Annotated in this window: 51 protein-coding genes, 3 pseudogenes and 1 riboswitch (2 of these 55 running past the window's edge); of the genes and pseudogenes, 32 read left to right on the top strand and 22 right to left on the bottom strand. The window is 61.4% G+C overall.

Translation table 11 applies throughout. The annotated features are described in order from the left end of the window. The 15 genes and pseudogenes from AYK65_RS28395 to AYK65_RS28325 form a co-directional block, all read left to right on the top strand. Positions 1 to 619 carry the end of a glycosyltransferase family 4 protein gene (locus AYK65_RS28395; protein WP_081162587.1) on the top strand. The gene continues 632 nt to the left of window position 1, outside the view, so the window shows 619 of its 1,251 coding nt (coding positions 633-1,251); its start codon lies off the left edge, out of view; its stop codon occupies positions 617 to 619. A gap of 182 nt (positions 620 to 801) precedes the next feature. Beyond that, a complete protein-coding gene (locus AYK65_RS28390; RefSeq protein WP_139793376.1) occupies positions 802 to 2,271 on the top strand; it encodes a DUF6212 domain-containing protein in 1,470 nt (489 codons plus the stop codon). Continuing rightward, positions 2,261 to 4,939 carry a glycosyltransferase gene (locus AYK65_RS28385; RefSeq protein ID WP_081162584.1) on the top strand — a complete coding sequence of 893 codons (2,679 nt, stop codon included), beginning with the start codon at positions 2,261 to 2,263 and terminating at the stop codon, positions 4,937 to 4,939. Before AYK65_RS28390 ends, AYK65_RS28385 begins: the two co-directional genes overlap by 11 nt. A gap of 37 nt (positions 4,940 to 4,976) precedes the next feature. Then, a complete protein-coding gene (locus AYK65_RS28380; RefSeq protein WP_046116778.1) occupies positions 4,977 to 6,155 on the top strand; it encodes a polysaccharide pyruvyl transferase family protein in 1,179 nt (392 codons plus the stop codon). Between the two features lie 46 nt (positions 6,156 to 6,201). Further along, the gene (locus AYK65_RS28375; protein WP_081162582.1) at positions 6,202 to 7,374 is read left to right on the top strand and encodes a polysaccharide pyruvyl transferase family protein; all 1,173 of its coding nucleotides are present in this window, start codon (positions 6,202 to 6,204) and stop codon (positions 7,372 to 7,374) included. Positions 7,375 to 7,405: 31 nt separating this feature from the next. Continuing rightward, a complete protein-coding gene (locus tag AYK65_RS28370; protein WP_081162707.1) occupies positions 7,406 to 8,497 on the top strand; it encodes a glycoside hydrolase in 1,092 nt (363 codons plus the stop codon). Between the two features lie 73 nt (positions 8,498 to 8,570). Beyond that, the gene (rfbA, locus tag AYK65_RS28365; protein ID WP_046116776.1) at positions 8,571 to 9,452 is read left to right on the top strand and encodes a glucose-1-phosphate thymidylyltransferase RfbA; all 882 of its coding nucleotides are present in this window, start codon (positions 8,571 to 8,573) and stop codon (positions 9,450 to 9,452) included. Beyond that, positions 9,445 to 10,008: a dTDP-4-dehydrorhamnose 3,5-epimerase gene (gene rfbC / locus AYK65_RS28360; RefSeq protein WP_046116775.1), complete on the top strand. Its 564-nt coding sequence runs from the start codon at positions 9,445 to 9,447 to the stop codon at positions 10,006 to 10,008. The genes rfbA and rfbC overlap by 8 nt, the downstream gene beginning before the upstream one ends. Before the next feature lie 11 nt (positions 10,009 to 10,019). Then, complete coding sequence (rfbB, locus tag AYK65_RS28355) at positions 10,020 to 11,090, top strand: dTDP-glucose 4,6-dehydratase (RefSeq protein WP_081162580.1); 1,071 nt, start codon at positions 10,020 to 10,022, stop codon at positions 11,088 to 11,090. Continuing rightward, positions 11,087 to 11,980 carry a dTDP-4-dehydrorhamnose reductase gene (gene rfbD, locus AYK65_RS28350; RefSeq protein ID WP_046116773.1) on the top strand — a complete coding sequence of 298 codons (894 nt, stop codon included), beginning with the start codon at positions 11,087 to 11,089 and terminating at the stop codon, positions 11,978 to 11,980. The genes rfbB and rfbD overlap by 4 nt, the downstream gene beginning before the upstream one ends. A gap of 232 nt (positions 11,981 to 12,212) precedes the next feature. Next, positions 12,213 to 13,040 carry a transporter substrate-binding domain-containing protein gene (locus tag AYK65_RS28345; RefSeq protein WP_026615144.1) on the top strand — a complete coding sequence of 276 codons (828 nt, stop codon included), beginning with the start codon at positions 12,213 to 12,215 and terminating at the stop codon, positions 13,038 to 13,040. A gap of 161 nt (positions 13,041 to 13,201) precedes the next feature. Continuing rightward, positions 13,202 to 14,482 (top strand): NAD(P)/FAD-dependent oxidoreductase, encoded by a 1,281-nt coding sequence (locus AYK65_RS28340; RefSeq protein WP_081162579.1) that lies wholly within the window; start codon positions 13,202 to 13,204, stop codon positions 14,480 to 14,482. A 16-nt stretch (positions 14,483 to 14,498) separates the two neighbouring features. Continuing rightward, the gene (locus AYK65_RS28335; RefSeq protein WP_046116771.1) at positions 14,499 to 15,470 is read left to right on the top strand and encodes an amino acid ABC transporter permease; all 972 of its coding nucleotides are present in this window, start codon (positions 14,499 to 14,501) and stop codon (positions 15,468 to 15,470) included. Then, entirely contained in the window at positions 15,460 to 16,341 is an 882-nt protein-coding gene (locus AYK65_RS28330) for a DMT family transporter (protein WP_081162576.1), read from the top strand. Before AYK65_RS28335 ends, AYK65_RS28330 begins: the two co-directional genes overlap by 11 nt. A gap of 65 nt (positions 16,342 to 16,406) precedes the next feature. Next, positions 16,407 to 17,114, top strand: a pseudogene (locus tag AYK65_RS28325) (amino acid ABC transporter ATP-binding protein); the annotation flags it as partial. 85 nt (positions 17,115 to 17,199) lie between these two features. Here AYK65_RS28325 and AYK65_RS28320 read toward each other — a convergent pair. Together AYK65_RS28320 and AYK65_RS28315 are read right to left on the bottom strand one after the other, a co-directional pair. Then, entirely contained in the window at positions 17,200 to 18,012 is an 813-nt protein-coding gene (locus AYK65_RS28320) for a PfkB family carbohydrate kinase (RefSeq protein ID WP_026615139.1), read from the bottom strand. Positions 18,013 to 18,091: 79 nt separating this feature from the next. Then, positions 18,092 to 19,105: an SIS domain-containing protein gene (locus AYK65_RS28315; protein ID WP_081162704.1), complete on the bottom strand. Its 1,014-nt coding sequence runs from the start codon at positions 19,103 to 19,105 to the stop codon at positions 18,092 to 18,094. Between the two features lie 222 nt (positions 19,106 to 19,327). On the opposite strand from AYK65_RS28315, the gene AYK65_RS28310 reads away from it, so the two are divergent. From AYK65_RS28310 to AYK65_RS28295, 4 genes are all read left to right on the top strand, one after another. Further along, positions 19,328 to 20,059 carry a GntR family transcriptional regulator gene (locus tag AYK65_RS28310; RefSeq protein ID WP_026615137.1) on the top strand — a complete coding sequence of 244 codons (732 nt, stop codon included), beginning with the start codon at positions 19,328 to 19,330 and terminating at the stop codon, positions 20,057 to 20,059. 191 nt (positions 20,060 to 20,250) lie between these two features. Next, entirely contained in the window at positions 20,251 to 20,397 is a 147-nt protein-coding gene (locus AYK65_RS28305) for a DUF1127 domain-containing protein (protein ID WP_077068125.1), read from the top strand. A 256-nt stretch (positions 20,398 to 20,653) separates the two neighbouring features. Then, positions 20,654 to 21,688: a glycoside hydrolase family 25 protein gene (locus tag AYK65_RS28300; protein ID WP_026615136.1), complete on the top strand. Its 1,035-nt coding sequence runs from the start codon at positions 20,654 to 20,656 to the stop codon at positions 21,686 to 21,688. A 104-nt stretch (positions 21,689 to 21,792) separates the two neighbouring features. Further along, positions 21,793 to 22,797, top strand: a complete 1,005-nt coding sequence (locus tag AYK65_RS28295) for a serine hydrolase domain-containing protein (protein ID WP_081162575.1) — start codon at positions 21,793 to 21,795, stop codon at positions 22,795 to 22,797. A gap of 208 nt (positions 22,798 to 23,005) precedes the next feature. Here AYK65_RS28295 and AYK65_RS28290 read toward each other — a convergent pair whose 3' ends face one another. Continuing rightward, on the bottom strand, positions 23,006 to 23,665 hold the full coding sequence (locus AYK65_RS28290; protein ID WP_026615134.1) for a peroxiredoxin: 660 nt from the start codon (positions 23,663 to 23,665) through the stop codon (positions 23,006 to 23,008). Positions 23,666 to 23,898: 233 nt separating this feature from the next. Then, a riboswitch (TPP riboswitch) is annotated at positions 23,899 to 24,001 on the top strand. Positions 24,002 to 24,066: 65 nt separating this feature from the next. Between AYK65_RS28290 and thiD the strand changes: the two genes are divergently transcribed. The 3 genes from thiD to AYK65_RS28270 all read left to right on the top strand — a co-directional run bounded on the left by thiD (position 24,067) and on the right by AYK65_RS28270 (position 26,600). After that, positions 24,067 to 24,900 carry a bifunctional hydroxymethylpyrimidine kinase/phosphomethylpyrimidine kinase gene (gene thiD, locus AYK65_RS28285; RefSeq protein ID WP_081162572.1) on the top strand — a complete coding sequence of 278 codons (834 nt, stop codon included), beginning with the start codon at positions 24,067 to 24,069 and terminating at the stop codon, positions 24,898 to 24,900. 103 nt (positions 24,901 to 25,003) lie between these two features. Beyond that, on the top strand, positions 25,004 to 25,216 hold the full coding sequence (locus AYK65_RS28280) for a hypothetical protein (protein WP_026615132.1): 213 nt from the start codon (positions 25,004 to 25,006) through the stop codon (positions 25,214 to 25,216). 292 nt (positions 25,217 to 25,508) lie between these two features. Continuing rightward, a complete protein-coding gene (locus AYK65_RS28270) occupies positions 25,509 to 26,600 on the top strand; it encodes a CapA family protein (RefSeq protein WP_081162567.1) in 1,092 nt (363 codons plus the stop codon). A gap of 44 nt (positions 26,601 to 26,644) precedes the next feature. Here AYK65_RS28270 and AYK65_RS28265 read toward each other — a convergent pair whose 3' ends face one another. The 10 genes and pseudogenes from AYK65_RS28265 to AYK65_RS28215 form a co-directional block, all read right to left on the bottom strand. After that, complete coding sequence (locus AYK65_RS28265; protein WP_081162564.1) at positions 26,645 to 29,005, bottom strand: polysaccharide biosynthesis tyrosine autokinase; 2,361 nt, start codon at positions 29,003 to 29,005, stop codon at positions 26,645 to 26,647. A 55-nt stretch (positions 29,006 to 29,060) separates the two neighbouring features. Continuing rightward, positions 29,061 to 29,966 carry a UTP--glucose-1-phosphate uridylyltransferase gene (locus tag AYK65_RS28260; RefSeq protein ID WP_026615130.1) on the bottom strand — a complete coding sequence of 302 codons (906 nt, stop codon included), beginning with the start codon at positions 29,964 to 29,966 and terminating at the stop codon, positions 29,061 to 29,063. 56 nt (positions 29,967 to 30,022) lie between these two features. After that, positions 30,023 to 31,003 carry a glycosyltransferase family 2 protein gene (locus tag AYK65_RS28255; protein ID WP_139793375.1) on the bottom strand — a complete coding sequence of 327 codons (981 nt, stop codon included), beginning with the start codon at positions 31,001 to 31,003 and terminating at the stop codon, positions 30,023 to 30,025. Continuing rightward, on the bottom strand, positions 31,000 to 31,929 hold the full coding sequence (locus tag AYK65_RS28250; protein ID WP_139793374.1) for a glycosyltransferase family 2 protein: 930 nt from the start codon (positions 31,927 to 31,929) through the stop codon (positions 31,000 to 31,002). The genes AYK65_RS28255 and AYK65_RS28250 overlap by 4 nt, the downstream gene beginning before the upstream one ends. Next, on the bottom strand, positions 31,926 to 32,921 hold the full coding sequence (locus AYK65_RS28245) for a glycosyltransferase family 2 protein (protein WP_046116761.1): 996 nt from the start codon (positions 32,919 to 32,921) through the stop codon (positions 31,926 to 31,928). The genes AYK65_RS28250 and AYK65_RS28245 overlap by 4 nt, the downstream gene beginning before the upstream one ends. Continuing rightward, complete coding sequence (locus AYK65_RS28240) at positions 32,918 to 34,126, bottom strand: glycosyltransferase family protein (RefSeq protein ID WP_081162561.1); 1,209 nt, start codon at positions 34,124 to 34,126, stop codon at positions 32,918 to 32,920. The genes AYK65_RS28245 and AYK65_RS28240 overlap by 4 nt, the downstream gene beginning before the upstream one ends. A 94-nt stretch (positions 34,127 to 34,220) precedes the next feature. Further along, positions 34,221 to 35,018, bottom strand: a complete 798-nt coding sequence (gene exoK, locus AYK65_RS28235; RefSeq protein WP_026615126.1) for an endo-1,3-1,4-beta-glycanase ExoK — start codon at positions 35,016 to 35,018, stop codon at positions 34,221 to 34,223. 10 nt (positions 35,019 to 35,028) lie between these two features. Further along, positions 35,029 to 35,268: pseudogene (locus AYK65_RS28230) on the bottom strand (acyltransferase); the annotation flags it as partial. A 626-nt stretch (positions 35,269 to 35,894) separates the two neighbouring features. Next, positions 35,895 to 36,152, bottom strand: a complete 258-nt coding sequence (locus tag AYK65_RS28220) for a hypothetical protein (protein WP_081162555.1) — start codon at positions 36,150 to 36,152, stop codon at positions 35,895 to 35,897. Between the two features lie 19 nt (positions 36,153 to 36,171). Next, positions 36,172 to 36,744, bottom strand: coding sequence for a thermonuclease family protein (locus AYK65_RS28215; protein WP_026615123.1), 573 nt, complete (start codon positions 36,742 to 36,744; stop codon positions 36,172 to 36,174). Positions 36,745 to 37,771: 1,027 nt separating this feature from the next. On the opposite strand from AYK65_RS28215, the pseudogene AYK65_RS34000 reads away from it, so the two are divergent. Further along, positions 37,772 to 37,828: pseudogene (locus tag AYK65_RS34000) on the top strand (cupin domain-containing protein); the annotation flags it as partial. 63 nt (positions 37,829 to 37,891) lie between these two features. Here AYK65_RS34000 and AYK65_RS33400 read toward each other — a convergent pair. From AYK65_RS33400 to exoX, 3 genes are all read right to left on the bottom strand, one after another. Next, positions 37,892 to 38,059, bottom strand: a complete 168-nt coding sequence (locus AYK65_RS33400) for a hypothetical protein (protein WP_244560135.1) — start codon at positions 38,057 to 38,059, stop codon at positions 37,892 to 37,894. A 150-nt stretch (positions 38,060 to 38,209) separates the two neighbouring features. Beyond that, entirely contained in the window at positions 38,210 to 39,232 is a 1,023-nt protein-coding gene (locus AYK65_RS28205; protein WP_081162695.1) for a glycosyltransferase family 2 protein, read from the bottom strand. 153 nt (positions 39,233 to 39,385) lie between these two features. Next, positions 39,386 to 39,676, bottom strand: a complete 291-nt coding sequence (gene exoX, locus AYK65_RS28200) for an exopolysaccharide production repressor ExoX (RefSeq protein ID WP_081162552.1) — start codon at positions 39,674 to 39,676, stop codon at positions 39,386 to 39,388. A 768-nt stretch (positions 39,677 to 40,444) separates the two neighbouring features. Between exoX and AYK65_RS28195 the strand changes: the two genes are divergently transcribed. From AYK65_RS28195 to AYK65_RS28180, 4 genes are read left to right on the top strand one after another with little or no spacing between them, the layout of a single operon-like run. Continuing rightward, entirely contained in the window at positions 40,445 to 41,125 is a 681-nt protein-coding gene (locus AYK65_RS28195; protein WP_026615120.1) for a sugar transferase, read from the top strand. Positions 41,126 to 41,179: 54 nt separating this feature from the next. Further along, a complete protein-coding gene (locus AYK65_RS28190; RefSeq protein WP_026615119.1) occupies positions 41,180 to 42,445 on the top strand; it encodes a polysaccharide biosynthesis/export family protein in 1,266 nt (421 codons plus the stop codon). Positions 42,446 to 42,452: 7 nt separating this feature from the next. Continuing rightward, complete coding sequence (locus tag AYK65_RS28185) at positions 42,453 to 43,733, top strand: O-antigen ligase family protein (RefSeq protein WP_081162549.1); 1,281 nt, start codon at positions 42,453 to 42,455, stop codon at positions 43,731 to 43,733. Positions 43,734 to 43,749: 16 nt separating this feature from the next. Further along, entirely contained in the window at positions 43,750 to 44,754 is a 1,005-nt protein-coding gene (locus AYK65_RS28180; protein ID WP_081162546.1) for an acyltransferase family protein, read from the top strand. Between the two features lie 245 nt (positions 44,755 to 44,999). Here AYK65_RS28180 and AYK65_RS28175 read toward each other — a convergent pair whose 3' ends face one another. The 3 genes from AYK65_RS28175 to galE form a co-directional block, all read right to left on the bottom strand. Continuing rightward, positions 45,000 to 45,305, bottom strand: a complete 306-nt coding sequence (locus AYK65_RS28175) for a PilZ domain-containing protein (RefSeq protein ID WP_081162543.1) — start codon at positions 45,303 to 45,305, stop codon at positions 45,000 to 45,002. 378 nt (positions 45,306 to 45,683) lie between these two features. Continuing rightward, positions 45,684 to 46,760: a diguanylate cyclase domain-containing protein gene (locus tag AYK65_RS28170; RefSeq protein WP_081162541.1), complete on the bottom strand. Its 1,077-nt coding sequence runs from the start codon at positions 46,758 to 46,760 to the stop codon at positions 45,684 to 45,686. A 388-nt stretch (positions 46,761 to 47,148) separates the two neighbouring features. Continuing rightward, a complete protein-coding gene (gene galE / locus AYK65_RS28165) occupies positions 47,149 to 48,135 on the bottom strand; it encodes a UDP-glucose 4-epimerase GalE (protein WP_081162538.1) in 987 nt (328 codons plus the stop codon). Positions 48,136 to 48,641: 506 nt separating this feature from the next. On the opposite strand from galE, the gene AYK65_RS28160 reads away from it, so the two are divergent. The 4 genes from AYK65_RS28160 (at position 48,642) to queE (ending at position 52,399) form a co-directional block, all read left to right on the top strand. Beyond that, positions 48,642 to 50,456: an ABC transporter ATP-binding protein gene (locus AYK65_RS28160; RefSeq protein WP_081162535.1), complete on the top strand. Its 1,815-nt coding sequence runs from the start codon at positions 48,642 to 48,644 to the stop codon at positions 50,454 to 50,456. A 142-nt stretch (positions 50,457 to 50,598) separates the two neighbouring features. Next, on the top strand, positions 50,599 to 51,309 hold the full coding sequence (gene queC / locus AYK65_RS28155; RefSeq protein WP_081162533.1) for a 7-cyano-7-deazaguanine synthase QueC: 711 nt from the start codon (positions 50,599 to 50,601) through the stop codon (positions 51,307 to 51,309). Then, entirely contained in the window at positions 51,309 to 51,665 is a 357-nt protein-coding gene (gene queD / locus AYK65_RS28150; protein ID WP_081162692.1) for a 6-carboxytetrahydropterin synthase QueD, read from the top strand. Before queC ends, queD begins: the two co-directional genes overlap by 1 nt. Then, positions 51,662 to 52,399 (top strand): 7-carboxy-7-deazaguanine synthase QueE, encoded by a 738-nt coding sequence (gene queE, locus AYK65_RS28145; protein WP_081162530.1) that lies wholly within the window; start codon positions 51,662 to 51,664, stop codon positions 52,397 to 52,399. The genes queD and queE overlap by 4 nt, the downstream gene beginning before the upstream one ends. A gap of 10 nt (positions 52,400 to 52,409) precedes the next feature. On the opposite strand, the gene AYK65_RS28140 is transcribed toward queE, so the two are convergent. Continuing rightward, positions 52,410 to 54,230, bottom strand: coding sequence for an ABC transporter ATP-binding protein/permease (locus AYK65_RS28140; protein WP_046116754.1), 1,821 nt, complete (start codon positions 54,228 to 54,230; stop codon positions 52,410 to 52,412). Positions 54,231 to 55,291: 1,061 nt separating this feature from the next. Here AYK65_RS28140 and AYK65_RS28135 point away from each other — a divergent pair. Then, the gene (locus tag AYK65_RS28135; protein WP_026615110.1) at positions 55,292 to 55,546 is read left to right on the top strand and encodes a helix-turn-helix domain-containing protein; all 255 of its coding nucleotides are present in this window, start codon (positions 55,292 to 55,294) and stop codon (positions 55,544 to 55,546) included. Between the two features lie 41 nt (positions 55,547 to 55,587). On the opposite strand, the gene AYK65_RS28130 is transcribed toward AYK65_RS28135, so the two are convergent. Further along, positions 55,588 to 55,992, bottom strand: a complete 405-nt coding sequence (locus AYK65_RS28130) for a response regulator (protein WP_081162527.1) — start codon at positions 55,990 to 55,992, stop codon at positions 55,588 to 55,590. Further along, positions 55,989 to 56,733: the final stretch of a PAS domain S-box protein gene (locus AYK65_RS28125; protein WP_081162524.1), read on the bottom strand. The gene runs 1,982 nt beyond the window's last position; the window shows 745 of its 2,727 coding nt (coding positions 1,983-2,727); the start codon falls outside the window, past its right edge — the gene reads right to left on this strand; its stop codon occupies positions 55,989 to 55,991. The genes AYK65_RS28130 and AYK65_RS28125 overlap by 4 nt, the downstream gene beginning before the upstream one ends.

The raw sequence follows: 56,733 nt of genomic DNA, 5'->3' as shown, positions 1-56,733 counted from the left end.
GGGCGATCCCCCGATCGTCACATTCGTCGCGCGCGATCTCGAGCCGTATCGGGGATTTCCACAGGCGCTGGAGGCCGCTGCCAAGGTCGTTCGGCGACACCCCGACGCGCTGTTCGTCTTCGTCGGCGGCGACGGCGTGAGCTACGGCGCGCCGCCCCCCGGCGGAGGTTCCTGGAAAGATCACCTCCTCGAATCGCTGGACGTCCCGCGCGAGCGGCTCATTTTTCCCGGCGTCGTGCCACATTCGGTGCTCCGTCAGCTCTTCCAGATCTCCGCGGCTCACTTGTACCTCACCTATCCTTTCGTGCTGTCCTGGTCGGTGCTGGAGGCAATGGCTTGCGGTGCGCTGGTCATCGGATCGGATACCGCCCCGGTCCAGGAGGTCATCCGCTCGGGCCGCAACGGCCTCCTAATCCCGTTCTTCGATACGGACGCGCTCGCCGAGTCCATTCTCGCGGTCCTGGCGCGGCCCGATGATTTCCGCGAGCTGCGAACTGCAGCGCGCAGGACGGTCGAGCAACGGTTCCGACTGGACGATTGTATCGCGCGTCAATCGACGCTGATCAGAAATATTGTCGGCCAAGTTGCACTATCAACGAAAGAAGCGCAGCTTGCGTGATTATTGCTTCTATTTTTGAAGTATAATTTTATATCAGAACCCCACAATTTTATAATTGTGCACTGCAGAAATCATAGATATAGTTTTTTGACGATGAGGGATCCAGGGCGACTTATTTATTCGCCGGCAAATTCATCTCCTTATAATTCGATTTCTTCTGAGGTCGCTGCGTGCAAGAGTTGATGTCTTCTAGCGTAAGGCAATCGCCCGCGAAGCGAAGGCTGGTTGTGGCATCTGATCGGGACCGGGCAAATGTCGAGGGGAGCGACATCGAGCATCTGGTCCATTTCCTTGAGACGGGTACAAGCTCTCAAACTCCACTGCAAAACGCGTTCCCGCTTGTAGGGCTCGCCTTCTCCGATGAGGGCGAGGCCGAGTTGAGGGTGGGGCTTGCCGCCGTCAATGCGCTTGGAACCGTCCCCGAGGTGCCTATTCAACGGGTTGACCTGGGCAGCAAAGCGGAGAGCTTGGCGCTCGTCCGCACCTTGGTCGAGGGCGGCGTCGGGCGGCTTGCCCGTTTCACCACGTCGGTCACTTCCGAGGTTGCCATTCTCAGACGCGAGCGCGAGGCTCTGCTCGAGAACTACCGGGCACTCGAAGACGCGTTCCAGGCGCGAAACTGGGAGCCGGTCACCGAGATCTTCGCGCACGATCCTTATGTCGATCCGAAGGACGAGGGAATAGGGCAACTCCTGGCAACCGGCTATGTCGAACAGCTCCTGCCGGTCTCAAGCCACGGTGTCGCCGGCGTCGCGCTTCATCTCAATTCCGTTCCGAGGGAAGGCGGCGAGCTGAGCGTCATGCTGAGCTATGTCGAGAACGGCGAAGGCGTGGCCGAGTGGACCGTGCCCTACGCGCAGCTTGCCGGCGGCTGGAATTTCTTCGCGCTGCCGCGGACCTGCGGAGGCGGGGCGAGGACGCTCAGGCTCCGGGTCTCCACGACGGGCGCGGAAACGGTAGGGCTTTCGCTCGGCTATCCGATCGCCAGCGAGCGCTACACGGCGCGATCGGAGACCCCTCATGCCGACCTCGATCTGCGCCCCCTGGCGTTCCGGGTTTATACCGGGTTGCCGGGTGTCAGGCCGACCCGGATGCCCAACATGATCGCTCCAACCGCTCTGCTCGACGGCCATTTCATCGAGGACTACCGCCTGGCGGTCGATCTTTTGAGCCAGATCGTCGACGTCTCGGTTACCCCGATTGTCCCGGAGTTCCAGACCGTTCGCTTCCTCGAGCACGAGCATGCCGTTGTGTGCCATCCGCTGGCGAGCGGCATTTCGGCCGGCACCATCGGCCGCGCGGTAGAGCCCGGCACCATATCCTTCTCGGCGAGCGCCATAATCGACCATCCGAAGGGTGCGCCTGCGGCAGTAAGCTTTCTGCTCGCGCCGGCCAATTCGAATGCGCGCTCTGAGGTGGCCGAACTCGCGCGCAAGGGTTCCGCCAAGCCTTCGGCGTTCTTCAGCGGATGGCGTGAAGTGACTGCCGAGCAGGCCGTCAACATCAACTTTCAACTGGACGAGCCGGTGCGCGCGCCGATGGATCTGATGATTCTCAGCCGCGCCGTGACGGATTCCGTCGATTTCTCCTGGCTCAAGGTTTCCGGCTTCCGCCTGGTGAAGCAGTCCGGAGGGACATCCCATGTCCGCTAGCAAGGAAACTCCGGATCTGATCGCGGTCGCCATGCCGCTCTACGGCCATGCCGCACTCGTCCTGGAGGCGATCGAGTCCGTGCTCGCCTCTACTGTTTCGACGTGCAGGATTGCGATCGTCGTATCCGTGGACGGCGATCCGCGACAGGAGACCTTCGACCAATTGCTGCTCTATGCCGCCGCCCATCCAGCGGTTCATGTGCTCTTCGGAGCGAATGCCGGACCGGGTGGGGCGCGCAACCGCGCGATCGACTATGTGCTCGAAAACCTGCCGGAAGCGCGCGCCGTCTATTTTCTCGACGCCGACAACCGCGTCCTGCCCGGCACGATCGAGACGCTCTACGGGCAGCTCACCGAGAGCGGCTGCGGCTGGGTCTACACCAATATAGACACCTTCTCGGTGAGCTGGCGCGCCCATTACGGCAATCGCTATTCGCGGCTCGTCCACTGCATCACGGATAATATCTGCGACACGGGCTCGATGATCTCGATCGACGTGTTCCGGGCAGGCGTCCGTTTCAACGACGACAGGCAGAACGGCTTCGAGGATTGGGAATTCTGGCTGTCGTGCATAGAACATGGCTTCGTCGGCACGCCGTGCCACGACACGACCTTCGAATACCGGCTTCGGGCGGAGAGCCGATTCAAGGAGGCGAACCGGGACCGTGCCGCCTCGGTAAGCTTCCTCAGAAAGCGCCATCGGGCTCTGTTCCAGCGTCCGATGCTCGTCGATTTCGAGCATGAGGAATGCCCCCGTTATCTCTTCGCGCGAACGGAAGATGCCGCCATTTCGTTCTTCACCGATCCCACCAAGCCGCCGAAGAGGCTTCGTCTCGACGATATCATTCCGGCGTTCTGGGCAAGCATCGGCGAGCCGGACAACGTCCACTTCCCGCCCTTCCTGGTGGCCGGAAGCGGCGCGACGCTCGACCTGCTTCTGCGCTCCCGCATGCTGCCGAACGTACTCTCGCATCTTGAGCGCCTGAGCGACAAGGCCAACGTCGTTTTCGTCCAGCTCGGCAACGATGCCACGCAGCGCAAGATCGAGCCGGTCTTCCATGAGGCCGGTGCGCATGTGGGGCATGCCGATCTTATCTTCCTTTCGACCTCGCTCGTGCGCGACGTGATCCACAACAACGCCCTCGATTGGTTCGCGTCGATCGGCAACCAGCAGGTCTGGCCCACATCGGCCGTGCTCAAGGTGCGCTTCCCGTTTCCGCGAACCCTGCCGCGCCGCTCGCTCATCACGCCCCAGCAGGTGATGATCAATTGCGTCAACGCCATCGCGACGAGCCCGCTGAGGCGCACGGCCGGCAGGCGCTGGACCTGGCGCCCGGCGCGGCTGGTTCCCTACTCGGAGCTCCACAAGGCGCTCCGCCACGAGCTCGGCGGCTCGCCCGTCCTGCCGCTCGGCCATAGCGAGGGGGCCAAGCGAACGGCGGCGCTGCTCGTTCCCAACGCCTCCTTCGGCGGAGCCGAGAAGGTCGTCTACGCGGCGGCGCGCGAACTGAAGGCGGCCGGATACGAGACCCATCTGTTCGTGCTCGGGACGTCCAGAATGGACGTGATAGACGAGTTCGATCAGAGCTTCGACTACATTCACTTCTGGGATCAGGGCATCCCCGCCTGGGGCGGCTCGGGCTCGTTCCTCGGGCAGGACTTCATTGCAGAAGGTCATGAGGTCGATTGGGCGGCGCTCAAAGGTCAACTGTCCGGCTTTGACCTCATCATCAACAATCACGTCATGGCCGTGCACCCGCTCATCGCGCGGCTGCGCTCCGAAGGAACACGCACCGCCTGCTACCTTCACGTCGTGGACAATACGCATTTCAAGCGGCCTGCCGGCCAGCCATTTGCCGCGATTGCCCATGAGCATTGCTACGACGCTTTCCTCACCTGCTCGGAGCAGCTCAAGATCTATCTGCACAGCTTCGGCGTACCGCATGAGAAGGTCTTCGCCGTTCCCAACGGCGCGAGCTTTTCCGTGCCGCCCAAGGTATTGGCCGAGGTCCTGTCGGTCAGACGGATCGAGCGCAAGGACGACCGGCTTCGCGTCCTCTATATGGGCCGGCTCGATCAGCAGAAGGGTATCGACCGGCTGGCCGCGGCAATCGCCGAGCTGCGCGCCTCGGGCGTGGCGTTCGACGCACGCGCGATCGGCGGCGAAATCCTCGCGGATGCCACCATCTCGTGGACGGATCGGCTGAGGGATCTCGGTGTCGAGGTGCGGCCGCCCGTCTTTGCAAGCAAGGATCTGATCAAGGCGCTCGGTTGGGCGGACGTGCTCCTCATGCCCTCGCGATGGGAGGGCGCTCCTCTGATGATCGCGGAGGCGCAGCAGCTCGGCTGCGTTCCGATCGCCACGGCGGTCGGAGCCGTCGACGAGCTCATAACCGATGGCGAGGACGGTATCCTGATCGACGCCTCCGCCGATCCGCAGGTGGTGCGGGGCATGGCGAAGGTCATCGAAGAGGTGGCCCATAATCGCCAGAAGCTCGCACCGCTCATGGAGGGGTGCTTGAGAACGGCGGCCCGCCGCTCGTGGACATCCTCCTTTTCTGAGTTCCTCGGCTGGTGCGACCGCTCAGTGAACAATTCATCGCTCTCGCGCGCCAAGGTTATTCGCGGCTGCGAGATATCCAATCCCGAAGTTGCGGCAGTGGGCTGACAGGTTCCCGCCGATGTCAAAGAGAAGGATCTAGTGCATGCGTCCAAGAATCCTCGTGACGGGAATTCCTGGTCATTACACGCGCCTTGCCAACGGCGCCCACGGCTTGTCGGTTTCCTATTCGGAGCGGCAGAAGCAGCCCGAGACGAAGGAGGAGTTTCTTCAGGAGCTTCGCAACATCAGCAATACCGGGAACTATCTGATCGGCGAGGGGGCGTTGCGCGCGATCGCGCCGCATGCCAAGCAGGTGCCGTTCTGGCACCTCTACAATTGCAGCAAGAACGGAGTGGGGCTCGAGGAATTCAACGCCAATTTCGATATCTGCGTTTTCACCTGCGCCAATCTGCTGCGCAAGGGCCTCTCTGCGGACGCTGAGGCGGAAGTGCTGGGCAAACTCAAGATGCCGATCGTCATGCTCGGTATCGGCCTCCAGAACCGCCGCGACCTCGAGAACAGCCTGCCGGAGGGGACTAAGCGACTCCTCGACGTCCTGAAGGAGCGTGAACACTATTTCTTGACGCGCGGATTCGAGACGGCGGGCTTCCTCAAGGACCAGGGCTTTTCCTACGTCCAGCCGACCGGCTGCCCGTCCATCTATTTCATGCCGCACAACATGCGCGCATCGCTGAAGAAGCTGCCGAAAGTCGAGGTGGGCAAGGCGCGCACCATCTTCTCCGGTTATCTCGGCGCAAACCACGATTGCATCGTCGACGCCGCGGCGCTGGCGCCTGAGGGTTCGCGCCCCCAGTACGTGATCCAGGACGAGTTCCTCCACTTCGACATGAACGTGGAGGCGAATGGCGACGGGCGCGTCTACGATTCCGCCTCCGGCACCATGCTCGGCGAGCTGAGCTATCCCGGTACCGAGCGGCTGAAAACGCCATTCGACGTTCGCACCTTCTTCGACACGAACCAGTGGCGCGCCTGGGCCTCGTCCATGGACTTCAACTTCGGCCGGCGTTTCCACGGCTCGATCATTGCCATGCAGGCGGGCGTGCCGAGCCTGATGGTGGCGGTTGACGACCGAATGCGCGAGATGTTGGGCTACACGGGCCTGCCGGCAATCGATGTCGTTGACGTCGACAAGGCGGAAAACAGGGCCGAATTCGTTGCCGATCACCTCGCCGGGCTGAATGCGTCGGAACTTGTCGACAGGTATTCCGATCGCGAGCGCACGTTCCGCTCCGCTCTACGCGAGATCGGCATCGGGCATTAGTCGTTCGTCAAACGTTTGCTGGTCTCGCACTCATTTAGGTGTATCGATGCGTATCTTGCTTACAGGAATCCCTTCATATCTGCAGCGCACCGTCGCGGGCGTGTCCGGGGCGGAGGTCCGCCACAGGCCCTATTTCGATGAGGTCAGGACCAAGAAGGACTTGATCGATCAGGTCAGAAAAATCGCCAATACCGGCAATTACCTCATCGGCGAAGGTGCCGCCAACGCCCTTCGAGGGCATGACGTCACCTATGTGCCCTTCTGGCATCTCGCCAACAGCCGCAACTCGGACGAGGTCTACGAGCACCTCCATCAGCAGTTCGACATCTGCGTTTTCGCCTCGGCCAATCTCCTGCGCCCCGGCTACTCGGCCGCTCTCGAGGCGGAGGTGTTCGGCAAGCTGAAGATGCCCGTCGTGGTCATGGGTATCGGCATCCAGCGCAGAGAGGGGCTCAAGGAAAGTCTGCCGGCGGGAACCCTCAAATTCCTGGAAGTCCTCAGAAACAAGGAGAGCTTCTTTCTCACCCGCGGCTACTTCACCGCCGAGTTCCTCAGGGAGCAGGGCATGAAGTTCGTGAAGCCGACGGGTTGCCCGTCGCTTTTCTTTGCACCGAACGAGATGAAGCGTTCACTGACAGCGCTCGCCACTCCGGAGCTGGCGTCGGCGCAGAAGATCGCCTTCGGCGGCTATCTCGGCAGCGTCGCCGATACGATCGTCGATGCCCACGCGCTCCTGAAGCCGGATAGTGTCGCAAGCTATGTCGTCCAGGACGAAGTGGTCGCATACAATCTCGCCCTGCCCGTCGAGGATGACGTCCATGTATACGACCGGGCAAGCGGGCGCATCACCGGCCAGACCGAATACAAGCATTCGGAGAAATGGCAGAGGAAGCACGAGCTCCTGGTCTTCTTCGACACCAACCAGTGGCGCGGCTGGGTCTCGTCGCGGGATCTCTGCTTCGGTCGTCGATTCCATGGTTGCGTCATCGGCATGCAGGCGGGCGTACCCTCGCTGATGATTGCCGTCGACGATCGCATGCGGGAAATGCTGGAGTTCATCGGCTTCCCCTATATCGAAGCGGCGATCTGGAACCGTGAGGCGGACAGAAGAACCTATCTCGCGAATTTCCTTGCCAATATCGACTCGCAGGCCGTTATCGACCGCTACTCGGCCTGCGAGTCCAACTTCCGCAGCGCTCTCGCGCATGTGGGCCTTTAGGCGCGGGAGCGGCAGGGCAGGGCCCGTCGCGCTGCTCTTCGCCGCGCTGCTGGCGCTTTCGCCGCTCGCCCATGCCGGTGACGCGGCGGCGCCCCGCATCGGCGTCAACCGCCTGCACCTCGCCTGGCTCCCTCGCGCAGAGCAGGAGAGAATATTGAAGGACATCGCCGCGAGCGGCGCGACCCATATCCGGGTCTCGCTGTCGCGGCCGGTCGACAAGAGCATCGAGGCGGTGGAGATCGCAAGCAGGCTCGGCTTGCGCATCCTTCTCGAGATCCAGCTTGCGAACAAGAGCTACTATCCCGAGAGCGCCCGTCCGCGGACCGGCTTCGGCCGCGTCTGGGACATTTATCGCTTGTCCGATCTCGATCCCGACCGGTACCGCAAGGGTCTCCACGAAGCGCTCCAGCGTATCGATGCGCTCGGCATCCGCCTCGAAGCGATCGAGCCCGGAAACGAAATCAACTATGCCGGTTACAATGGAGACCTCGCCGTCTACCGGGAGCCGGGGCCGCGAAGCCCGCGCAGCATCGCCGAGCTACAGGACCGGGCTGCTTTCGAGCGGGGCCTCGACACATACATTCGGGTTCTCGAAATCAGCCGCGACGAAGTGCGCGCGACGGTGCATAGTCGCGATGCCGCCGTCGTTTCCGCCGGTCTTTCCGACATGAGCGCCGAGCAGGCAGACCAGCGCGGCATGGAACGGCTCGACCCGGGCGAGTTCATTGCCGCTCTCCGCCAGCGTGGAATGGACAGCCTCGTCGACGCCTACGGTATCCACATCTATCCCGGACGGCTGCCCGCAGCCGCGCTCGATCGCCGAGTGACGAACCTTCTCGATTTCTGCCAGCCGGCCGATCTGGGCAAGCCCTGCTGGGTAACGGAATGGGGGGTCGCCAATACGGCACGTTCCTGCCCCGTCGACGACAGTTGGCGCGAAAGCACGATCCAAGCCACGCGGGCGGCATTCGGCGACCTTATGGAAGAAAAGCGGCTGACGGCGGCCTTCTATTACGACTGGGATACCGAGCCCTCTTACAGCCTCTGGCGCTGCGGCAAGTTGAGTCCCGCCGCCGCGGCGGCAATCGAACCGGCCGAAACACCAGAGGGGCGCGCAAAATGACCTGGAGTGAGCGCGACCAGAATAGCGGGAGCGACGGTGGCCGAGACATCCGGGCAGGAACCGGAGGCACCGCATGAAGGGTATCATTCTTGCAGGCGGCAAGGGGACGAGGCTTTACCCCGTCACGATCTCGGTTTCGAAGCAATTGCTTCCCGTACACGACAAGCCGATGATCTATTACCCGCTCGGCACGCTCATGCTGGCCGGAATTCGTGAGATCCTGGTGATCACCATGCCGAGGGACAGGCCGCTCTTCGAAGAACTGCTCGGCGACGGCAGCGAACTCGGGCTCGCGATCTCCTATGCGGAGCAGGCCGAGCCCAATGGACTCGCTGAGGCCTTCATCATCGGCCGGAACTTTATTGGCGACAGTAATGTCGCACTGATCCTCGGCGACAATATCTTCTATGGCGCGGGGCTGCCCGAGCTATGCCGAGAGGCCTCGGCGCGGGAAAGCGGCGCCACGATCTTCGCCCATCAGGTGGACGACCCGCAGCGTTACGGCGTCGTCAGTTTCAACAGCCGCACCGGGCAGGCGGAGACGATCGAAGAAAAGCCGGAGCGGCCAAGGTCGAGCTGGGCGGTGACGGGGCTCTATTTCTACAAGAACGACGTGCTCGACATCGCCGCTTCGATCAAGCCGTCCGCCCGCGGCGAACTGGAGATCACGGATGTCAACCGTGCCTATCTCGAGCACGGAGACCTCCATGTTTGCCGGCTCGGACGGGGCTTTGCCTGGCTCGATACCGGGACGCATGATAGCCTGCATGATGCCGCTTCCTTCGTACGCACCATCGAGCACCGCCAGGGCGTCAAGGTCATGTGCCCGGAGGAGATCGCCTTCGAACTCGGCTATGTCTCGGCCGACCAGGTGCTCGCCCGCGCTGCCCTCCTCGGAAAGAATGAATATGCCGCCTATCTCCGGCGGCGCATCAGGGAACGTGCCGATGCTTGAGATCAAACGCCTTGGCCTCGATGGTGTCATGGAGATCGTCCCGCGCAGGCTCACGGACGAGCGAGGTTTCTTTTCAGAGGTCTACAATGCGGCGAGGCTCTCCGAGCACGGCATCGATGTGAGCTTCGTGCAGGACAATCATTCCTATTCCGTGGCGGTGGGGACGCTGCGCGGCCTGCATTACCAGCTTCCGCCGCGGGCGCAGGCAAAGCTCGTGCGCGTAGTCCGGGGACGGGTATTCGATGTCGCGGTCGACATTCGCAAGGGGTCGCCGACCTTCGCGCAATGGATCGGACTCGAGCTCTCGGCCGAACGGTGGAACCAGATACTGGTGCCCGTGGGGTTCGCCCACGGCTTCCTCACTCTCGAACCGGAGACGGAGGTTGTCTATAAGGTGAGCGAGCACTACTCCGCCGAACATGATCGAGCGATCCGCTTCGATGATCCGCAGATCGGAATTCAGTGGCCTCTTGATGCCGGCGGTTTGCATCTGTCCGCGAAGGACCGGAATGCGCCCCTGCTCACCGACGCCACACCTTTCGACCTCTCGGTGTAGGGGAGGCGGCGATGCGGGTCCTGGTCACGGGCGGGGCGGGATTCATCGGCTCTGCCGTCTGCCGGCATCTGGTCGCGAGCGGGGCGGAGCGCGTCGTCAATGTCGACAAGCTGACCTATGCCGGCAATCTCGCTTCTCTGCGGGCCGTCGAAGCGCAGCCAAACTACGCCTTCTATCACGTCGATGTGTGCAATGAGCACGCGCTCCTGGACATCATGCGCCGCGAGCGCATCGACAAGGTGATGCACCTTGCGGCCGAGAGCCATGTCGACCGGTCGATCGAAGGGCCGAACGTCTTTGCCGAAACCAATGTCGTCGGCACGGTGCGCTTGCTCTGCGCCGCGCTGACCTACTGGTCGGAACTTGGTGCCGAAGCACGCGACGGATTCCGATTTCACCATGTCTCGACGGACGAAGTTTTCGGGGATCTCCCCTTCGACAGTGGCTTCTTTTCGGAAGAGACGCGCTACCAACCATCCTCGCCCTATGCCGCATCCAAGGCAGCAGCGGATCATTTCGTTCGCGCCTGGCATCACACCTACGGACTGCCGGTCGTGCTTAGCAACTGTTCCAACAATTACGGCCCGTTCCACTTCCCGGAAAAACTGATCCCGCTCGTCATCATCAATGCCCTTGAGGAGAGGCCGCTGCCGATCTATGGAAGCGGTGCGAACGTCCGCGACTGGCTTCATGTGGACGATCATGCGCGGGCGCTCGAGCTTGTGATGACGAAGGGCAGACCGGGAGAGAGCTACAATATCGGTGCGCGTGCCGAGCGCAGCAATCTCTTGGTGGTGGAGAACATCTGTGACCTGCTCGACGTCCGTTCGCCGCGTAGAAGCGGCAGAAGCTACCGAGATCTGATCGCGTTTGTCTCCGACCGGCCAGGCCATGATCGCCGCTACGCGATCGACCCTTCGAAGATCGAGCGGGAACTTGGCTGGAGGCCGAAGCGGGGGTTCGAGGCGGGCCTGAGCGAGACGGTCGATTGGTACCTCACCAACGACTGGTGGTGGGAGCCGATTCGGCGTGAGCGCTATGCGGGCGCTCGCCTCGGCGGACAACGTCGGAGCATCCGATGAGGATTGTCGTTACAGGCTGCAACGGACAACTGGCCCGGAGCCTTGTCGAACGCTCGCGCGAGCGGGCGGACACCGAGGTGGTGACGGTGGGGCGGCCGTATCTCGATCTGACGCGCGCGGAAACGATTCTGCCCACGATCGAGCGCTGCCGTCCCGATCTTGTCATCTCGGCCGCCGCCTACACCGCCGTCGACCAGGCCGAGGCCGAGCCGGAATTGGCGCTCGCCGTCAATGCCACGGGGGCAGGCGCGGTTTCCGAAGCGGCCGCCTGTCTTGGGCTGCCGGTCATCCATGTTTCCACCGATTACGTCTTCGACGGGAGCAAGGAAGGCGCCTATGTTGAGGACGATCCACCGGCTCCGCTGAGCGTCTATGGAGCGACCAAGCTTGCCGGCGAAAAAGCCGTGGCGGCGGCAAATCCACGCCATCTGATCTTGCGGACGGCATGGGTGTACAGCCCCTTCGGAAAGAATTTCGTGAAGACCATGCTGCGGCTCGCGGAGAACCGCGAGGAGGTTCAAGTCGTGGCCGACCAATGGGGCAATCCCTCCTCGGCGCTCGACATCGCGGAGGCCGTGCTCGAGGTCGCGGCGCGAATGATCCAAGCCACAGATGACAGCGTTTTCGGCGTCTATCACCTCGTCGGCACAGGCGTCACCAACCGTGCGGATCTGGCGCGCCACGTCCTCGCGGTGAGCCGTACCCGCGGCGGCCCTTGGGCGCTTGTCCGAGACGTCACGACAGCCGAGTTCCCGACGCCGGCGCGCCGTCCTGCCAATTCAAGCCTGTCGACAGCGAGGTTCTCTGCGACGTTCGGCTGCGTCATGCCCGCCTGGCAGCACTCGGTCGAGACGGCGGTGGAGCGGCTCCTCCGAGACGGACGGCGCTGAATTTACGAGGGGCGCGCCCTCCGTTCTGAACCAGCGGCCAGGCGTTCGTCTCAGGAGAATGCGGCGGCAGAGCCTACAACTGCCATCACGAATCCGCATGGTCTCATCATTTCGTTTCATAGACGGAGCGACGATCCCGCCTTGACACGAGGATCGTACGATTTACAGTTTCAGTTGTCAGACATCTTACAGGAACGGGAACCCCACGGCTGACGAAAAACAGGAGGAATGCGTGAAAAGACTGTTTACACAGCTTGCCATCGGCGTCGCCGCGCTGGCCTTTGCGACTGCGGCACAGGCGGGTGAAACGCTCAACCGGGTCATGGGCAAGAAGGCCCTTGTGGTCGCCACCAATAGCGGCTGGCCGCCCCAGAGCTATCTCGACGACAGCAATCAACTCGTCGGCTTTGATATCGACGTCTCCAAGGAAATCGCCAAGCGGCTCGGGGTCGAGGTCAGCTTCGAAACGCCCGACTGGGCGACGCTGACCGGCGGTCGCTGGCAGGGACGCTACGATCTCGGCGTCGGCTCGGTCACCCCGACGAAGGCGCGTGCCCAGGTGATCGACTTCGCCGGCATTTATTACTACAGCCCTTATGTCTACGTCCTGCACAAGGACAGCCAGGCGAAGGCCGTTGCCGACCTCAACGGCAAGATCATCGGTGTCGAGACGGCGACGACGTCGGAGGACTACATCCGCCGCCAGCTGGAAATCGATGCACCCGGCCTGCCGCCGGTGGAGTACAAGCTGGAGCCGGGCGAAATCCGCACCTTCGCCGACTCCATGCTGCCTTTCGACGATCTGCGTCTCGGCGACGGTGTGCGCTTGGACGCGGTCATTGCGCCGGAGCAGACCGCGCTCAACGCGATCAAAAATGGCTACCCGCTGCGCGTTCTCGATGGCGAATATGCCTTCAAGGAGCCGTTGGTGGTGATTGCCGAGAAGGTCGACGCCGAGTGGACGAAAAAGGTGGGCGATATCATCGCTGAAATGAAGAAGGACGGTACGCTCGCGGCCCTGACCACCAAGTGGTACGGCAAGGACTATAGCGCCGACTGATGTCGCCGGATCGTGATTTGGGTCTCACCGGTCCAGATCACGATCCTGATCCGTTCCGACGACGTGTGGGCGCGGCATGCGGCGGGCACCGCCCGCTATGCCTTGTGCCAGGCCGGCACCGCTCCAGCAGCCACCGTCAAGCGACCTTTGCACGAGAGAAGATGTCCTATCCTGACACCTATTACAAACAGACTTTGGCCAACGCGAAGGTCAGACCAGTCCTGTCAGAAGTGATCGAATGTGAAACCGTTATCGTCGGAGGAGGGCTTGCAGGTCTGACAACCGCGCTGCAGCTCGCGCGCGCCGGCCAATCGGTTGTCGTGCTCGAGGCGGAAAGCGTCGGCTTCGGTGCTTCCGGCCGCAACGGAGGCTTCGTTAGCCCCGGCTTTGCGACCGGCAGCGCCGAGATCGCCCGCAGGGTCGGAGATGAGACCGCCCGGCAATTGCATCTTCTTTCGATCGAAGGCGTCGATTTCGTGCGCGAAACGATCGAGGCGCTGAAGATCGACGGCGCTCGGCCACAGCCCGGAGTTATGGGCGTCGTGCGCTATGATGACGGGAACAGCCTGAAGGCCCACGCGGACGAGTTGAAGCGGGCCTATGGCTACGAACTCGACTATCTCGACGCGGAGCAGGTCCGCTCGGTGCTCAAATCGAAGCGCTACTTCCATGGGCTGCGCGACCGACGGGCCTTTCATATGCATCCGCTCAATTATCTGCGCGGGCTTGCCGACGAACTGGAGCGTCTCGGCGGGCGAATTTATGAGGGATCGGCTGCGACGGGAAGCGCGCTCGGCGGCGCCGAAAAGGTGGTGTCCACCGCCCGTGGTCGGGTCAAGGGGCGCCAGGTTGTCTTCACCACCGGCGGCTATACAGGATCGCTCAACGGTCGGCTGAAGCGCTCTTTCCTGCCGATCGCGACCTATGTGATGGTCAGCGAGGAGGCACCGGAACTCCTGTGTGACGCCATCGCCACCACAGACGCGGTGGGCGACAACCGGCGTGCCGGCGATTACTACCGGCTGGTCGATGGCGGAAGACGACTGTTGTGGGGAGGAAGGATCACCACGCGCGCAGCCTTGCCGGCGACGCTTGCGACGGAACTGCGGCGCGAGATGGTTGGCACATATCCGCAGTTGAAGGATCTGAAGACGGAACTCGCCTGGTCGGGCCTCATGTCCTATGCGCGCCACCTCATGCCACAGATCGGTGAGCTGCAGCCGGGTGTCTGGTATTGCACGGCTTTCGGCGGCCATGGCCTCAACACGACGGCAATCGGCGGAAAACTGGTGGCCGAAGGGATTTTGGGACAGTCCGATCGCTACAAGCTTTTCAAGCCCTTCGGGCTCGTCTGGGCCGGCGGCTATGCAGGGCTCGCCGTCGCCCAGCTCACCTATTGGAAATTGCAGGCACAGGACTGGTGGCGCGAGCGCGCGGCCTGAACGCCGGAGGGAACGAATGATTGGTCGCCTGATACTGACTTATCCGGATGCCGCGCGACGCACGGGGGTTTTCGTCATCCTCGCGCTCATCACTCTCGCAATCTACGGACTCGGGGTGAGCCCGGCCTGGATCGGGCGCGTGCTGCCGACGGCATCGGACTGGCTCGCCGCCAACCCTGCGCTTGCGCGGCTGATCGGCGCGATGATGATCGCCTCGATCGCAGCCGTGAACTGGAAGGCTCTTCGGCAACTGCCGCGCAGCTTCCAGGTAGTCGGCGTGTGGATAGAGCTTTTCGTGCTCCTGATGCTGTTCTTCTATTCCTTCGATCTTTCCTTTGCTTTCATTGCGAAAAAGGTCGGCTTTCTGATCTCGCAGGGCGTGGTCACGACACTCTATATCTCGGTGATCTCGATCGCGGTCGCGACTGTCATCGCGCTTGTCGGGGCGATCGCGAAGCTTTCCAAGAACGGCGTCATCTACGGACTTGCGACCTTCTATACTTCCCTCTTCCGCGGCCTACCGCTCTTGATGCAGATCTACATCATCTATCTCGGGCTGCCGCAGGTCGGCTATGTGATCAGTGCGGTTCCGGCGGGCATCCTCGCTCTTTCGCTCTGCTACGGCGCCTACATGACGGAGATTTTCCGCGCGGGCATAGAGAGCATTCCGCGAGGGCAGACCGAAGGGGCGACCGCGCTAGGCTTGAGCCCGAGCCAGACGATGGGGCTCGTGATCCTGCCGCAGGCGATGCGCGTCATCATCCCGCCGACCGGCAACCAGTTCATCGCGATGCTGAAGGACTCCTCGCTCGTTTCCGTTGTTGGCGTCTGGGAACTCATGTATCTCGCCCGCACGCAAGGACAGACCGAATTCCGTCACATCGAAATGCTGATCACCGCCTCGATGATCTACTGGATCCTTTCGGTCGGGCTGGAATTCCTGCAGTCGCGCATCGAAGCCCGGTTCGGACGCTTCAATGTCCGTTGATGCGAATGTCGCGCCGGCAAGGGCCGGTATGCGGCGGAACGTGCGCGCCGCCACGCTAGGGTTCATGGCCTTCGCCGTGTTCTCCGGCGCCGATGTGCTGGTGAAGCTGCTGGCGGAGCGCTTTCAGGTGCCGCAGGTGACGTTCATGATCACGATTGCGGCGCTCGTGCTCCTTAGCGCCTACGCCGGCGCGACCGGCAGCATCGGATCGCTCCTGCCGCGCCACCCGTATCTGGCCCTCATGCGCGCTCTCCTGCTTGCCGTCGATACCCTGCTCATCCATTACGCGTTTTCGATGCTGCCTCTCGCCGAAGCCTACCTGCTGGCGTTCCTAACGCCGCTTCTGGTGGCGATACTCGCCTTTGTGCTGCTTGGAGAAAGATTGTCGCCACTGGCCTGGAGCGGAGTGATGATCGGTTTCACCGGCGTTGCCATTGCGCTCCGGCCGGGAATTGCGCCGCTCAATCTCGGCCATGCCGCGGCTGCGGCCTCGGCTCTCGCCTTTGCTCTTTCCCTCGTTCTCCTGCGGCGCGCCAAGACGAGCGAGAGCGACCTGGCTCTGGTCGCGACGTTGCTCGTGGTGCTTGCCACCGCCGCCTTTGGCGCCTCCATGATCGGCCGCGGGCTGGAGGCGGCGACAGCAACCGATCTTCTAGCCGCCGGCGCGGCCGGTCTCTTGCTGCTGGGCGGCCATTTCCTCCTGGTGCGCGCCTTTCGCGTCGGCGATGCATCGGTTGTGGCGCCGTTCCAATACAGTCAGATCATCTGGGGCGGCCTCTATGGGGCTCTCCTATTTTCCGCTCCGATCGAGCTGCACACGATAATCGGTGCCCTGGTCATCGTGCTCTCCGCATGGCTCGTCCTGAAATGAAAATCCTGGAGGTAAGAATGCCCACTTCGATCGACATGGCCACCTCGGAGATCGCGCTGCGTGGTGTCCACAAGTGGTATGGCCGCTATCACGCGCTTGACGACATCAACCTCTTGATCGCGCCGCGTGAGAAGGTGGTCATTTGCGGCCCGTCAGGCTCGGGAAAGTCGACGCTGATCCGCTGCATCAACCGTCTCGAGGCGCACGAGCAGGGCGACATCACCGTCGGCGGCGTCGAACTCGGCGAGGACGACCGCAAGGTGGACGCCGTCCGGCGTGAGGTCGGCATGGTCTTTCAGCAGTTCAACTTGTTTCCGCACCTGACCATCCTCGAGAACTGCATCCTCGCGCCGATGTGGGTGAAGAAGATGCCGCGCAAGCAAGCGATCGAGATCGCCATGCACTATCTCGGCCGGGTGCGCATTCCGGAGCAGGCGAACAAATATCCGGGCCAGCTTTCGGGCGGTCAGCAGCAGCGGGTAGCGATCGCGAGGGCGCTCTGCATGAATCCAAAGGTCATGCTCTTCGACGAGCCGACATCCGCCCTCGATCCGGAAATGGTCAAGGAAGTGCTCGACACCATGGTGGCGCTGGCGAATGATGGCATGACCATGATCTGCGTGACGCACGAGATGGGTTTTGCACGTCAGGTGGCGGACCGGGTGATCTTCATGGACCGCGGCCGCATCGTCGAAGAGGGCGAGCCGGAAGAATTCTTCGCGCGCCCGAAGACGGAGCGCGCCAGTCTGTTTCTGAGCCAGTTGCTGCATTGACGGAAAGCCGCGCGGCCGAGCAGCGAACCGCGCGGCCCATGCAGGGTCTCCAGCGCCCTAGCGAGGCGGGGGTTTAGCCGGTACGTCAGAGCGGCTGCGGATCCTGCGGAAAGCCGCCGACATGCGTGCAGGTCAGTGCCGCCAGATCGCGCCCGGCGTGCAGGCATTCGGCGAGCGGCTCGCCCGCAATATGGGCGGCTATGAAACCGGCGATGAAACTGTCGCCGGCGCCGGTCGTGTCGACCACCTGCACAGGCCGGATGCCGGCCGCGGCGCATGTCGCGCCATCGCTTGCAAGCGAACCGTGACCGCCGCGCGTCACTACGGCGAGGCGCGCGCCGTCTGACAGAAAATCATGGATAAGGCGTTCGGCCCTGGAGTCGTCCTCGCCGGCGGAGCCGAAGGCGACCGATAGCCCCTCGACGCCGAGATTGGCGGCAGCGGCATTCACCGAGACGTCCTGTGAGACGCTGACGCCTGCCCTCGAAAGCGCTCGGCGGAGCGCGCCGCCGTCGTCGAGCCAGCCGATGTGCACATGGTCCATCGTTTTCAGTGCCTCGAAATCGGCTGGCTCCGGTCGGTATCCTGCACAGACCCCGAAATCCTCGTAAACGAAAATCCGGTCGCCCGCGGGCGTGACGTCGATGTTGGTATAGGCGGTATTGCCGTCGCGCTCGCGCAAGTAGTTCACGTGCACACCATTGTCACGCAGTCGGCCGCGGACCTTTGCGCCGTCGTCATCGCAGCCTATGGCGCCGAAGTAGAAGGCCTGGTGGCCGAGCCGCGCGAGTTGAACGGCGACATTGATCGCATTGCCGCCGACGTAGGATCGTGCCAGGGGAGGGAGGAAGCGATCGATGCAATTGTCGCCGACGGCGGCGAAACGGAAAGAGGCCATGGCTGTCTCCGGGCGTGGTGACGAGGCCGCGGACGCTAGGGGGCGTTCCGCGGCCTTCGATGCTTTGCCGTCTGTCCCGTCAGTATGCAACGCGCTTGTAGTAGCGCCGCGTCGTCAGCGGATGATTGCGCATGACTTCGAGATGCGCGCTGATGCGTTCGAGCAGGGTGGCAAGAACGATCGGCGAGACGAGACCGCGCACCTCAGGGGAAATGCCGGGCAGCGCAAATTCCGCGGTGTCGAGCACCGTGAGCTTGTCGGTGTAGTTGCGAGCGAAGTTGTCCAGGCGATCGGCGAGCGGCCGCAGGCTGTCCTCGCCCTTGAAGAGAACCACGCTGACGTCCTTATCGACGAGCTCCAGCGTACCGTGGAAGAAATCGGAGGCGTGGACGGGACGGGTACGGATCCATTGCATTTCTTCAAGAATGCACATGCCGTAATAGAAGGCCTCGGGCCAGACATTCCCTGCGCCGGTGATGATATGATAATCCGAGCCGGCAAGGATTCTGGCGAAGTCCTCGGCCTTTTCCTCATAGCTGCGCTTCACCTCGAGCAGGAGTCGCGGAAGCGCCTCGAGCTCGCGGACGACCTGGTCGTAATTCTCGATTTCACCGCGATGGCGCATGATCGAAAGCGCGATGAAGAGTGATTGCAAGTAGAAGGACTCGCAGGACGTGTCGTCCTCGGCGAAATTGACAAAGGCATGATCGCCACCTTTTCCGAGCGGGGTTTCTTGATGCCCGACCAGCGTCAGCACGGTTGCGCCAACCTCCTTCGCCTTGGCGAGGAAAGCCACGCTTTCCTTCGTCGTTCCGGAAAGGGAGGGGATGACGACGATCGACTTCGCCGTGAGATTTACCGATCCGGTGACGACAAGTTCCGCGGGCAGGTCGATGAAGACGGGGAAGCGCGACTGGCGCTGCAGCAGTTGGGCCGCAGGCTGCATCAGAATGGCGGCGCCGCCGGTTCCGAGAAAGAAGATGTTCTCCGCGCCCTTTTCAAGGCAGGACGCAATGACTTTGTCCAGGCGTTGCCTGAGGGCGACCGCGCCCGACTGGATACGAAGGAATCTCTGTTCGTCAAAGTTCAGCATGGGCTTTCTCTCGATTGGCGCTGCAATTGCCAGCTCGTCGCGCAGCAATGTTGTAAGACAACTGACAACATTGCTCATGGGTGTCAAGGGAGATATCTTGCTCAATCTGGATAAGGTGATGCCCGAAACGGATTGCGACCTCCACGGAAGTTGGCGAAGCCTTGACCTGTCTGGATTTGTCAGACAAGAAGAATTTCATCTGCTTTCATTCGGAGAGAGGAATTGGACGAGCCCCTTCGCGACACGCGCACTCTGGTGATCCAGCTCCGCGACCGCATTGCCGACCTGATCCGGGACGAAGGGCTCAACCCGGGCGACAAGCTGCCGACCGAGGCGCAGCTTACGCAGCGTTTCAAGATCTCACGACCGGCGCTGCGCGAGGCACTGAAACTGCTGGAGCAGGACGGAATCATCTATGTCGAGCATGGCCGGGGTCGGTTTGTTTCCCCGATGTCGGCCGTCCAGGTGGATCGGCCGATCACCGTGTTCGAAAGCGTCACCGAGATGACGCGGCACTATGGTTACGAGACGGTCAGCAAGGTGCTTTCGATCGCAGAGGAAATGCCCGATGCGGTTACCGCCGAGCAATTGAGGCTCGCCCCCGGCGAGCGGGTCATCCGCCTTGAGCGGCTGCGGCTGCAGGAGGACGAACCGATCCTTTATTCCGTCGACTACATACCGCGCAGCATTATCCCCTCGCGGCTGTACGATGTCGATTGGAGCGGTTCGCTGCTGGAGCTGCTCGATAAATACAAGCATCGGCCGCGCATGTCCGCAGCGACCGTCTCGGCGGTAATGCTGCCGGAAGAGGTGGTCGAGCGCCATGATCTCAGGGATTTCGGACCGGCGCTGCTTATCCGGGAGACCTGTTACAGTCCCGCCGGCCTGCCCGTCATCTACGCCATAGACTACCATCGCGGCAGTCACTTCACTTTCAGCTTCGCACGCAAATAGCCGCAAAGACGGCTCGATACTGGATCTTGCACCCGGCGAGGGACCGTCGCACCCATGCATCTGACGCATGGGAGCGCTGAAGTCTCAGCGCTGCAATCTGCGAAGGGTCTGCATTATATCCTGCTCATCGAAGCGAGCGAGGCGCCGCGGACTGGCAGCCAGGCTCCAAAAGCCCAAGAAAGGGGATCAAAATGAACGTAGCACGCTCTTTCAACAACTGGCGCAAGTATCGTCAGACGGTTGCCGAACTGGGCCGCATGTCGACCCGCGAACTGCACGACCTCGGCATCGATCGCGCCGATATCCATCGTGTTGCCCGGGCTGCCGTTGGCCGCTAAGGCCTCAGCGACGATATAGCTCAGATCTGTTGAAGCGCCCGCATCCTCTTGAGCGGGCGCTTTTATTTTTCCCGAGCACCAGCACGATCTCGGTGGCGGACGGACGCTCATCACTAATTTTCTCCTCCGCGGCACCGGCAGCGGCACCCGTAAAGATTGGATTCAATCTTTCTTGGTAATTTCCCGTTAGCAAGTCACGTCAGTGGGTCCTGACGGCGCCGAACCTCGCCGTCATTTGTTTCGCGTGCGGGTTCCTATGCGTCGTCTATCGGGTCTTTCAGCAATCTTCCTCGCCTGTGTGGCTCTGTCTGCCTGCGGATTCGGAGGCGGTCGGGATCGCGCCGAGCGGCCGTCGCGAGAGACGACGAGCTCCGTCGTCCGGCCGGCAAGTCCCGTGCCTTCCACGAATATCGTCGCCGGTGATGTTCAACCCGCTCCGCCGCAGGAGGCGCTCGCCTGGGCAGGACCTCCCCCGGAACCGCAGGCTTTCATGCCGGCAGAACGAGCCGCAGGCATGCCCGTTCCGTCGGAACGGCCGATCGCCATGCTTGCCCCCGACAATCCCGCGATCGAGACGGCGCCGCAAGGCGGCCGCGCACGCATTTACAGCCACCGCTTCCGCGACGCCAAGCCGATCAATTTCGGCAAAAGGTCCCCCCGCAAGCTCGCCGTCCACGGCGTCGACGTCTCGCGCTGGCAGGGTGACATCGATTGGGTGAAGCTGAGGACGCAGGGCGCCAACTTCGCCTATATCAAGGCGACCGATGGCGGCGATCATCTCGATCCTATGTTCAAGAAGAACTGGCGAAGGGCGCAGGCAGCCGGGCTGAAGCGGGGTGCCTACCACTTCTTCTACTGGTGCCGCACCGCCGGCGAGCAGGCCGATTGGTTCATCCGCAACGTGCCGCGTGAACCGGACGCGCTGCCGCCCGTCATCGACGTCGAATGGAACGGCGAATCGAGCTGCAAGAGGCGGCCATCGCCTGAGCGGGTCCGGGAGAAGATGCAGGTCTTCATGGACAAGCTGGAGCGGCATTACGGCCAGCGTCCGATCATCTACACCGCCCCGGATTTCTACCGCGACAACCTGAAAGGGGCGTTCCCCAATCATCCTTTCTGGCTGCGCTCCGTGGCCGCCCACCCGTCAAAAGTCTATCCCGGCCGCAAATGGCTCTTCTGGCAATATTCCGGCTCGGGCCTCTCGCACGGCGTCGATGGCAGGATCGACCTCAATGTCTTCAACGGCGGCGAGGAGGACTGGCACAACTGGGTAGCGGCACGTTCGAGCTGAGGACGACCGCCCACGGGGATCAACCGCAGCGCGCGAGCTTCACATCGTCGTGAGCGTCACATGCGGTTGATGACTTGGCCGGCCATTCGCCCTAGGTCGATGGCATGAGGCTGATCGTCGCTTTCCTGTCCTTCTTCGCCGTCCTGCCGCTTGCCGTCGCGCAGGAGCAATCCAACGTGTCCCTCCTCCTGGAGAGCCTCGCCGGTAGGGACGACCTCAAATCGCTGAAAACCATCATCGTCGCACAGGATGGCAGGACGGTAGCCGAAGAGGGCTATCGCGGCCACACGCCATCCGAATCGACCAACATCAAGTCGGCGTCGAAATCGATCGTCTCCGCCCTTGTTGGAATTGCGATCGACAAAGGCCTGCTCGCTGGGCCTGAACAGAAGATCGCGCCGCTTTTGAGGGACGATCTGCCTTCGCCGGCCGATCCGCGCATCAACGAAATTACCGTCGGCAATTTGCTCTCGATGCAGGCGGGACTGGGGCGGATGTCAGGACCGAACTACGGTCGCTGGGTTTCGAGCCGCAACTGGGTTCGTTTCGCGCTCGCGCAGCCCTTCGATGATGAGCCGGGCGGGCGGATGCTTTATTCGACGGCCTCTACGCATCTGCTTTCGGCGATCCTGACGAAAGTCGGCGGCAAGTCGACCCTGGCGCTTGCGCGCGAGTGGCTCGGCCGCGTCGAGGGGTTCAGGATCGGTGCTTGGGAGCGCGATCCGCAGGGCATCTATCTCGGCGGCAATCAGATGGCGATGAGCGCGCGATCGCTGCTCGCTTTCGGCGAGCTCTACCGCAACCGCGGCCGGACGGAGGATGGGCAGCAGATCGTCCCGGCCGACTGGGTTGACCTTTCCTGGCAGCCACGCACAGCCTCTCGTTTCACCGGCGATGGCTATGGTTATGGCTGGTTCATGCGTCGCATCGGCGGCGATGATGTCTATTACGCATGGGGCTATGGCGGCCAGATGCTCTACGTCGTGCCGTCGCTGAGACTGACCGTCGTGATGACTTCAGACGAAAGCGGGCCCTCGGCGCGCAATGGCTATCGCGATGCCCTGCATGGCGTGCTGGCCGAGATCATGGCGGCTATGAAAGCCGGCTGACGCAACGCCCGCCGGTTTGCGCGAGACTTTAAGCACGTGCGGCAAAGACGCGCAAAACCTCAAAATTTCGCACGTCTCTGACCTGCAGCGCCGCGCGTCTTTTCAGACGCACAAAGGACGCTGTAGCACTTTGAGTTGCTGCATGTTTTTGTCCTTAAATCGGGTGCGATTTAAGGGAACATGCAGTGGCTTGCGAGCCAGGGCGCCGTCAGGCCGTCGGCTGCTTGGTCTTCCTGAGATAGGGAAGAACGGTGTCGAACGAGCCGAAGCGTTGGATTGCGTCCTCGTTGGACACGGCAGCCGTGATGATGACATCCTCGCCCTGCTGCCAATTAGCCGGTGTCGCCACCTGATGCTTGGCGGTGAGCTGGATCGAGTCGATCGCCCGCAGGATTTCGTTGAAGTTACGGCCCGTCGTCATCGGATAAGTGAGGATCAGCTTGATCTTCTTGTCGGGACCGATGACGTAGACGGAACGCACGGTGGCATTGTCGGCGGGCGTGCGGCCCTCGGAGGTGTCGCCGGCGCCGGCCGGTAGCATGTCGTAAAGCTTGGCCACCTTCAGATCGCGGTCGCCGATCAGCGGATATTCGACGTCAAAGCCCGTTGCAGTCTTGATGTCGTTCTTCCATTTGGCGTGGCTTTCGACCGGATCGACGGAGATGCCGATGATCTTGACGCCGCGCTTGCGGAACTCGCCCTCGATCCCGGCCATGGCGCCGAGCTCGGTGGTGCAGACAGGCGTGAAATTCTTCGGGTGGGAGAAGAGTACAGCCCAGCCATCGCCGATCCACTCATGGAAATTGATCGTGCCCTGCGTCGTCTCGGCGGTGAAATCGGGTGCTGTGTCGTTTATGCGGAGGCCCATGGCTTGCTCCTTTCTGGTCGCAAAAATTTGGCTAAGAATAGCGCAATCGCAGCAGTTTTCGAGGAGGAAACGCGCGGTCATAAGCGGTAAGGGAAATGGCTGCGTTGCGGTCGATCGAATTTCGGGAAATATATATCCTCAAGAAAGGCGCGTCTGCAATCTCCGAGCGAGTCGGAGCCCGAGGCCGACGGTTCCCGCACGTTGACATCGCGGCGACGCCGGCCATAAATTGTTCGCATTCCGAGGGGTGCACCGGGCGGTGCTGAGACGGCGGTGAGCCGGACCCTTGAACCTGATCCGGGTCATGCCGGCGTAGGAACGGAAAGAAGCCGTATTCGGCAAGCTAGCCACTTCTTCGCTTTTGCCTGGATCTCCGTGATGTGCCGTCAAGGAGGTCGATGATGACGTCTGTTTCGCCTTTCTCCCGCGCAGGCAAGACGCCGATCGCGCTCACCATCGCCGGATCGGACTCGGGCGGTGGAGCTGGCATCCAGGCGGATCTCAAGACCTTCTCGGCGCTCGGCGTCTACGGCGCCAGCGTCATCACCGCGATTACCGCCCAGAACACGAAAGGCGTCAGCGCGGTCGAAGATGTTTCACCAAACGTCGTTGCGGCGCAGATCGATGCGGTACTTTCCGACCTCGACGTGGGCGCCGTTAAGATCGGCATGGTCTCGCGCCAGGAGACGATCACTGCCATCGCCAACGGATTACGCCGCTTCGGCAAGCGAGCTGTAGTCGATCCCGTCATGGTCGCGACCTCGGGCGACCGCCTGCTTCGGCCGGATGCGGTTGCCGCGCTGATGGAGGAACTGTTGCCGCTGGCCCTCGTCGCCACGCCCAACCTGCCCGAAGCGGCGCTGATGACGGGGCGCTCCGTTGCCGAGGATGAAACGGAGATGGCTCGGCAGGCGGAAGCGATCATGAAGGCTGGGGCGCATGCTGTTCTTATCAAGGGCGGGCACCGGAAGAACGGCGAAGCCACCGATCTCTTCTTCGACGGAGAGGCCGTTGTCCGCCTTCCTGCGCCTCGGATCAACACTCGCAACGACCACGGCACCGGTTGCACGCTTTCCGCCGCGATCGCGGCTGGGCTCGCGCTGGGGCGGCCCTTGGGCGAAGCGGTCACCATAGGCAAAGCCTACTTGCACGCTGCGCTCTCCGCGGGAGGCGGGTTGAAGGTGGGGGAGGGACGGGGACCCGTGCACCATTTTCACCATTGGTGGAGCGAGTGATGCACTGATCGGCATGCATGGCAGACGATGCCTCGCTGTCGCCACTGTTGACCCGCAGCATGACGCCGTTGATGGTTAACGAACGGCAGTCGGTTGCAGCGATATGCACTTCTTTACCCGTAGACTTGAGGCCTTCAATCGCGACGACCTGCCGGATTGGCGGCGGTCGCCAAACGCTTTGCGGCGAGTCCTTCTGATCGTCCCGAGCCTTGCCGAGTATTTTCTCTTCTATATGCTGGCACTCATAGCGCTTGCGGCGCTCGTCGTGCTGATGGTCGCCGGTTGGATTATCGGCGTTGATCGTCGCTCGACATGAGCGCGCGCCGAATCCCTGTGGCCATTGCATGAGCGGGCGCGGATACGCCGGTGAGCCTTGTTGCGGATCGGTGCTGGGCGCGAGATTGAGCGGCGATACGGTACTAGCGCCCGCGCGTGATTGCGATTGCTCGCGGAACAGGCCTCTGGCGACCTGACAAGCCTAGTGCATGTGTCCTTAAATCGTAGCCGATTTAAGGACAAAAACATGCAGCAATTCAAAGTGCTACAGCGTCCTTTGTGCGTCTGAAAAGACGCACGGCGCTGTAGCGACCGCGATCCGGTGGGAACCGATGCAGGTCTTCCTTTGCGGCGATGTCATGACCGGGCGGGGCATCGATCAGGTGCTGCCCGCTCCGTGCGATCCCGTTCTATACGAGAGCTATGTCAAGACGGCCCGCGGCTATGTTTATCTGGCGGAGAGGGTGCACGGGCCGATCCCGCAGCCGGTGGACCCAAGCTATGTCTGGGGCGTGGCGCTGGATGAGCTTGCACGGACCCGGCCCGATCTCCGCATCATCAATCTGGAGACGGCGATCACCCGCAGCGAGGATTACCTTCCGAAAGGCATCAACTACCGGATGAGCCCCGAAAACGCCGCCTGCCTTGCCGCTGCCGAGGTGGATTGCTGTGTGCTCGCCAATAACCATGTTCTGGACTGGGGGCCGGCTGGCTTGTTCGACACGCTGGCGACCCTGGACCGGCTGCGAATAAAGAGGGTTGGCGCCGGAGTTGAGCTCGCCGAAGCGTCCGCACCTGCAATCTTCGAGACAGGCGACGGAGGACGCGTGCTCGTCTTTGCGCTCGCCACGCCGACGAGCGGGACGCCCTTGAGTTGGGCTGCCGCGAGAGCAAGGCCTGGCGTAAACGTCCTAGCGGATCTCACGCCGGCCAGCGCCCGCCACGTAGCCGACGATATCGCAGGAATGAAACGCCCTCAGGATGTCGCGGTCGTCTCGATACATTGGGGACCGAACTGGGGCGAGAGTATATCCGCCGCGGAACGGCAATTTGCGCATGCGCTCATAGAGGATGCCGGTGTCTCGGTCGTGCACGGGCATTCCTCGCATCATCCCAAGGCCGTCGAGGTCCATCGCGGTCGCATCATTCTCTATGGCTGCGGCGATTTCCTGAACGACTACGAGGGCATACGCGGGCACGAGGCGTTTCGCGGCGATCTGCGCCTGATGTATTTCGCCAATATCGATCCTGCCAATGGCGACGTGACGGCACTGGAAATCGTGCCGCTGCAGGCGCGTCGTTTCAGCCTAGTCTACCCCTCTGGAGAGGACATCGAGTGGCTCTGCGCAGCGCTAGACCGGCAAAGCCGACGGTTCGGAGCCAGCCTGCGGCAGGGTAGCCAGGGGCGGCTGGTACTGGCGTGATCGAGGGCGGCGGCCATTTGAGACCGCCGGATGCCTGCGTGGGTTCAGGCGGCCGTGTTCTCGGTGTGCTCGATGTAATATTTGCCGTAGCGATGCCGGTATTTTTCCGCGCCGCCAAAGTCACTGTACTTGCCGAGCTCGTTCATGTCGGTCTTGTTGAGAATGACGCCGAGCACCTTCGAGCTGATCAGCGGTTCCGAATTGAGCAGGTCGCGCACGAGCCGCGAAGGGGTTCGCCCCCATTCGACGACGAAAAGAATGCCGTCGGCAAGCGGCGCAAAGGCCTTGCCGTCGACGACCGGCGCGAGCGCGGCAAGATCGACGACGACATAGTCGAAGGAGTTGCGCGCGTTCTCGATGAGGTTCGCCATGGCTGGCGAGGCGAGCAGTTCGTTGCTCTGATGCCGCTGGTCCGATGCTCCGCCACCGGCCGGAAGAATGGCAAGCTTCGAGCGCTGGTCGACCTTGATGCCGGCGGGCCAGGTGGCCTCTCCCGTCAGCACCTCGACGAGACCTGAGCGCGGAGCTGGCGTGATCATTGAGGTCAGCCCCGGTTTGCGGATGTCGGCGTCGATCAGCAGGGTGCGCTTGCCGCTTCCGGCAAGGAGGGCTGCGAAATTCGCCGCGGCGATCGATTTTCCTTCATCCGGCAGGGCCGAAGCGATTGCGATGACGCGGCTTTCGCTGCCAGGCAGCATCTGGTCGCAGGCGAGCTTCGCGTTGCGGAAGGTCTCTGCGAAAGTCGACCGAGGCGCATCGAGAACGATGCGCGAAAGACGCTGAAACGGCATCGTGCCGTCCGCAGGGTCGTCCGGCCGTCTCTCCGAACCGAAATGCGCGCGGACGAGCTGCGCCTTCTTCTTCTTCGGCCGCGAACCTATGAGCGGAACATAGCCGAGCGAGCGCTGACCGAGGATCGAGCGCACGTCGTCCTCCACGCGGAACGTCCGTTCGCGGAACTCCAGGAATGCGGCGTAAGCGCCGCCCGCCATCAGGCCAAGCACCGCGGAAAGCGCCAGAGCCATGGTCTTCTTGGGGCTCGACGGCGAAACGGGAACGCCCGCCTGGGAGATCACGCGCGCCTTGGCGATCGGAAAGGATTGCTGCTGCGTTGCCTGCTCGTAGCGGCCGAGATAGGACTCATAGAGCGTTTTGAGCGCAGCCGCTTTCTGTTCGAGCTCCCGCAACTGCACGAGTGACTTGCTGGCTTCCGAGTTCTTGCCGGCAATGCCCTGGATGCTCTTGCGCAGCGAGGCCTCGCGCGAGCGGGCGACCTCGTATTCGTTCTTATAGCTCGCCGTAAGTTGCTGCAGTTCCTGATAGATCTGCCGGCCGATGTCGGCGTGCTCGGCTCTCAGCGACACGGCCTGCGGATGGTCCTCGCCGAAATCCTGGGTCACCTCCCGCTCGCGTTTGCCGACAGCGATATAGCGTGTTCTCAAATCGCGGATCACCGAGTTGTCGCCTTCCTTTGGCGAGATCGTGGCATTGTTGACCGCATTCTCCGGCCCCTGGTCGATGATCGATTGATATTGATTGTAGCGGGCCGACGCGGTGGCCGTATCGGCCTGGGCGACGATGAGCTGGCTATTGAGGTCTGCAAGCTGCTGCTCGGACATGAGTTCGCCGCGAGCTGCGGTGAGACCGTTTTCGCTTCTGAACCGCTCGACCTCGAGGGCGGCCGTCTGCGAGCGTTGCTGCAGATCCGCCAGCCGCTCCTGCAGCCAGACGGAGGCGCGTTCGGTCGCCTCGAAATTAGCATTCAATTGATCGGTCAGATAGGCATTGGCGTATGCGCGGGTGATAGTCGCCGCAAGCACCGGGTCGCTCGAGCGAAAGGCCACGGACACGACAGAGCTTCGCGAAACGCGCTCGACGAGGAGCGACTGTTGGAGGAGGGCTGCCGCCTTCTGTCGCCGGCCGTTGCGCATCTCATCGTCGGTCAAGTCAGGGCCGCCGGAAAAAAGGCCGGTCGCCGTCTTCACCCAACCCTTGACGATCGCGACCGGCGATTGCGGCGGATTGAGGATCGTATCGTTCTCGGAGAGATTGAGCTTGTCGACGACGCGCAGCGCGAGTTCGCCGGATTTGAGGATCTCGACCGCGCTTGCGATCTGCATGTCCAGCAGCTGACTGTTTGCGGGAGCCGGCTCCTCCTCGGCGAACTTGGACAGGTTTTCGTCAAGCAGAATCTGCGTCATCGAGGTGTAATAGGGGGTCGCGAACAGGAGATAGACGACCCCCAATGCAATGAAGAGCACGACGAAAGCGGCCACCAGCCTCGCCCGCCGCACGACGACAGCCAGAAGCCGATCGAGATCGATGAAACCGTCTGACTGTTCTTCGCGCGGCATGACGCTGCTCAAGGGGACGCCTCTCTGTTTCATGGGGGCCGCTCTGTTCATCTTATTCTCCGGTCCTTGGTCCAGGCGGCCTCGCTCGGCCGCCCGAAACATTCGCTTATGCCGCTCGGATGCGGCTTTCGTAAGACAGCACGATCTCGCGAACGGATTCGAATACGCCGTCGCCGATGTCCGGCCGGTCAAGCGCGAAGGCGACGTTCGCCTCGATGAAACCCTGCTTCGAACCGCAGTCGAACGTGCGGCCTTGATAGGGGTGCGCGTGGAACGTTTGGCTCGCCGACAGCTTCAGCATGCCGTCGGTCAACTGGATCTCGTTGCCCGCGCCGCGCGGCTGATGCGCGAGGATCGAAAAGATCTCCGGCTGAAGGATGTAGCGGCCGTTGAGGTAGTAGTTGGACGGAGCCCGGCCCGCAGCCGGCTTTTCGACCATCTCGGTGACGGCAAAGCCGTGTCGCACCGTCTCGCCCTTGCCGACGATGCCGTATTTCGATGCCTCCTTGGGCGCGCATTGTTCGACGCCGACGACGTTGCCGCCGACCTCCCGATAGAGGTCCATGAGGCCCGCCAGGCAGCCGTGCGCACCGAAGGAGACCATATCCGGGAGCAGGAGCGCAAACGGCTCGTCACCGATCAGGTCACGGGCGCACCATACGGCGTGGCCGAGGCCGAGAGGGGCCTGCTGGCGCGTGAAGCTTACTGAGCCTGCCTTCGGCAGCATTGCTTCAAGTTCGGAGATCTGCGCCTCCTTGCCCGAGCGCGAAAGCGACGAGATGAGCTCCGGCGTGTCGTCGAAATGATCCTCGATCGCCTGCTTGTTGCGGCTGGTCACGAAGACGATATGCTCGATCCCGGCCTGGCGCGCCTCGTCGACCGCGTATTGGACCACGGGCCGGTCGACGATCGTCAACATCTCCTTCGGCACGGCCTTCGTCGCCGGAAGGAATCTCGTTCCATTCCCGGCAACCGGGATCACTGCTTTCCTGACGGTCCTGTTACGGTCCATTGCATTATCCTTTACTTGTCATTAGGGGGGCGCCCCTTGGGGTCGTTCAGCCGCCATCATGGGGGCGGAACGGAGGGGGCGGAGTGTGCAGATGGCGCCGCAAGGCGGCGCAATCTGGCGGCGATCGGCATCCGGAGATGCTGAAGCGCGAGCGGGTCGGCGAGCGCGGTCTTCAGTGCGCCCGCCAATGATCTCGTTTTCAGTTGCTCCACGAGAACGAGAAAGGAGCGTGCATGGCGAAAGCCGCGCGTGCGTTTGCGCTGCATGCTCCGCGACCGGGGATCGAGTGTGTAGCGGCTCAGAAACACCTTGTCGGCCGCCATCATCGCATCGATGTGTTCGAGCTTCAGCACACGCGAGATCGATCCCTCACGGATATGATAGACGTAGCCGGCAGCCGGCTCGATCGCGCAGCGTCCGCCGCAGGCAAGGGCGGATGCCAGCAGGATGTAATCCTCGCCGATACGGAGTGTCTCGTCGAAGCGCAATCCGTGGTCTTCGAGGAAGCGACGCAGGAAGACGGGTTTCATGTAGCCGTAATTGTGCTCCGACCGGAAAAGCACATTCGACTCGATGAAGGCCGGGAGCGTGAGCAGGGGCTGCCGGGCGAGCTGCGCCTCCTGAAACATTCTAATGCTGCGGCCGTCGAGCGAGAGGATGTCGAGGTTGTCGACGACGATCTCCGCGCCGCAGGCCCCAGCCCGCTCTATCATTCGCTTGAGCCGGTCCGGGTGCACCGTATCGTCCGAGTCGAGGATGGCGATCCACTCGCCCCGCGCCGCGTCGAAGCCCGCGTTGCGGGCCCCGCCCGGTCCGCGGTTGGATTCAAGAGCGATGAGGCGGACGCGCGGATCCTGGATTGCCGCCACAAGGGCCACGGTGGCATCGGAGGAACAATCATCGACAACGACGACTTCGACAGTTAGCCCTGCCTGCGCCAACGCGCTGTCGATGGCTCGCGTGATCGTATCCGCGGCGTTGAAGGCGGCGATAACGAAGGTAACGTCGGGCGTGGAATCGGTCACAGAGCTGGTCACGGCGAGATCACCTCGCGAGCTCCATATTGTTCGAGCTGCTCGTGGCCGAGAAGACCGCTGACGACGCCCGCGTGGAGAATTGCGCGCAGGCCGTAGCGGTATCGCCGCACGGGCGACGGGAAGAAAACCGCTGCTGCGAACCCGCAATAGGCCGATTTGGCTGTGGCCAGCGCAATGTTCAAAAATCGACGGAGACCGTTCGCCTTTTCCGCCAGCAGGCGTCCATGCGTCTGGCCCGAGCGGAAGCGACGCTTCAGAAGCCAGGAGAGCGAGGCCCGCTGTTGTGGCACCGGTTCATGCACCCATGCCTCAGGGGCAAAGGCGATGCTTCCGCCCGCGCCGTGCATGCCGGTGAAGAAGTCCGTATCCTCCCCGCCGCTCTTGCCGAGCGTGAGCTTGAAGCGGCGGCCAAGGAGCGCCGGCGCTTCCCGCTTGAGCAGCGCATTGCATGTGTAGCCTGTGCGGATTTCGCCCTTGGCCCAGACGGGCAATGTCGAATGGAAATCGCCACGGCGCATCCAGGCGGGGGCGGATGGGCCGTAATGCGCCCTGACGGGGCCCAGCACCGCGTCGGCGCCGGTGGCATGCGCCGTTTCCAGGAGGCGCAGCAGCCAGTCTTCCGACGCGGTCTCGTCGTCGTCGATGAAGGCGAGGAAATCGCCCGTGCTGTGGTCCAGACAGGCATTGCGTGCGATCGAGATGTTCGATGCCGGGCAATGGACGTAGATGATCTCGAAAGGCATCTCCGGACGAAGCAACTCAACTAAAGCCCTGGCGCTCGGCGTCGCGTCGTTATCCGCGACGATGGCACGGATCGTGGCACTTTCGGGCACCGCCAACGACGCCAGAGAACGAAGCGTGTCGGCGAGCTCCGGACGGCGAAAGGTGCAGACGCCGATGTCGATCTGAAGGGTCGTGGTCATCATCTGGCCACCCGCCGGCGGAAATCGAGAAGTTCCCGCCAGAAGCCGGCGGACCAGGCGAAATGCATGACCATGGCCGAGATCGCGGCGAGCGGCCCGTAAGGATTACGCTGCCCGAGCGCCATCCAGACGCCATAGCCAAGGCAGGCTGCCGCCCAAAGGCCGACGGGAACCACTGCCATCCAGTTGACGATGGCGAGAAGCGCCCCGAACGCCAGAGGCGCCACCGCAAGTGGCAGAATCTGGCGCAACCCCGGCATGGCGCGATGCTTGAGGAAGTTCTTTGCCCGACCCCGACCGTAGCCGAAATATTGCCGGAACAGGGGGATGAGCCTCGCACGCGGATAGTAGACCATGCTCGTCTTGTCGGTCATCCAGATCCGGTAGCCAGCTTTCTTGAGGCGGTAGTCGAGCTCCGCGTCTTCGTTGTGGCTGAAGCTCTCGTCATAGCCGCCGACTGCCTTGAAAGCCTCAATGCGCATCAGCGCGTGGTGGCCGTGTTCGGTCCAGTGGCCGGCAGCACCGGTACGGTGCTTCGAACCGCCATTACCGAGCTTGGAGTTCTGCGCAAAGGCGGTCGCCTTCTGGAAAGTTCCAAAACCCTCCGTCTGCATGGCGACGACGACAGAGTCGGCATCGGTCGCCAAGGCATCCTCGACCAGGCGCTCGCAATAATCGTCCGGATAGGTGGCGTGCGCATCGATGCGAATGAGGTAATCGTAGGCCGCACCGAGCTCGGCGACCGCACGATTGACTGCGGCGCTCTGGATGCGCTTCGGGTTGTCGAGGAAAAGCACCCGCGGGTCTTCGGCGGCAAGACGCCGGGCGATCTCGCGCGTGCCATCCGTGCTGCCGCCGTCGGCGATCACGATCGCCGCATTCAAGGGCGTCAGCGACGGTCGCAGCTTTGCTACCAGAGCCTCGATATGCAATGCCTCGTTGAGGCAGGGTATGACGATGAGGCTGGATGTGGAGGTCACTTGATCCGAGCTCATAAAGATCCACCTTCATTGTGGCGGGGTTCTGCTATCGCGACCGCCGGCAGGGGTCGCGGCGGCTCGACAATAAGTGTCGCCAGCCTCCGGACGAGCGCCTCGCAGTCGCTGCGGTCGAACACCCAGGTGCCGGGGTTGCAGCGGCTGATGCGCTCGGCGTTGTCGGCATAGGCATCCGGCGTCATGGAACCGACGAGTGCGGCAAGGCTCTCGGCATCGGCTTCCTCGAGGACGAGGCCGATCCCCCGCACGGCAAGGAAGCGCGCCGTCTCGGTGCCTTTCATCGCGATCGGGATTCGTCCGTGGCGGCAGCCTTCATAGAGCCGGTTCGGCAGGAGCCAGGCGGAATTCTGACCTTCCTCGAAGAAGTCGATCGCCCAGGTAAAGTGAACATCCCCGTAGATGTCTGCGAGATCCTCCGGGTTGCGATAAGCTCCCTCGAAATGCATGAATGGCTCGCTCCGCAGGGCGCCGTCGAAGTCCTCGAACTCGGAATAGGCGGGCCGGCCGCGCAGAACCACCTCGAAGCGACCCTCCATCATTCTCGAAAACTCGGCGAGGAGGGAGAGCGATTTGCGGCAACGTAGCGCGCCGAACCAGCCGATCTTCCAAGGCACGCCGGCGGGCGGGCATTCGGCCGCGCCGGCGACGTTCGCTGCTGTGCCGTCGATATCGAGCACCTTGTTTTCAAGCAGAATCGGCGGGGCATTGATTCCCGAGAGCGGTCGGAAATAATGCTCGATGAAGGCCGGCGAGCTGGTGATCAGCCAGCGTACATCCCTGCCAAGTTGAGCTTCGGCCGCACGCAGCGCCCTCCCGACCATGTCCTTGCGCAGCAGGAGCCGATGGATGTCGAGGCATTCATAGACGATCGGAACGTCCCCCCCGAAAAGCGCGACAGCTCTTCTCGCGACCGCCAGCATCTCGAGATTGCGGGCGATGATGACATCGGGCCTTTGAACATGCCGAAGCCTGTTCGCGAGGCGCAGGCACGCGCCTGCGACGGCTCCGATGCGCTGCGCGAAGCGAGCATCAGCGGTCGTCCCAAGTTCGATCGGCTCGACGCCGTGAACTGCGGCCAGAGGATTGGCGCCGCGGCGGAAGCCGGCAAGTGTCACGCGCGCGCCGCCGGCGACAAGCGTGAGGGTCCTGCGTCGCACCGCTGGATCGGCAAGATCCTGTGCCAAATAGAGTATCTGCAGCATGAAAACATCCGTTTCCCTGCTCAGCCCTGGCCGAGCTTAGTTCAATTCTGTGTGCACCGCAACAATGCGGATCAAATGCTCAACTAATGGAGATTTACTCAGTCCTGGTCAGTTCCAGCCGGCAGGCAACCGACTCGGCAAACTGGCACTCGTCGCCGGCGGCGGTGAAGGCGACGCGATCGACCTGCAGCTTTGTCGGCTCTTTGTAGGAGAAGGTGCCCATCCAGTCCGTGAGCGTGTCCGTTCCCCAAAGGCTGAAGAAGATCTTCTGGGCGTTCTCCGGTATCTTGGCGGGATCCGTTACCTCGTGAACCAGTTCGCCGTTGATGTAGTAGCGGATCCGGTTCTTCTCCCAGACGAATGCGTAATCGTTGAAGCCCTGGTTGGCACCGCCCGGGACGTCGGCCAGGAACTCGTTTCCGCCTGTCGCCGATACGTACTGATTGAGCTGCACCTTCGCCGTGTTCTTGCCCAGCACCTCGAAATCGATCTCGTCATGTGGCTTCTTGTCGGCGGGACCGATATAGGTGAAGAAAGCGGAGTTGAGCCCGGAACCATCGGCGGTCTTGATCCTTGCCTCGTAGGTGCCGTAGCCGAAACGTTTGCGCGTCTGGATCTCACCGCAAGCAAAATTGCGCTCGCCTTCCTTCCTCTCCTCGAAGGTCAGCTCGAGAATGCCGTTGACGGTCTTGGCCTGCTTCTTCGACCAGGTGCAGTTCTGGTGGGCGCCATTGTTCCAGCCGTCGGAGACGTACCAGACACGGGTGTCGAGGGTGTCGAAATCATCCATGAAAGAGCTGCCATTGGCGCCCTCTTGCGCTGCGGCTGCACCTGCAAGAGGAAGCATCGCAACGAGAGCGAGACACAGGCGGCAGTTGCGGTCGAGTTTCATTGTTTTATACCTTCCAATGGGCGAAGTCCGCGGCCCCGCGCCGGAACGGGAGATAGCCGGAGATCGCGCTCAGGCAGGGGACGCCGATCCGAATAAGGCCCTCGCAGAGGAAGACGCGAAGCCAGTTGACGAACCCATAGGTGCCGAGAAGGGGGCTCGACTGCGGGTTGTAGGGGATATGCGCAAAACCGATGCTCGAGGTCAGCAGAATGCGCATCAGATTGATGCGCGAGGAGACATTCGCGTCCATACTCACGATTTCAGTCACTCCCGATCAGGCGGCGCCTCGGCGGCGACCGTTTCAACAGAGCAGACTTAGGCCCGCACCGAAGAGACTAGGGCATCCTCGAAGAAAAAATATGGCAGCGCAGCAGCAAAGTGAATGAAATCATGCTGCACTGCACCTAAGCGGCGAGCCACCGCAAATCGAGCTGCTGCCCTCCGCGCATGCTTTCTGGCAAAAAATCCCGGTTTCATCGTATGTTGCAGAAATTGTTCCCCGTAAATTCCTGGGGCTACCTCCGGTTGAGTTTTGCGGCTGTGAATTTTTCGGTAGAAAGCTTTTCAGGTGAGGAAAAGAGGGGAATTTCAGCGTTTAAATGAAGGAAATGCGGCGACCATCGGGCGATCCTTTGGCGGCACGTCAGCTTCATAGCCGAAAAGATTCTGCGCTCCGTGGACGTGACGAGGACGCCAAACAGGGCCGCGCTCGATCTCCGTTGCCTGGCAATCGCCCCTAAAATGTTACTGGAAAAGTGCTTCTCGCAGCGCGATATTGCTTTACATACTTTAATCGTTTCATCACCAATCCAGGCCCGCCGAATCGGCGGGCCTTTTTGATGGCTCATGTGTAGCAGCCGGCCGCGCCGTTTCCGCCTATTGCTGTTTCGACTTTGCGGAAACGGTCTTGGTGTCGCTTCCTTGGAGCGGCTTTGTCAGTTCGTCGATTTCGATCTGGCGCTTGGCGGCAACATCCGGCTCTTTCGATTTCAGCGAAGGCATGAAGATTGCCGCGAGAACTCCTACCGGTCCGAGAATGCAGCCGATCAGCAACCAGCGCAGACTATGACCGCCCCGGATCGCTGCGATGACGGCAGTACCAATAGCGCACAAGATCCAGAGTTCGGCGATCATAGAGCCTCGTTTGCAGCCTTCAGCAGGTTGGCTTTTGGTTCACGCGTCCGGGGCGCGCCGCGCAGGTACGATCGGGCTGCCCACGCCAGATTCCGGCACCTATCGACCTCGCCATTTGCTGGGCGGAGGCGTAGAGACCACTGCCATATGTTCCCCGATCGATCGCGTTGCCGGTCTCGACGAGCCAGCGGTTCACATCCTTGCCGTCGGCCCGAAAACATGTCCCGACAAATCGGCCATAGCGATCGCGCGCGACGAACTCGCAACGCGTCGGACGCGATGCCGAGAGAAATGTGTCCAAGGCCGAGGCCGATTCCTTGCCGCACCGGTAATCCGTTCCTGTTTCATCGAGGCAGACTTGCCACGCTTCCGGCGCATCCACGCCGTTAAGTTGGATGCGTTCGCCCGCAATTTCAATAGTATCGCCGTCGATCACGAAGGCGTAGCCGATGAGGGCTTCCGAAGCCGCGGCGCTTTGGCTTAACAAAAACCATGCCAGTGCGGCACGGACCCTTCGTATCGCTAGGGCGAGCAAGCTTCGCGACGGCGCTTTCTTGCCGCAAATCTCTGCAGCGCTCCCGGTGCGATTCATGCCCCATTCCCGTTCAGTCCCGTCTGCGGTCAGGCTAACCCAGGTTGATCGCCCTTCGCATCCTTCAAAATTGTGGGTGAATGGCGGCCTCGGCGCGCAATCGGACAATGCTCGCGAGGCATACCATCGCGCGGGAGCCGGCCAACGGCGGCAAGAGGGATGCGACTCGCAAGCACGGTCAGAAGACGAACATGTAAAGGAGGATAATGACGATAAGGGGGACACCCATCAGCCAGAGAATGATGCCTTTCATCGCGCAACTCCGTGTTGTTGCCATCGAAGCGGTAACGCGGAGTGATGAAAACCGTTCCTGCCGGCCGCGGCATGCCGGAAACAAAAAGGCCGGGCTGCCCCGACCTTTTCCGCTTCGCGGCTCTGCCTTGCCAGTACATCCGTGGTCAGCGGCCGGCCGCGAATCGCGCCCGCAAGGTCGGACGTCACGCGCCGACGCGCCCTGCCAGGCAATTCCCGAGCCACCAGGTGGTGACCCTTCAGGCAATTGCACGCCCAAGGCGTTTACGTCTGAGTGAAAGGAGCGCGACCGGTTCGCCCCAGCCCTTAATTGAAGTGTGGACTCTCAGGTTGAGTTCCTGACAAACCGCCTACCGGGCAAAAGGTATAAGGGTTCGTCTTGCTTAAGAAATCTGAAGGACGTGGAAGACCGGGTTTGCCTCGCCCCAAGGCCTGAATAAAGTGTTGCTGTCTTCAATCCGCGCAGCGGCCAGATAGGCGGCGACCTGACGGCCAGACTCGCAGGCGAGTCTTGAGATGGGTCCGGCACAGGACTATGGTGCTGAGTAAGACTGATGGACGAGCGGGATGGCACAACCGGGGAGCAATGCACCCCGAGCGAAAGCGGACTGCGCACTCGAGGTTTTCGGTGAGACCATGATCATTCGTCGCGATTCAGCCGGCAGGCTCGACGCATCCGTGATCGAGGAGATGGTGCCGCCAGATGTCGCTGCACCGCTGCACCGCCATAGCCGGGAAGATGAAATCTCCTAAGTGATCGAAGGGACGTTTCGAAATTTGGCGTGGCGATGAAGTATTCGACATCAGCCCCGGCTGTATCGCATTGTTACCCCGCCGTCAGGTCCACTCCTTCAAGAACATTGGTACGGTCCCCGGCCGCCTCTTGACCGTCATCCTACCCGCAGACTTTGAACACTTCTTCGAGGTAGTTGCCGATCTGGGAGACGAGAACCCGGACGAGATTGCGACCATGGCGGCGGTCCAGTTTGGACTCGAGATAATGGGTCCGCCGCCGGGCTGAATAGTGGCCCAAGTCGATGGCGTATGTCTGTTGCGCAGACATACGCCAAGATTCCACATTTTGCGTAAGGGCTGGCCGATTCTCCGCCGCACTTTTTCCGCGGCTAGAATATTGCGCCCGCCTGTCGGGCCGCCTCCACATCGCATGAATTTCGATTGGACGCGACGCTCTTTAGACGCGCTTAGCCTCCGCTCACTTCGGACGTTCCGCCGCGAACGCCTCCAGCAGATAGCGAACATCGCCTGTTCCACCAATTGCCAGGGGTGCCGCCGACCGGCGGCGAAAGCGTTCGGTTTTGTCCGCAAGGATTCCGCCCGCAATTGCCGGCAGCGCGCCCGGATGGCTGAACGCATAGGCGGCCGCGCTTATTAGGCCTTTCTGATTCTTGACGTCGAGAAAATGCCGCAGCTCGTAGCGGTCGCGGATGTGGCGTTCGTGCCGGCGCAGGGCGGCCTCGGCAGCCCTGCTCAGTCGAGTTTCGGCGAGAATCGTCCGGTCGGCCTCGTATAGACGTTTGAGGTCGATCGTCCGGTGGTTGCCGCTTAGTGAATTGCCGCGGACGACAGCGGCATAGCCGCAGCTATGAATGATCTTGTAGCGTGCTCCCTTCGCCAGCGCCCGCGCGTAGAGATCATAGTCTTCACCAAGGCGTAGGGTCTCATTGTAGCGAAGCCGATGTTCGTCGAGGAAGGCGCGCCGCATCAGCGGCTTCAAAAACCCGATTTCGCCGCGGCGCACACCGCGCCGCGAGATGTTCCCCTCCACAAAGCCGATAAGGTCGATGAGACGAGGGCTCGGTGCGAAACGGTCGATCTTGCCGTGAGCGCTCGCCGCCTGCGTTGCATCGATGAAGGCGATGTTGTCGGCGATGAAGTCCCAGCCGTCCTCCGCGAGCAGCTGCCGCAGGCGGCCAGGAAAAAAGAAATCGTCCGCGTCGAGGATGCCGAGAAGCGGGGAGCGCGAGATCGAGATTGCATGATTGCGTGCCGCGGCAGGGCCGCGGTTCTCGTCGAAGCGAACGATATTCAGCCGTCCGGTCCCGTCGTCGGCGCCCCGCGCTGCGGCCGCGGTATCATCGGTCGAACCGTCGTCGATCACGACGACTTCCGTCGCCTCCGGTTCGGCCAGCGCAGAGGCAATTGCTCTCGCTATGGTGTCGGCGGCGTTCTTCGCGGCAATGATAATGCAGACGTTTGCGGGCGTCGATGCGGTCATACGGGCCTCCAGCAGGTCATCGGATGCGCCGACGCGATCCATATTCCCGCCGGGCACGCGGGACCATGCCGCGCGATCGTGTCGCAAACGCGTCAAACGACAACTTTTTTGCAGTTGCCAGGGAAGCGCAAACCCGCGCGCGTCAGCGCGGTTTCAGGAATTGAAATGATGCGGTCGATTGAGCCTGCGCAAGGAGACCTTGCCCGATTGCATCTCGTCATTCGCTGGCTCGACCGTCACCTTTTGCAAGGACATTCGGCGACGTTCGCGCGCCTCCTTCCAAACCAGGAACAGGACGGTGACGAAATAGCCTACCTGCATGAGTATGGCACAAATCAGCGTCTGAATCGCGGTTGAAGCAAGCGAACCGCTGAGGAAATAGGTTGCGACGGCAAAAGCCGTTAAAGCGCCAATCATGCTCACAAAAAAGCGCGGTGCGAACATGGCGCTAACTTGCTCCCGGATCTAAGACTGGAACGGTCATCGGACTTTCGTCCTCTCCTCCTGTACGGTCACTATATTGGTGCCCGCTTTTCTCTTCAACATGCAAACGCTACTTTGTAGCCCTCGATGTTACGTCGGAAATCTTTCCGTCCTCTTTAACAGTCGGCTCATTGCGTGTGACTCTAATGGGTGTAATCACGAATATGTTCCTTTGAAATATATAGTTATTTCCGAGCGAAGTTTGAAGGCGGAGGGAACTCGACTGAAACCCGTAAAATTGTAGGGGGAAAACGCGAACTCCTTCTGGTTGCTGCATCATTCGCGTCTGCTGCCCTGACTTTCGTTGATCAACTTTTGTTACAACGTCTGACATAATACGCCGCAGAAACTGTGCAGTGCAATATCATGATGCACTGCAAAAAACCTGGGGAAATTGGCCGTCGTCAATTTGGCGCAACGATCGGCTCCGCGTCCTCCAATGAAAAAATGATCCGACAATTCCAATACTTTATAATTCGAAATAATTAATCCGTGGCGATGCTTCCGCATGGCAGCCTTGTGACAAACTATCCTGGTTGTAATTTCCAATCATCATACTTAACTTTTCGTAATATTTCGCGATGAATACGCCTCCGAACCGCTTTGGGCAGAGGCGTCAGAAGGCTGCCATCATTCCGCCTTCAAAAGACAAAATCTCACCATACACTCGCGCTAGTGAGCCCGCGTCCCACGGGACCGACAATCGCCAACCTAAATGGAGTCACCTCTATGAAGTCCGCGACTCGCTCGGCCAGTTCGCCGTTTTTCATCCCCGAGGAGACAGGAGCCGTCCGACCTATCGGGGGCATGGCAAAACGCAGCTTCGACATTGCTGCCGCGTCCCTGGCTCTTATCCTCTTCAGTCCCCTCTTCCTGCTCATCATGACGCTCGTCAAATTTTCCGACGGCGGCAGTGTTTTCTATGGGCATCGCCGAATCGGCCACAATGGCCAGTCCTTCAAGTGCCTCAAATTCCGCACGATGGTGGAAAATGGCGATCAGGTGCTGAGGAACTATTTCAAGGCCAATCCCGAAGCCCACGAGGAATGGCGTACCACTCGCAAGCTTCAGAACGATCCGCGTGTGACTGTCGTCGGAAGCGTTCTGCGCAAACTCAGCCTCGATGAGCTGCCGCAGCTCCTTAACATCATTCGCGGTGAAATGAGCATCGTCGGCCCCCGCCCGGTGGTCGAAGACGAGCTCGAGCTCTACGATTCGGCCGCCGTCTACTATCTGCGCTCGCGTCCGGGCCTGACAGGTCTTTGGCAAATCAGCGGCCGCAACGATGTATCCTATGACGCCCGCGTGGCGTTCGACACACAATATGTCCAGAATTGGTCGCTTCTGGCCGACCTTGTCATTGTCTTCAAGACTATCCCCGCCGTCTGCTTCTCCCGCGGCAGCTATTGAAATCTTGGCGCTGGCCCGGTTCGGGGCGACGTCAAGCAACGAGAAAATCTCAAAATGCAACTGATCAGAACTTCAGGGAAATCCGCTGGTTCCTGCACGCTTTCTTATATTACCCGCTTCGCGCTCATTGCGGCTCTCGCAACCGCCGGGGCGTCCATGGCGCGGGCCGACGAATATCGCCTCGGCGTGATGGACAAGCTCCGGATTCGCGTAGCCGAATGGCAGACCGCCGAAGGCACGGTTCGCGACTGGTCGGCAGTCAGCGGCGAGTACACGGTCGGTGCGTCCGGCAATGTTTCCTTGCCCTTCGTCGGTGATTTGCCCGCGAGCGGCCGCACGACGACAGAAGTCGCGGAAGAGATCGGGATAAAGATGCAGAAGCTCTTCGGTCTCCGGGACCGCCCGTCCGCCTCGGTCGAGATGGCGCAGTACCGTCCGGTCTACCTTTCCGGCGAGGTGGAAACGCCTGGCGAATATCCCTATGCCCCGAACATGACAGTATTGAAAGCGATCAGCCTCGGGGGAGGGCTGAAGCAGGCCGACAATGGGCAGCGGTTTGCCCGCGACTTCATCAACGCTAGCGGAGAATCGGCAGTTCAGGTGGCAGAGCGCAGCCGACTGCTTATTCGTCGTGCCCGCCTCCAGGCGGAAATCGCCAGGCGTGACAAGATCACACTGCCCGAGGAACTGACAAACGTGCCGGGCGCAGACAAGCTACTTGAGAGCGAGACGGCGCTGATGGAATCGCGCGACAAGCGGCAGCAGCGCCAACTCGATGCACTCGCCGATCTCAGATCGCTTCTTCAAAGCGAGATCGAATCGCTTGCGAAGAAATCCGAAACGCAGCAGCGCCAGCTCGAGCTCGCCATGGAGGACCGCGACAAGGTCGACAGCCTCGCCGAGAAGGGCCTGGCGCTCAGCCAGCGCAAGCTTTCGCTGGAGCAGCGGGTTGCGGACGTCCAATCGCAGCTTCTCGATATCGACACGGCGTCGCTAAAGGCGAAGCAGGACGCGAGCAAGGCGGCGCAGGACGAGACCAATCTGCGCAACGATTGGGATGCCCAACTCGCTCAGGAGCTGCAGAATACCGAAGCCGAACTCGATACGCTGACGTTGAAGCTCGGCACGAGCCGAGATCTCATGACGGAGGCGCTGATGCAATCGGCGGAAGCGGCGCAACTTGAAGAACAGGCCGCGACGATTACTTACACGATTGTCCGCGAAAAGGATGGCAAGCCGACGGAGATCGCGGCGGACGAGAACACCCCTGTGCTGCCTGGCGACGTCATCAAGGTGAATTCCGCATTAGCAATGCGATGAGGCGGGTATGAGGATCTCCAAGGCGAGCCTCGTGAGCCCAGGAGCGAACGAGGGCTACGGTGCATGCGCCGTAGCCCTGTCGCTGTTCGTCTTCGCCTATTCGACCCGCTTCGGACAGGTTTCGATCCTCTTTTATTATGGGCTGTGGCTGCCGCTCGTGCTGGTCGACTACCGCGTGGTTCTCGGCAACTACGCCAGATATCTCTGGATAATCGCCTTCACGATCTTCGCCTGTCTGACGGTTTTCTGGTCGGCCGCACCTAGCGTGACGATGCGCACGGGCATTCAGTACCTGAGCCATGTCGTCTGCGCGCTGATCGCCATGCGCACGATCGATATCCGCACCTTGACGCGCGGGATGATCGCCGGTGTCTCGATCGTCCTCGTCTATTCGCTGTTGTTTGGCATCTATCATTACGATCCGCTGGACGGTACCTACAGCTTCGTCGGCGCATTCGCATCGAAGAACCAGTTGGGCTTTTACGCCTCGCTCGGCATCTATTTCGCCCTCGTCGCGGTCTTCACGCTGGGCGAAAGGGGGCTGTGGATGGGCGCGGCGGGGGCGGCAGGAGCGCTTTCTGCCTATTCGCTGTTCGCCTCCCAATCGGCGACTTCCGTCCTGACGACCGCCGCGGTCGTCGGACTGTCGCTCGGCACGCGGGCGATCTTGGCGCTGAGGCCGGCGAGCCGCAAAGTCCTTTTCCTTGCCGCGGCGGTTTTCGGCAGCGTTGCCGCCGTCGCGATGGTCTATGCCGGCGGCGTCGACCTGATCCTCGGCGCCTTCGGCAAGGATTCTACGCTTACCGGCCGTACCTACCTCTGGCAGCAGGGGATAGAGGCGGCGAAGGCGGCGCCCATCGTCGGCCTTGGTTACCAGGCCTATTGGGTGCAGGGCTTCTCCGAGGCCGAGCGTTTGTGGGAGGAGTTCTACATTACCGCGCGCGCCGGCTTCCATTTCCACAATACCTTCATCGAGGCCGCTGTAGAGACGGGCTTGATCGGGCTTGCACTCATAACCATGGTGCTGGTCGCAGCCGTTTTCGGACAGCTGAAGCGCGTGCTCTCGGAAGATCGCGATCCGGAAGCCATGGTGCTTTTCGGTGTCGCCATGCTGCTCCTCATACGGGCCTTCGTCGAAGTCGACGTGCTCAATCCTTATCACGTCGGATCCTTCCTCCTTTATTTCACCGCAGGAAAGCTGACGATCGCGCGGCGCCGACCGGCCGCGGTGTGGCCTTGGCAACCACAGGCACGGCCGTTGCATTACAGGTCCGGACTCAGCCAATGATGCCCGTGAACGGCCGATGAAGACGATTCATGGAATCCAGTATCTCCGTGCTGCGGCGGCGCTCGCCGTCGTGATCTTTCACGCGGCGGAGAAGACCGGACACCATTTCGCCATCGGAGCCGCGGGGGTCGACGTCTTTTTCGTCATCAGCGGCTTCATCATGTGGGTCATCAGCGATCACCGGGCCGTGACGCCGGCAAAGTTCATCGCCGATCGCGTCCGCCGCATCGTGCCCGTCTACTGGCTCGCGACGGCGGTGATGGTTGCCGGAGCCGTGGCGGGCCTCTTTCCCAACATGGTCCTGACACCTGAACACGTCCTGTCGTCACTGTTTTTTGTCCCGGCGCGTTCCCCGAGCAGCGGCGAAATCTGGCCGGTCCTCGTGCAGGGCTGGACCCTCAATTTCGAGATGCTCTTCTATGCGGTGTTCGCGGTCTTTCTCATTTTGCCGCGCAACCGGCGCCTGCCGGCCATCACCGGCCTGTTCCTCGTGCTGGTGACCGCAGGCTTCTTATTCGGTTTCGACAATGCGGTGATGCTGACCTATACACGGCCGATCATTCTGGAGTTCGTTGCCGGCATGTTCATCGGCGAGTTCTGGCTGAAGGGCAGGGTTCCGCCGCTCGCCACCGGTTCCGCGCTGATCGCCTGTTCGTTGGGCGGCTTTGCCCTTATCGGTCTCCTGCGACTGCCCTTTGACGAGTTGACGATCGGCCCGCTGGCGGTTGGGCTCGTCCTCGGCATCCTTTCACTCGAGGCGCATGGTTGCATGCGAGCCGTGGCTTTGCCGACGCTCCTCGGCAACGCTTCCTATTCGATCTATCTCTGGCACACCTTCGCGATTTCGGTGGCCGCAAAGGCGGGTTCGGTGCTAGGCCTTGATCCCATGATATCGATGGTTGTCGCCGCGCTGTCGGGAGCGCTTCTCGGCGTCGTTGCCTATTTGACGCTGGAACGACCGCTCATGCAGCGCGGGCGAGCCCGCCCGGTCCAAAGCCTTGCCGGCCGGGCAGGCGAATAATGCAATGTCGCCAAGGGTCTGTGAACGTAGCGTTCAAACGCCTTAATTCGACGTGCTTAGGTTCCTGTTTTTATTCATGCCGTCGTTCAGCCTGCTGCACACGTTACGGCGACATGCATTAAGCAAACATGGGCGCTTAGTAAGTTGAATCTCAGCAAGGCATCGAAGCCCCCTGGCGGCCAATCACATGCGGTCGGCCTGTCCGATCTCTGTCGATTGTGAGCGACCCACCTTACGCAGCTCAATCAACGAAAGAATTTGTAATATGAAGCAATCTGCGCCGCAGTGTTGGACGACAGCTTGAGCTTGATGCCTATCCGGTTGCCTCTGTTCCATCGGACAATACCGGTCAGCAGTCCGAGCTCATTGCTGCGTATAGTGACTTCCTGCCCTGTGCGGGCGCCAATGTCGAAAAAGAGCTGAAAGCAAATACCCTCGTCGGAAAGATCCTTTACGACGCCGTTGCTCGATCCCGTCGTACAACTAACGTTCCCAGTTATCTTTGTTTGTGCTCGCGGAGAAATGCGCTCGACGCTATCCTTGTACGCCATATCGTTCCTCTCGATAATCATCGATAACAATCACCGACAGTCATTTTATTAGAATATGTGTAAATAATGTATAACATTCCTCGCATAGGACAGACCATGCTGTATACCTACTTTCCAAAGTAACATTCATGAAAACCTTCATAACTGACCTCAGAAAATTTAGCGGCATTCTTGCCGCTCTATGCGGTGCTCGATATCCACAACGACCGCTGTTGTTTTTGACTATCGCAAGTCAGTGATGTCTCGCACTGTTGCGGCTCTCAGTTAAAATCCCATTAAGAGGAAGTGCGCGCCTTCTGCGAGCCGGCCAATCGCCAATGCGAATATAAGTATCTCAAAGCTTGCCATGGCGATCGCAATTGTCGCGATCTCTTCAAGTCAATTGCGGTAGAGCATCCAGTCTTTGCGAGCGCCGGCAGCAGCGCCGCCTGAAAAGAACACGACCCTATCGCTTGTGGTCTCTGTGGCGATCTGCAGGGCCTTTTCCGCTTGCCCGACCAGTTCCGATGCCGTGCCGGCATCATAACTGGCGCTGCAGCCGAAGCGCCCAGTGACAACGGGCATTTTTGCCTGCCGGCTATCAAGCGCCGCAAGGCAGCTCTTTTTGATATGGTCCGCGATCTTTTGGATTTCCGCCTCTGCCGTCGTCCCGACAAGGATGCCGATCTGCGGTCGGTCAAGCCAGGCGGCGAAATCAGTGGGCTGCACCGTTCGCGCCACAACGAACCCGAGACGCTCGAGAACCGCTTCTTTCAACTTGATGCGCTCTTTGGCATCGAACGGCTCCAGCGCCAAAAGGTTGCAGAGAAGGAGCGACACTCCGTCGGGATAACGTTCGCCGCCATAGAGTTCGGCGAGCTTCTTGTTGAACCCACGCCGATTGGCGAGATTGGTGGCGAGATGGGTAAATTTCGCGCGTTCGAATTCCTCCACATCGTTCGCAATGGCCGCGACGGTTGATATTTGGGTCGAGACCCGATCGAGAATCTGCGTGCTCGCCGACTGCTGCGCCTCGGTCATATGACGGATCGCCTGAAGCTGGGATTGGATCGTTTTCACATCCCGGGGATCGGCGGACGAGATCTTGCCCGTCGCCTGACCAAGCATATTGGAGTAGTTTGAGAGCGAATTCTGGCCAGATAGCAAAGACTCTTTCAGGGTCGTCAATTCGCTCTGCAAGCGATTTGCGGACTCATCGTGTATCGAGTTTGCGAAGTGATGCGGCAGATAAATGCGTGCCAGCGCACCGAGATCTTCCTCGGAGATTGGCTTGTTCAGCCGTGCAAATTTCTCCCGAAGTTCCGGATTGTTGCCACTGATAATGTCGTACATCATTTCATAGTTCACCGGCGATACGTCGATTTCTAACCGGCACAAAGTAGAAAAGACTGTGTAGTAAAGTTCCTTGCGGCTCTGCTCCGAAAGCTGTTTCGGAGAGGGATTGATAATTGCCATGATGCAGCGCCCTTTATGAAGGCGTTCGCAGGCAACAGCACCTGCGACAACATCGAACAGGTAGGCGTGAGGCTAACACCTCGTATAAATTGCTGGCGGCAAGAGTTTGTCCCGCCCGACCCGCGTTCATGCGGTTGTATTGACGCGAGTGCATCTGATCGGACAGCTCAGAGTATAGTTATATCTATTAATAAGCGATAAAAAATACTTAAAAACTACGCACTGTCCTCGAAGAGGGCTGAGACGACACCACCGCAATGCCAAGGAAAGCACCCTCGCATGAATGCGTTTTGAAGGCGACGCGTGAGGTGCCTCGCGAGCGCATCGGAAAACCGAAAATTGGGCCGCCTCCCTTTTCGAGAGGCAGCCGCTCTCGTTGCTCGGAAAATCAGCCGCCGTGATTCTGGCGCGAATGCCAGTTCCAGGCGGATTCGGTGATCGCCGCGAGATCGTATTGCGGCTCCCAGCCAAGCACCTCACGGGCCTTGTCGTTGTTGGCGACCAGCGTCGTGGAGTCGCCTTCGCGGCGCCCGGCATAGCCGACATTGAACGGCCGCTTGGCAACCTTCTCGATCGCGCTCACGAGCTCCTTGACCGTCGTACCGGTGCCGGTCCCAAGATTGAGCGCGACGCTCTCGCCGCCTTCGAGCAGATAGTCGACCGCACGCACATGCGCATCCGCCAGATCGAGCACGTGGATATAATCGCGCACACAGGTACCGTCGCGCGTGTCGTAGTCCGTCCCGAACACCTTGAAGCCATCGCGTCGCCCGAGTGCCGCCTCGATTGCGAGCGGGATGGCGTGGGTCTCCGGCTCGTGCCATTCGCCGATGCGGCCCTCGAAATCGGCGCCGGCGGCGTTGAAATAACGCAGGATAACCGAGCGCAGGCCTTTGTAGAGGCCATAGTCCTTCAGCGCCTGTTCGCAGATCCATTTGGTGCGGCCATAGGGATTGATCGGCGCCTGCTTGTGGGTTTCGTCCATCGGGACGCTGTCCGGCAGGCCGTAGGTCGCGCAGGTCGACGAAAAGACGAAAGCGTCGATGCCGGCGGCAAGCGCCGCCGACAAGAGAGTGAGCGTGCCGATGACGTTATTGTCGTAGAAGGCCGCTGGGTCCTTGACCGATTCGCCGACCTCGATCATCGCCGCGAAGTGCAGGATCGCGCGCGGCTTGTAGCGCGCAAGAACTTCATCGAGGCGCTGCCGGTCGCGGATGTCGCCCTTTTCCAAAGAGCCCCACTTGACGAATTCCTCATGGCCGTTGGAGAGGTTGTCGTAGACGACGGGTTGGTAACCTTTGGCGGCGAGCTGGAGGCAGGTGTGGGAGCCGATATAGCCGGCGCCGCCGACGACGAGAATATTGTTGTTCTGCACGGGCAACCTCTTGGGGAATGACATCTGAACGACAGGAATGGGACACGCCTGCCAAGGAATAGCGGCGAAATTTCCAACACATTGTGAAAGTTCTGCAAAACGGCGGCCTTTTCAACAGCTTCGCCGGACTAACTGCACTCGCGTATCGAGGAGGGCCCCCGTCGTGGGCAACTGTTGCAAACATGCAGCATCGCGGCGGATGTCGCCGCAGGCACAATAATCGCGCTTGGCGTGTACAGCCGCTTCAACTATAAGCAGTCATCCGGCAATCAGATTAGGGAGGTTACGATGGCAGATTTTTCCTACTCCCTACGGGGCGGGCCACGATCCTGACCCTGTGACGGGAGCGCTTGCTGCTCCTTGCCACAGCCCAAAATCGTCATCGCCCGACCGCTTCTCGCAGAAGAAGCCGATGATTCGATGATGCCGTACTGATCCCTTTCCTCGACGGCATTTCCACGCTCACCAGATATTGAGGCCGGTGCCTTCGCCACCGGGCAATTCATATGGTCTTTGTTCGTTCCGTGGCGCGCAACCGCGCCTTCCGCAGCGTTTTCCGCTTTTCCTGGGCCCATTGGAAGCGCCAGCCCGTACGACTGGCCGCCATTCTCGGCGCTGTCCTCTTGTCGACGCTCGCCGATGTGCTGACGCCGCTCTATTCCGGCCGGCTCGTCGATGCAGTCGTGTCGGGTGCGGCAAGCGACGCCGCCGCCTGGAACGCGGCGATCACGGCTTTCCTGATGCTGATGGTCTTATCGCTCGGCGCCATCGTCTTGAGACACATCACCTTTATGAGCATTGTCAGTCTCACCTTGAAGATGATGTCGGACATTGCCGCGGCCGCCTTCCACCACATTCAGCGGTTTTCCAGTGACTGGCACGCCAACAGCTTCGCCGGCTCGACGGTGCGCAAGGTGACGCGCGGCATGTGGGCGCTCGACTTGCTGAACGATACGCTGCTTATCGCGCTCTTTCCTTCGGTGGTCATGCTCGTGGGTTCGACGGCGCTGATGGCTTGGTATTGGCCGATGATGGGGGTGATCATCGGTCTCGGCTCCGTGGTCTTCATCGCGGTAACCGTCGCCCTGTCGCTCGGCTATGTGGCGCCGATGGCAAGTCTTGCCAATAGCTGGGACACGCGGCTTGGCGGCGCGCTTGCCGACGCGGTGAGCTGCAACATCGTCGTCAAGGGCTTCGGTGCTGAGAACCGCGAGGACGCTCGTCTCGCCAGAGTGTTGCGCAAATGGGAGAAGCGCACCCGGCGCACATGGTCGCGGGGCACGCTCAACGGCACGGCGCAAGGCGCGATGCTGCTCGTGCTGCGCGCCGCGGTCATCGGCTTCGCCCTCCTGCTCTGGGCGCGGGGGGAGGCAAGCGCCGGCGACTTCACTTTCGTGCTCACGTCCTTCTTCATCCTGCAGGGCTATCTCAGGGAAGTGGGGATGCATATCCGCAACCTGCAGCGTTCGATCAACGACATGGAGGAGCTCGTCGACATCCATGGTCAGCCGCTCGGCGTGGAAGACCGGGCCGGCGCGAGGCCGATCCGGATTAGCGACGGCAAGATCGAGTTCCGCAACGTGACCTTCCACTATGGGGCGCATCGGGCGCCGCTCTATGACGGGTTCTCGGTGACGATCCGCGCCGGCGAGCGTGTCGGCCTCGTTGGCCACTCCGGTTCGGGCAAGACGACGTTCGTCAAGCTGATCCAGCGCCTCCACGACGTAAGGGCCGGCGAAATCCGCATCGACGGGCAGAACATCGCCGAGGTCACGCAGGCATCGTTGCGCCAGCAGATCGCCATCGTGCAGCAGGAGCCGATCCTCTTCCACCGCTCGCTTGCGGAGAACATCGCCTATGCTCGGCCCGGGGCGACACAGCGCGAGATAGAGGAGGCGGCAAGGCTCGCGAGCGCACATGACTTCATCACGGCACTACCGAAAGGTTATGGCACGTTGGTGGGGGAACGCGGCGTGAAACTCTCCGGCGGCGAGCGCCAGCGCGTCGCCATCGCCAGGGCCTTCCTGGCTGATGCGCCGATTCTCATCCTCGACGAAGCGACCTCGAGCCTCGATTCCGAATCGGAGGTGCTGATCCAGCAGGCGATGGAGCGGCTGATGATGGGGCGCACCACGCTGGTCGTCGCGCACCGGCTCTCGACGGTGCGCGCGCTCGATCGCCTGCTTGTCTTCGATCGCGGCCGCATCGCGGAGGAGGGTGACCATGCCACACTCATCCGGGTGAAGAGCGGAATCTACCGCAGCCTGTTCGAAAGGCAGGCGCTGGAACTGACCAAGGGGCTCGTCCTCAACGACGGCTGACCGAAAGCGGCTGGCCGGGGGCGCGTGGGAATTTCTCTCACCTGCAACCGGCCGGCCATTCACAAACGGTCCCTTTTGGCCTAGAAGGCCGGCAGGTAACACTCCGGTCGCAGCCTACCCGGTCAAAACAAGGACACCTATCATGAAAACGATCGTAATCTGCTCCGGCGGATTGGATTCCGTTTCGCTTGCGCACAAAGTCGCGGCGGAACACGAGCTTCTCGGCCTTCTGTCGTTTGACTACGGCCAGCGGCATCGCAAGGAACTGGACTTCGCGGGGGCCTGTGCCAGGCGCCTCGGCGTTCCGCACCAGGTCATCGACATTCGCGAAATCGGCCGCCACCTAACCGGTTCGGCACTGACGGACAACGTCGACGTGCCTGACGGGCATTATGCGGAAGAGACGATGAAGGCGACGGTGGTGCCGAACCGCAACGCCATCATGCTCGCGATCGCCTTCGGCGTCGCGGCCGCACGCAAAGCGGACGCGGTGGCAACCGCCGTGCATGGCGGCGACCACTTCATCTATCCCGACTGTCGGCCAGGCTTCATCGATGCCTTCCAGGCGATGCAGAGCCACGCGCTCGAAGGCTATGCGGACGTCACGCTCTATGCGCCCTACGTCAATGTCTCCAAGGCGGACATCGTTGCGGACGGGGCGAAGCATGGAACGCCCTTTGCCGAGACCTGGTCCTGTTACAAAGGCGGTGAACGCCATTGCGGGCGTTGCGGCACCTGCGTCGAGCGGCGGGAGGCCTTCCATCTTGCCGGTGTTGCAGACCCGACGGAGTACGACGACCCGGATTTTTGGGTCGCGGCCACCGGCGCCTTTGCCGCTGAGGAGGTCAGATGATGTTCCGCATCACCAAGGAGTTTCACTTCTCGGCCTCGCATCAGTTGAAGAGCCTACCGCCAGAGCATCAATGCGCGCGGCTGCACGGGCACAACTATATCGTCGAAGTCGAGCTTTCCGCCGAGACGCTGAACGAGCATGGATTCGTGCGGGACTATCACGAGCTTGCGCCTTTGAAGCACTATATCGACGAGACTTTCGACCACCGTCACCTGAACGACGTGCTCGGGCACGACCGGGTGACGGCGGAATGCCTGGCGCAGCATTTCTACGAATGGTGCAAGGTGCGCCTTCCAGAGACAACGGCCGTGCGTGTGAGCGAGACGGCAAAGACCTGGGCGGAATACCGGCCATGACCGGCGCGCAACCGACCGAGATCCGCGTCAGCGAGATCTTCGGTCCGACGATCCAGGGCGAGGGGGTGCTGATCGGACTGCCGACCGTGTTCGTCAGGACCGGCGGCTGTGATTACCGCTGTTCCTGGTGTGACAGCCTCCATGCGGTCGAAAGCCGCTTCAGAGACGAATGGCGCGCGATGTCGACGGAAGAGGTCTGGCGGGAAGTCACGCGGCTATCCGGCGGAAAGCCCCTGATGGTGTCGTTGTCGGGCGGTAATCCAGCGATCCAGCCTTTCGGCGAATTGATCTGCTGCGGCCACGGGCAGGGCTATCGCTTTGCGCTGGAGACGCAAGGCTCGGTCGCCCGCGATTGGTTCGCCGATCTCGACGTGCTGGTCTTGAGCCCGAAGCCGCCCTCAAGCGGGATGGAGACGGATTGGGAGGCCTTCGACGCTTGTCTGCGGGCGTCGGAAGGCAAGCCCCAGACCGTGCTCAAGATCGTCGTGTTCGACGAGGCGGACTATGACTATGCGAGATCGGCTGCGGCACGCCATCCGCATTTGCCTGTCTATCTCCAGCCCGGCAACCATACGCCGCCGCCCGCAGACGCGCACGATGCGCCTATCGACATAGACGGCATCATGGCGCGCATGCGCTGGCTGGTCGATAGGGTCGCCGAGGACAGGTGGTTCGAGGCACGCGTGCTGCCGCAACTGCATGTGCTGATCTGGGGCAACAGGCGCGGCGTATAACGAGCCGCAATCACGGTGCGCTCCGCGCCGCCACCTCCATCTCGGCAATGCCTGCGCCGAGGCGGACAGGTTTCAGCGCCGGAGCTTCAGCATCCTTGACCAAGCGGATCACGCGCGAGAAGAGAGCGCCGTTCCGCGGGCTCGGCCCGATCTTGATGACCGCTGTTTCTCGCAGGTCCGTTTCGAAGATGGAAAGAGCCCGCTTCAGCGCTTCGCTCTCCATGGTTTCGAGCGCTTCGTCGATGATCACCCAGCGGGGCTTTTGCACGAGCAGCCGGGCGAAAGCCAGGAGGCGCTGTTCGTCGTCACCGAGTTCGCGCTCCCAACGAGCTTCGCGATCGAGGGAGGTCGCAAGGTGGTCGAGGCCGACTTTCGAGAGCGCGCTCACGAGCGCGCCATCGGAGAAATCATTGGCATGGGGATATGCAAGGGCGTCGCGTAGTCGGCCGCGCGGAAAGTAAGGTGCGCGCGGGATGAAGACGACGTGGTCGCCGGCCGGCATTCCCACTCGGCCGCTTCCCCAAGGCCAGAGCCCCGCAAGAGCTCGAAAGAGTAGCGTCTTTCCGGCACGCGGATCGCCGACGATGTTGACCCGCTGGCCTGGGGCGATCTCGATATGTGATTCGGCGAGTCTTGTTCGCCCTGAGGGAGAGGCGACCTCAAGGTTATCGAATGTCATGCTGGCGCTGTCATTCTCGACGAATTCGATCCGCTTCTCTTCGTCGTGTAGGGCGTCTGCCGTGATCAGCGCACGGCGGAAGGCGGCGACGCGCAGGAGGGTCGCACGCCAGTCTGTAATGGCGCTGACATTGGCAACGAACCATTTGAGCGACGTATGCACTTGGTTGAAGGCGCCGACCGCCATCATGAGGCCGCCGAAGCTGATGTTGCCGGCGAAATAGACGGGCGCGGCGACGAGAATGGGTGCCACCACTGTGACCCAACCGTAGCCGTCCTGAACCCAGGCAAGATTGATCTCGGCGCGGAATATGTTGCGCATGGCGCCGAGGACGGAGGAAAGATCGAGTTGCAGGCGCCGGCGTTCGCCGGCCTCACCACCCGCAAGCGAGATGCCGTCGATATGTTCGTTGGCGTACATCATCGAGAAGCGCAAATCGGCCTCGCGCGCATAGCGCTCGCCGTTCAAGGCGATCATCCGCCGTCCGACGAGCCAACTCAGCCAGGACGCGGAGCCTGCGTAAAGGATCGCCGCCCACACCATATAGCCGGGAATCGCCAGCGATCTGTCGCCTATCTGGAAGGCAAAGCCGGATGAAAGAGACCAGAGGACACCGACGAACGAAATGAGCAGGATCGACGATTGCACAAGCCCGAAGCCGAGGCTGGTGGTGAGCTCGGCCAGGTGGCCGGCGTCCTCCTGCATCCGCTGATCCGGATTAACCCCAATGGTGCCTGCATTGGCGAGCCGAAAGGCACGGCGAGGCCGCATCCATTCGCCAATCAGATCCAATGTCAGCCCTTCGCGCAGCTTCAGCCGTACCATCTGGTTGAGCCATTGCTGCGCGACGTTGAACACCAGGAGAACGCCGGCGATGATGAGGAAAACCATGAGCTGATAGAAGAAGGCATTGAGGTCGCGCCGCTCGATCGCGTCGAAGAAGGGCCGGTACCAGCGATTGAGAACGATCTGTCCGACAGCCGTGGCGACGATGACGCCAAAACTGCCGGCCGTCAGCCACAGGATCGGCTTGAGCACAGGGGAGGCGACAAAAGCTCGGCGCATCATGTCGAACTGCTGCCAGAGAGTGCTTCCCTCCGCTGGCATAGTCGCCGGTCGAGGCGCAGTCTTGTTGCCCATCCGCTTCTTCATCGTCAGTTCCTCCGTCTCGGCGGGCACGGCCGGCCGACCTAATCCGACGGTCGGTGCACCAGGCCCATCAGCCAGCATGGCGCACGAACAGACGGATTAGGGATTTTGCGATCTCGGTCGGTTCTGCGGCTGAAACACTTTCGCAGTGATTCCGAGAGACTGGCTAAGCGATGCCCGGCTCCAGGAACGGCGGCCATTGTCCATCCGGCGGAGATCCGAAAACGTCCGACTTCAGGACTGCCGTCGTACCCAAATTCAGTGCCAAGCAGCAGCCCGTCCAAAGCAAATATGCCACTGAAAATCTGTAGGTGCTGAAATGCAGCCAATTCAAAAACATCCATGAGATGTAGTGTATGGCCAATGATGCCCACTGGAAATAAATTTTGACGCGTAGCGCGGGCCGTTCTCAATCGGGTACATAGAGAATACCCCAGGCTCGGCGTGCCGCCGCGTAACGCGAAGCCTTGATTGCATTCATGATTTTGCCTGCATTGGGCGCCCGCCGAGAGTCTTCCGCGCTTCGGGCGCCCTTCCGATGAAACTCAGGTATTCCCCAATTTTTGACGCCTAATGATGGTCGCGGGGGCGTGCCGACTTGAGGGATTGCCTGGTAGCGGGGAGGGATTCGATCCCCCTCTTCTGATTCGCCAGCACAAAGCGATTCCGAAGGACGAGCGCGCTCTTGTTTTCGCGCCGGTCCCGTCGCGGTTGTTGGCGGCCTTCACTCCGGACGCGGTACGGCTGCCGGCCCGTGTTCCATATCCATCGGCTGAAGGGTTCACCGCTATAACCGCGCCGAACGGAGCAGACGGAAGCGCTAAGCGTGTCGCGGACAGTCCGATCACAAATTGCAAGGGCTCGATCGTGCATCTCAACGCTGCGCCTTGCGGTTGCGGCAGCCGCATCCTCAGGTGGCCGAGCGCAGGTAACGGTGCACAGGCGCAATTTCGGCTTGTTCATGTTACAGCTATGACATAAAACGTTACCGCCGCCCTGAGGCGCGTGTCACCCGCACTCACAGCAAATTCGAAAAGAATTTCGGCCAAGAGAAGGAGACATTTATGTCCATTTCACCCTCCAATATTGGCGATAAGCAAGCCTCTCCAATGGCCGGCGGCGACATTGCCGCACGCGTCAAGGCCGCACGCGAGGCCGTTGGCTACAGCATCGAGGACCTTGCCGTTACTTGCGGCCTCGCCAATGTTGAAATCAGCGCAATTGAAAGCGGCAGGGATTTCAGTCCAGCGAAACTCAAACGCATCGCCGGCGCCCTGCAGGTGCCGCTTTCTGACTTCCTGCCTACTGAAATGCAATGACAAAGCCGGCCGGCCGCAGCTCGCGGGCCGGCCGATCTACTTTAGCGCCCCGTGGAGCGCGAAGGGACAACTCCATGCATTTCACCCGCTCGTAGAAGGCTCTGGACTTTTTCAACGAGCTGATTGCCGTCAAACGGCTTCGCCAGTCGAGGCAGCGAGCGAAACCGTTCCGGTAAGTCCAATGCGGTATAACCGGTCAACAAGAGGACGGGTATCTTGCGTTCGAGGAGTTCGTCGATGAGGGGATAGACGAACTCACCTCGCAGGTTGAGGTCGAGCGTCGCCATTTCGAAGCGCTCTGTCCGCGAGGCGGCGATCGATGCGCTGAGGCTCGTGAACGGACCTATCACCACATAGCCGGCGGCGAGTAGATCGTCCTCTATTTGCAACGCCACCAGAAACTCGTCTTCGACGACGAGGACCCGGCATCCCTCGGCCGACGTCATGGGGAGGCTCCCCGCGGATAGGGGATGTCGATCATGCATGTCAGCCCCTCGGGCGCGAATTCGAGGTGGACGTCGCCGCCAAGGTCGGAGGCCAAGACCCGCTCCAGCAGCAAACGGCCGAAACCGTTGTGTGTCGGCACCGGAACAGGCGGCCCGCCGGTCTCGGTCCAACGGATTCGCAAGCGATCGCCTGCGACGTCGATCGTCCATCCGACGTCGACAATGCCGTTCTTCACCGACAGCGCACCGTGCTTGGCCGCGTTCGTTGCAAGTTCATGCGCAGCCATACCAAGCGTCAGCGCATGTTTGGGCGGCAGCATCGCTGGCGGCCCCGCGAGGCGCACATTGTTCCTGTTTCTGTCGTGATAGGGGGCCAGTTCGTCGAAGAGTACCGTTTCCAGCGACACGCCGGACCAGCTTGCCTCGGCGAGGCGCGTGTGCGTTTGTGCCAGCGCCCTGATGCGGGCATCGAACGACCGGTGCGCTCCCTGTGCGTCCGGATTGGTCGAAAAGGACTGGCGCGCGATCGAAGTGACGATTGCCAACGTGTTTTTCACCCGGTGGCTGAGCTCGGCAACGAGAAGATTGCGCTGCGCCTCGGCCTCTTTCCGTTCGGTGATGTCCATGCAGACGCCGGCCAATTTTGCCGGCCTTCCCGCACCTTGCCGCGAAAACTGCCCGAACGCCTCCATCCATCGGACGGTTCCGTCGGCAAGCCTGATGCGGTACGTGATGTGGTAA

Source organism: Ensifer aridi (assembly GCF_002078505.1).
Taxonomy (GTDB): Bacteria; Pseudomonadota; Alphaproteobacteria; order Rhizobiales; family Rhizobiaceae; genus Sinorhizobium; species Sinorhizobium aridi.
The sequence above is the reverse complement of the archived record's forward strand: the minus strand, read 5'-3'. Positions and strand labels throughout refer to the sequence as shown.

Excerpts from the sequence above, each read along its gene's own strand:
- AYK65_RS28250 (WP_139793374.1), bottom strand. The coding sequence starts at position 31,929 with ATGATGACCACGACCCTTCAGATCGACATCGGCGTCTGCACCTTTCGC.
- AYK65_RS28160 (WP_081162535.1), top strand. The coding sequence starts at position 48,642 with ATGGTCTTTGTTCGTTCCGTGGCGCGCAACCGCGCCTTCCGCAGCGTT.
- AYK65_RS28220 (WP_081162555.1), bottom strand. The coding sequence starts at position 36,152 with ATGATCGCCGAACTCTGGATCTTGTGCGCTATTGGTACTGCCGTCATC.
- AYK65_RS28215 (WP_026615123.1), bottom strand. The coding sequence starts at position 36,744 with ATGAATCGCACCGGGAGCGCTGCAGAGATTTGCGGCAAGAAAGCGCCG.
- queE (WP_081162530.1), top strand. The coding sequence starts at position 51,662 with ATGACCGGCGCGCAACCGACCGAGATCCGCGTCAGCGAGATCTTCGGT.
- AYK65_RS33400 (WP_244560135.1), bottom strand. The coding sequence starts at position 38,059 with ATGTCTGCGCAACAGACATACGCCATCGACTTGGGCCACTATTCAGCC.
- AYK65_RS28140 (WP_046116754.1), bottom strand. The coding sequence starts at position 54,230 with ATGAAGAAGCGGATGGGCAACAAGACTGCGCCTCGACCGGCGACTATG.
- rfbA (WP_046116776.1), top strand. The coding sequence starts at position 8,571 with ATGAAGGGTATCATTCTTGCAGGCGGCAAGGGGACGAGGCTTTACCCC.
- AYK65_RS28135 (WP_026615110.1), top strand. The coding sequence starts at position 55,292 with ATGTCCATTTCACCCTCCAATATTGGCGATAAGCAAGCCTCTCCAATG.
- AYK65_RS28280 (WP_026615132.1), top strand. The coding sequence starts at position 25,004 with ATGCACTTCTTTACCCGTAGACTTGAGGCCTTCAATCGCGACGACCTG.
- AYK65_RS28265 (WP_081162564.1), bottom strand. The coding sequence starts at position 29,005 with ATGAACAGAGCGGCCCCCATGAAACAGAGAGGCGTCCCCTTGAGCAGC.
- AYK65_RS28170 (WP_081162541.1), bottom strand. The coding sequence starts at position 46,760 with ATGGCAATTATCAATCCCTCTCCGAAACAGCTTTCGGAGCAGAGCCGC.
- rfbD (WP_046116773.1), top strand. The coding sequence starts at position 11,087 with ATGAGGATTGTCGTTACAGGCTGCAACGGACAACTGGCCCGGAGCCTT.
- AYK65_RS28390 (WP_139793376.1), top strand. The coding sequence starts at position 802 with ATGTCTTCTAGCGTAAGGCAATCGCCCGCGAAGCGAAGGCTGGTTGTG.
- queD (WP_081162692.1), top strand. The coding sequence starts at position 51,309 with ATGTTCCGCATCACCAAGGAGTTTCACTTCTCGGCCTCGCATCAGTTG.
- AYK65_RS28260 (WP_026615130.1), bottom strand. The coding sequence starts at position 29,966 with ATGGACCGTAACAGGACCGTCAGGAAAGCAGTGATCCCGGTTGCCGGG.
- thiD (WP_081162572.1), top strand. The coding sequence starts at position 24,067 with ATGACGTCTGTTTCGCCTTTCTCCCGCGCAGGCAAGACGCCGATCGCG.
- rfbB (WP_081162580.1), top strand. The coding sequence starts at position 10,020 with ATGCGGGTCCTGGTCACGGGCGGGGCGGGATTCATCGGCTCTGCCGTC.
- AYK65_RS28195 (WP_026615120.1), top strand. The coding sequence starts at position 40,445 with ATGAAGTCCGCGACTCGCTCGGCCAGTTCGCCGTTTTTCATCCCCGAG.
- AYK65_RS28185 (WP_081162549.1), top strand. The coding sequence starts at position 42,453 with ATGAGGATCTCCAAGGCGAGCCTCGTGAGCCCAGGAGCGAACGAGGGC.
- AYK65_RS28380 (WP_046116778.1), top strand. The coding sequence starts at position 4,977 with ATGCGTCCAAGAATCCTCGTGACGGGAATTCCTGGTCATTACACGCGC.
- exoK (WP_026615126.1), bottom strand. The coding sequence starts at position 35,018 with ATGAAACTCGACCGCAACTGCCGCCTGTGTCTCGCTCTCGTTGCGATG.
- AYK65_RS28205 (WP_081162695.1), bottom strand. The coding sequence starts at position 39,232 with ATGACCGCATCGACGCCCGCAAACGTCTGCATTATCATTGCCGCGAAG.
- AYK65_RS28240 (WP_081162561.1), bottom strand. The coding sequence starts at position 34,126 with ATGCTGCAGATACTCTATTTGGCACAGGATCTTGCCGATCCAGCGGTG.
- rfbC (WP_046116775.1), top strand. The coding sequence starts at position 9,445 with ATGCTTGAGATCAAACGCCTTGGCCTCGATGGTGTCATGGAGATCGTC.
- AYK65_RS28335 (WP_046116771.1), top strand. The coding sequence starts at position 14,499 with ATGATTGGTCGCCTGATACTGACTTATCCGGATGCCGCGCGACGCACG.
- queC (WP_081162533.1), top strand. The coding sequence starts at position 50,599 with ATGAAAACGATCGTAATCTGCTCCGGCGGATTGGATTCCGTTTCGCTT.
- AYK65_RS28245 (WP_046116761.1), bottom strand. The coding sequence starts at position 32,921 with ATGAGCTCGGATCAAGTGACCTCCACATCCAGCCTCATCGTCATACCC.
- AYK65_RS28315 (WP_081162704.1), bottom strand. The coding sequence starts at position 19,105 with ATGCTGAACTTTGACGAACAGAGATTCCTTCGTATCCAGTCGGGCGCG.
- AYK65_RS28320 (WP_026615139.1), bottom strand. The coding sequence starts at position 18,012 with ATGGCCTCTTTCCGTTTCGCCGCCGTCGGCGACAATTGCATCGATCGC.
- AYK65_RS28385 (WP_081162584.1), top strand. The coding sequence starts at position 2,261 with ATGTCCGCTAGCAAGGAAACTCCGGATCTGATCGCGGTCGCCATGCCG.
- AYK65_RS28340 (WP_081162579.1), top strand. The coding sequence starts at position 13,202 with ATGTCCTATCCTGACACCTATTACAAACAGACTTTGGCCAACGCGAAG.
- AYK65_RS28130 (WP_081162527.1), bottom strand. The coding sequence starts at position 55,992 with ATGACGTCGGCCGAGGGATGCCGGGTCCTCGTCGTCGAAGACGAGTTT.
- AYK65_RS28305 (WP_077068125.1), top strand. The coding sequence starts at position 20,251 with ATGAACGTAGCACGCTCTTTCAACAACTGGCGCAAGTATCGTCAGACG.
- AYK65_RS28175 (WP_081162543.1), bottom strand. The coding sequence starts at position 45,305 with ATGGCGTACAAGGATAGCGTCGAGCGCATTTCTCCGCGAGCACAAACA.
- AYK65_RS28375 (WP_081162582.1), top strand. The coding sequence starts at position 6,202 with ATGCGTATCTTGCTTACAGGAATCCCTTCATATCTGCAGCGCACCGTC.
- AYK65_RS28180 (WP_081162546.1), top strand. The coding sequence starts at position 43,750 with ATGAAGACGATTCATGGAATCCAGTATCTCCGTGCTGCGGCGGCGCTC.
- exoX (WP_081162552.1), bottom strand. The coding sequence starts at position 39,676 with ATGTTCGCACCGCGCTTTTTTGTGAGCATGATTGGCGCTTTAACGGCT.
- AYK65_RS28300 (WP_026615136.1), top strand. The coding sequence starts at position 20,654 with ATGCGTCGTCTATCGGGTCTTTCAGCAATCTTCCTCGCCTGTGTGGCT.
- AYK65_RS28190 (WP_026615119.1), top strand. The coding sequence starts at position 41,180 with ATGCAACTGATCAGAACTTCAGGGAAATCCGCTGGTTCCTGCACGCTT.
- AYK65_RS28330 (WP_081162576.1), top strand. The coding sequence starts at position 15,460 with ATGTCCGTTGATGCGAATGTCGCGCCGGCAAGGGCCGGTATGCGGCGG.
- AYK65_RS28290 (WP_026615134.1), bottom strand. The coding sequence starts at position 23,665 with ATGGGCCTCCGCATAAACGACACAGCACCCGATTTCACCGCCGAGACG.
- AYK65_RS28270 (WP_081162567.1), top strand. The coding sequence starts at position 25,509 with ATGCAGGTCTTCCTTTGCGGCGATGTCATGACCGGGCGGGGCATCGAT.
- AYK65_RS28295 (WP_081162575.1), top strand. The coding sequence starts at position 21,793 with ATGAGGCTGATCGTCGCTTTCCTGTCCTTCTTCGCCGTCCTGCCGCTT.